Annotated in this window: 47 protein-coding genes, 5 tRNA genes and 2 pseudogenes (1 of these 54 running past the window's edge); 31 read left to right on the top strand and 23 right to left on the bottom strand. The window is 58.9% G+C overall.

Annotation, left to right across the window (positions count from 1 at the left end; genetic code table 11):
- Positions 1-108, top strand: a pseudogene (locus CKW19_RS29185) (IS110 family transposase); the annotation flags it as partial.
- Positions 109-137: 29 nt separating this feature from the next.
- Here CKW19_RS29185 and CKW19_RS21140 read toward each other — a convergent pair.
- A complete protein-coding gene (locus CKW19_RS21140; RefSeq protein WP_015094223.1) occupies positions 138-578 on the bottom strand; it encodes a CBS domain-containing protein in 441 nt (146 codons plus the stop codon).
- A 269-nt stretch (positions 579-847) separates the two neighbouring features.
- Here CKW19_RS21140 and CKW19_RS21135 point away from each other — a divergent pair, with 269 nt between their 5' ends.
- Positions 848-3,208 (top strand): DNA polymerase II, encoded by a 2,361-nt coding sequence (locus CKW19_RS21135; RefSeq protein WP_177408842.1) that lies wholly within the window; start codon positions 848-850, stop codon positions 3,206-3,208.
- Here the strand turns inward: CKW19_RS21135 and CKW19_RS21130 are convergent.
- Together CKW19_RS21130 and CKW19_RS21125 are read right to left on the bottom strand one after the other, a co-directional pair.
- Positions 3,173-3,643: a DUF1810 domain-containing protein gene (locus tag CKW19_RS21130; RefSeq protein WP_095059680.1), complete on the bottom strand. Its 471-nt coding sequence runs from the start codon at positions 3,641-3,643 to the stop codon at positions 3,173-3,175. The genes CKW19_RS21135 and CKW19_RS21130 overlap by 36 nt on opposite strands.
- A gap of 29 nt (positions 3,644-3,672) precedes the next feature.
- Positions 3,673-4,152 (bottom strand): annotated as a pseudogene (locus CKW19_RS21125) (aldo/keto reductase); the annotation flags it as partial.
- 101 nt (positions 4,153-4,253) lie between these two features.
- Here CKW19_RS21125 and CKW19_RS21120 point away from each other — a divergent pair.
- From CKW19_RS21120 to CKW19_RS21110, 3 genes are all read left to right on the top strand, one after another.
- Entirely contained in the window at positions 4,254-5,003 is a 750-nt protein-coding gene (locus tag CKW19_RS21120; RefSeq protein WP_095059678.1) for a hypothetical protein, read from the top strand.
- 110 nt (positions 5,004-5,113) lie between these two features.
- Entirely contained in the window at positions 5,114-5,899 is a 786-nt protein-coding gene (locus CKW19_RS21115; RefSeq protein ID WP_095059677.1) for a sulfite exporter TauE/SafE family protein, read from the top strand.
- 253 nt (positions 5,900-6,152) lie between these two features.
- Positions 6,153-6,704: a DUF4174 domain-containing protein gene (locus CKW19_RS21110; protein WP_095059676.1), complete on the top strand. Its 552-nt coding sequence runs from the start codon at positions 6,153-6,155 to the stop codon at positions 6,702-6,704.
- A gap of 143 nt (positions 6,705-6,847) precedes the next feature.
- Here the strand turns inward: CKW19_RS21110 and CKW19_RS28570 are convergent, their stop codons facing one another.
- From CKW19_RS28570 to CKW19_RS21095, 4 genes are all read right to left on the bottom strand, one after another.
- Positions 6,848-7,015 carry an autotransporter outer membrane beta-barrel domain-containing protein gene (locus CKW19_RS28570; RefSeq protein ID WP_143498461.1) on the bottom strand — a complete coding sequence of 56 codons (168 nt, stop codon included), beginning with the start codon at positions 7,013-7,015 and terminating at the stop codon, positions 6,848-6,850.
- Positions 7,016-8,149 (bottom strand): class C beta-lactamase, encoded by a 1,134-nt coding sequence (gene ampC / locus CKW19_RS21105; RefSeq protein ID WP_095059684.1) that lies wholly within the window; start codon positions 8,147-8,149, stop codon positions 7,016-7,018.
- Between the two features lie 105 nt (positions 8,150-8,254).
- Positions 8,255-9,598 carry a glucarate dehydratase gene (gudD, locus tag CKW19_RS21100; protein ID WP_095059675.1) on the bottom strand — a complete coding sequence of 448 codons (1,344 nt, stop codon included), beginning with the start codon at positions 9,596-9,598 and terminating at the stop codon, positions 8,255-8,257.
- 12 nt (positions 9,599-9,610) lie between these two features.
- Complete coding sequence (locus CKW19_RS21095) at positions 9,611-10,945, bottom strand: MFS transporter (protein WP_095059674.1); 1,335 nt, start codon at positions 10,943-10,945, stop codon at positions 9,611-9,613.
- A gap of 280 nt (positions 10,946-11,225) precedes the next feature.
- On the opposite strand from CKW19_RS21095, the gene CKW19_RS21090 reads away from it, so the two are divergent.
- Positions 11,226-11,936: a FadR/GntR family transcriptional regulator gene (locus CKW19_RS21090; protein WP_095059673.1), complete on the top strand. Its 711-nt coding sequence runs from the start codon at positions 11,226-11,228 to the stop codon at positions 11,934-11,936.
- A gap of 85 nt (positions 11,937-12,021) precedes the next feature.
- On the opposite strand, the gene CKW19_RS21085 is transcribed toward CKW19_RS21090, so the two are convergent.
- The gene (locus tag CKW19_RS21085; protein ID WP_095059672.1) at positions 12,022-12,933 is read right to left on the bottom strand and encodes a DMT family transporter; all 912 of its coding nucleotides are present in this window, start codon (positions 12,931-12,933) and stop codon (positions 12,022-12,024) included.
- 96 nt (positions 12,934-13,029) lie between these two features.
- On the opposite strand from CKW19_RS21085, the gene CKW19_RS21080 reads away from it, so the two are divergent.
- On the top strand, positions 13,030-13,893 hold the full coding sequence (locus CKW19_RS21080; RefSeq protein ID WP_095059671.1) for a LysR family transcriptional regulator: 864 nt from the start codon (positions 13,030-13,032) through the stop codon (positions 13,891-13,893).
- A 101-nt stretch (positions 13,894-13,994) separates the two neighbouring features.
- Here the strand turns inward: CKW19_RS21080 and yegQ are convergent, their stop codons facing one another.
- Positions 13,995-15,320 (bottom strand): tRNA 5-hydroxyuridine modification protein YegQ, encoded by a 1,326-nt coding sequence (gene yegQ, locus CKW19_RS21075; protein ID WP_095059670.1) that lies wholly within the window; start codon positions 15,318-15,320, stop codon positions 13,995-13,997.
- A gap of 162 nt (positions 15,321-15,482) precedes the next feature.
- Between yegQ and CKW19_RS21070 the strand changes: the two genes are divergently transcribed.
- Positions 15,483-16,544 (top strand): AI-2E family transporter, encoded by a 1,062-nt coding sequence (locus tag CKW19_RS21070; RefSeq protein ID WP_095059669.1) that lies wholly within the window; start codon positions 15,483-15,485, stop codon positions 16,542-16,544.
- On the opposite strand, the gene CKW19_RS21065 is transcribed toward CKW19_RS21070, so the two are convergent.
- From CKW19_RS21065 to CKW19_RS21055, 3 genes are all read right to left on the bottom strand, one after another.
- Positions 16,541-16,732 carry a hypothetical protein gene (locus CKW19_RS21065; RefSeq protein WP_095059668.1) on the bottom strand — a complete coding sequence of 64 codons (192 nt, stop codon included), beginning with the start codon at positions 16,730-16,732 and terminating at the stop codon, positions 16,541-16,543. The genes CKW19_RS21070 and CKW19_RS21065 overlap by 4 nt on opposite strands.
- A gap of 115 nt (positions 16,733-16,847) precedes the next feature.
- The gene (locus CKW19_RS21060; protein WP_095059667.1) at positions 16,848-17,042 is read right to left on the bottom strand and encodes a hypothetical protein; all 195 of its coding nucleotides are present in this window, start codon (positions 17,040-17,042) and stop codon (positions 16,848-16,850) included.
- A gap of 245 nt (positions 17,043-17,287) precedes the next feature.
- Entirely contained in the window at positions 17,288-17,653 is a 366-nt protein-coding gene (locus tag CKW19_RS21055) for a hypothetical protein (RefSeq protein ID WP_095059666.1), read from the bottom strand.
- A 244-nt stretch (positions 17,654-17,897) separates the two neighbouring features.
- Here CKW19_RS21055 and CKW19_RS21050 point away from each other — a divergent pair, with 244 nt between their 5' ends.
- Positions 17,898-18,716 (top strand): shikimate 5-dehydrogenase, encoded by an 819-nt coding sequence (locus CKW19_RS21050; protein ID WP_095059665.1) that lies wholly within the window; start codon positions 17,898-17,900, stop codon positions 18,714-18,716.
- A gap of 116 nt (positions 18,717-18,832) precedes the next feature.
- On the opposite strand, the gene CKW19_RS21045 is transcribed toward CKW19_RS21050, so the two are convergent.
- On the bottom strand, positions 18,833-19,480 hold the full coding sequence (locus tag CKW19_RS21045) for a YceH family protein (RefSeq protein ID WP_095059664.1): 648 nt from the start codon (positions 19,478-19,480) through the stop codon (positions 18,833-18,835).
- Positions 19,481-19,605: 125 nt separating this feature from the next.
- On the opposite strand from CKW19_RS21045, the gene CKW19_RS21040 reads away from it, so the two are divergent.
- Positions 19,606-20,115 (top strand): DUF1993 family protein, encoded by a 510-nt coding sequence (locus CKW19_RS21040; RefSeq protein ID WP_095059663.1) that lies wholly within the window; start codon positions 19,606-19,608, stop codon positions 20,113-20,115.
- A 185-nt stretch (positions 20,116-20,300) separates the two neighbouring features.
- Here CKW19_RS21040 and sstT read toward each other — a convergent pair whose 3' ends face one another.
- Positions 20,301-21,533 (bottom strand): serine/threonine transporter SstT, encoded by a 1,233-nt coding sequence (sstT, locus tag CKW19_RS21035; protein ID WP_095059662.1) that lies wholly within the window; start codon positions 21,531-21,533, stop codon positions 20,301-20,303.
- A gap of 308 nt (positions 21,534-21,841) precedes the next feature.
- Here sstT and CKW19_RS21030 point away from each other — a divergent pair, with 308 nt between their 5' ends.
- Positions 21,842-22,996, top strand: a complete 1,155-nt coding sequence (locus tag CKW19_RS21030; RefSeq protein ID WP_095059661.1) for an MFS transporter — start codon at positions 21,842-21,844, stop codon at positions 22,994-22,996.
- Positions 22,997-23,000: 4 nt separating this feature from the next.
- Here the strand turns inward: CKW19_RS21030 and nhaR are convergent, their stop codons facing one another.
- Positions 23,001-23,900, bottom strand: coding sequence for a transcriptional activator NhaR (gene nhaR / locus CKW19_RS21025; protein WP_095059660.1), 900 nt, complete (start codon positions 23,898-23,900; stop codon positions 23,001-23,003).
- Positions 23,901-24,061: 161 nt separating this feature from the next.
- Between nhaR and CKW19_RS21020 the strand changes: the two genes are divergently transcribed.
- Together CKW19_RS21020 and CKW19_RS21015 are read left to right on the top strand one after the other, a co-directional pair.
- Positions 24,062-24,304 (top strand): hypothetical protein, encoded by a 243-nt coding sequence (locus CKW19_RS21020; protein WP_095059659.1) that lies wholly within the window; start codon positions 24,062-24,064, stop codon positions 24,302-24,304.
- Positions 24,305-24,332: 28 nt separating this feature from the next.
- Positions 24,333-25,079, top strand: coding sequence for a TerC family protein (locus CKW19_RS21015; RefSeq protein ID WP_095059658.1), 747 nt, complete (start codon positions 24,333-24,335; stop codon positions 25,077-25,079).
- 79 nt (positions 25,080-25,158) lie between these two features.
- Here CKW19_RS21015 and CKW19_RS28880 read toward each other — a convergent pair whose 3' ends face one another.
- On the bottom strand, positions 25,159-25,329 hold the full coding sequence (locus CKW19_RS28880; protein WP_177408841.1) for a hypothetical protein: 171 nt from the start codon (positions 25,327-25,329) through the stop codon (positions 25,159-25,161).
- 178 nt (positions 25,330-25,507) lie between these two features.
- Here CKW19_RS28880 and CKW19_RS21010 point away from each other — a divergent pair, with 178 nt between their 5' ends.
- From CKW19_RS21010 to CKW19_RS21000, 3 genes are all read left to right on the top strand, one after another.
- A complete protein-coding gene (locus tag CKW19_RS21010) occupies positions 25,508-26,227 on the top strand; it encodes a peptidase C39 family protein (RefSeq protein ID WP_095059657.1) in 720 nt (239 codons plus the stop codon).
- 94 nt (positions 26,228-26,321) lie between these two features.
- Positions 26,322-26,534, top strand: coding sequence for a DUF6021 family protein (locus tag CKW19_RS21005; RefSeq protein WP_095059656.1), 213 nt, complete (start codon positions 26,322-26,324; stop codon positions 26,532-26,534).
- Between the two features lie 11 nt (positions 26,535-26,545).
- Positions 26,546-26,761 carry a hypothetical protein gene (locus CKW19_RS21000; protein ID WP_095059655.1) on the top strand — a complete coding sequence of 72 codons (216 nt, stop codon included), beginning with the start codon at positions 26,546-26,548 and terminating at the stop codon, positions 26,759-26,761.
- A 118-nt stretch (positions 26,762-26,879) separates the two neighbouring features.
- Here CKW19_RS21000 and pbpG read toward each other — a convergent pair whose 3' ends face one another.
- Both pbpG and folD read right to left on the bottom strand, forming a co-directional pair.
- Entirely contained in the window at positions 26,880-27,818 is a 939-nt protein-coding gene (gene pbpG, locus CKW19_RS20995) for a D-alanyl-D-alanine endopeptidase (protein WP_095059654.1), read from the bottom strand.
- A gap of 224 nt (positions 27,819-28,042) precedes the next feature.
- Positions 28,043-28,897: a bifunctional methylenetetrahydrofolate dehydrogenase/methenyltetrahydrofolate cyclohydrolase FolD gene (gene folD, locus CKW19_RS20990; protein ID WP_095059653.1), complete on the bottom strand. Its 855-nt coding sequence runs from the start codon at positions 28,895-28,897 to the stop codon at positions 28,043-28,045.
- Positions 28,898-29,171: 274 nt separating this feature from the next.
- Here folD and CKW19_RS20985 point away from each other — a divergent pair.
- The 12 genes from CKW19_RS20985 to CKW19_RS20930 all read left to right on the top strand — a co-directional run bounded on the left by CKW19_RS20985 (position 29,172) and on the right by CKW19_RS20930 (position 39,694).
- A tRNA-Arg gene (locus CKW19_RS20985) sits at positions 29,172-29,248 on the top strand.
- A gap of 32 nt (positions 29,249-29,280) precedes the next feature.
- Positions 29,281-29,356 (top strand) — tRNA-His (locus CKW19_RS20980).
- A gap of 57 nt (positions 29,357-29,413) precedes the next feature.
- Positions 29,414-29,498: transfer RNA gene (locus CKW19_RS20975), tRNA-Leu, on the top strand.
- Between the two features lie 76 nt (positions 29,499-29,574).
- Positions 29,575-29,650 (top strand) — tRNA-His (locus tag CKW19_RS20970).
- A gap of 386 nt (positions 29,651-30,036) precedes the next feature.
- Entirely contained in the window at positions 30,037-31,347 is a 1,311-nt protein-coding gene (tig, locus tag CKW19_RS20965; protein WP_095059652.1) for a trigger factor, read from the top strand.
- A 93-nt stretch (positions 31,348-31,440) separates the two neighbouring features.
- The gene (gene clpP, locus CKW19_RS20960) at positions 31,441-32,076 is read left to right on the top strand and encodes an ATP-dependent Clp endopeptidase proteolytic subunit ClpP (protein WP_017339698.1); all 636 of its coding nucleotides are present in this window, start codon (positions 31,441-31,443) and stop codon (positions 32,074-32,076) included.
- A gap of 112 nt (positions 32,077-32,188) precedes the next feature.
- Complete coding sequence (gene clpX, locus CKW19_RS20955) at positions 32,189-33,472, top strand: ATP-dependent Clp protease ATP-binding subunit ClpX (RefSeq protein ID WP_007982210.1); 1,284 nt, start codon at positions 32,189-32,191, stop codon at positions 33,470-33,472.
- 247 nt (positions 33,473-33,719) lie between these two features.
- The gene (gene lon, locus CKW19_RS20950) at positions 33,720-36,116 is read left to right on the top strand and encodes an endopeptidase La (RefSeq protein ID WP_095059651.1); all 2,397 of its coding nucleotides are present in this window, start codon (positions 33,720-33,722) and stop codon (positions 36,114-36,116) included.
- A gap of 148 nt (positions 36,117-36,264) precedes the next feature.
- Positions 36,265-36,537: an HU family DNA-binding protein gene (locus tag CKW19_RS20945; protein ID WP_002552737.1), complete on the top strand. Its 273-nt coding sequence runs from the start codon at positions 36,265-36,267 to the stop codon at positions 36,535-36,537.
- A gap of 53 nt (positions 36,538-36,590) precedes the next feature.
- Positions 36,591-36,671, top strand: a tRNA-Leu gene (locus tag CKW19_RS20940).
- 102 nt (positions 36,672-36,773) lie between these two features.
- Positions 36,774-38,645, top strand: a complete 1,872-nt coding sequence (locus tag CKW19_RS20935; RefSeq protein WP_095059650.1) for a SurA N-terminal domain-containing protein — start codon at positions 36,774-36,776, stop codon at positions 38,643-38,645.
- Between the two features lie 203 nt (positions 38,646-38,848).
- On the top strand, positions 38,849-39,694 hold the full coding sequence (locus tag CKW19_RS20930) for a DUF2242 domain-containing protein (RefSeq protein WP_095059649.1): 846 nt from the start codon (positions 38,849-38,851) through the stop codon (positions 39,692-39,694).
- 342 nt (positions 39,695-40,036) lie between these two features.
- Here the strand turns inward: CKW19_RS20930 and CKW19_RS20925 are convergent, their stop codons facing one another.
- The 5 genes from CKW19_RS20925 to CKW19_RS20905 form a co-directional block, all read right to left on the bottom strand.
- Positions 40,037-41,077 carry an AraC family transcriptional regulator gene (locus tag CKW19_RS20925; RefSeq protein WP_095059648.1) on the bottom strand — a complete coding sequence of 347 codons (1,041 nt, stop codon included), beginning with the start codon at positions 41,075-41,077 and terminating at the stop codon, positions 40,037-40,039.
- Between the two features lie 3 nt (positions 41,078-41,080).
- Positions 41,081-42,211 carry a carbon-nitrogen hydrolase family protein gene (locus CKW19_RS20920; protein ID WP_095059647.1) on the bottom strand — a complete coding sequence of 377 codons (1,131 nt, stop codon included), beginning with the start codon at positions 42,209-42,211 and terminating at the stop codon, positions 41,081-41,083.
- Positions 42,212-42,347: 136 nt separating this feature from the next.
- On the bottom strand, positions 42,348-42,959 hold the full coding sequence (locus CKW19_RS20915; RefSeq protein ID WP_095059646.1) for a TetR/AcrR family transcriptional regulator: 612 nt from the start codon (positions 42,957-42,959) through the stop codon (positions 42,348-42,350).
- 3 nt (positions 42,960-42,962) lie between these two features.
- On the bottom strand, positions 42,963-44,270 hold the full coding sequence (locus tag CKW19_RS20910; protein ID WP_095059683.1) for an MFS transporter: 1,308 nt from the start codon (positions 44,268-44,270) through the stop codon (positions 42,963-42,965).
- 17 nt (positions 44,271-44,287) lie between these two features.
- Positions 44,288-45,271, bottom strand: a complete 984-nt coding sequence (locus CKW19_RS20905) for a flavin reductase family protein (protein WP_095059645.1) — start codon at positions 45,269-45,271, stop codon at positions 44,288-44,290.
- A 169-nt stretch (positions 45,272-45,440) separates the two neighbouring features.
- On the opposite strand from CKW19_RS20905, the gene CKW19_RS20900 reads away from it, so the two are divergent.
- From CKW19_RS20900 to CKW19_RS20890, 3 genes are all read left to right on the top strand, one after another.
- Complete coding sequence (locus tag CKW19_RS20900) at positions 45,441-46,904, top strand: coniferyl aldehyde dehydrogenase (protein WP_256580365.1); 1,464 nt, start codon at positions 45,441-45,443, stop codon at positions 46,902-46,904.
- 35 nt (positions 46,905-46,939) lie between these two features.
- Complete coding sequence (locus CKW19_RS20895) at positions 46,940-47,131, top strand: hypothetical protein (protein ID WP_256580363.1); 192 nt, start codon at positions 46,940-46,942, stop codon at positions 47,129-47,131.
- An 89-nt stretch (positions 47,132-47,220) separates the two neighbouring features.
- On the top strand, positions 47,221-48,679 hold the 5' portion of the coding sequence (locus CKW19_RS20890) for an amidase (RefSeq protein WP_095059643.1). Its footprint extends 110 nt past the window's final position; only the first 1,459 of its 1,569 coding nucleotides appear in the window; its start codon is at positions 47,221-47,223; its stop codon lies beyond the right edge, outside the window.

The following is a 48,679-nucleotide window of genomic DNA, read 5'->3' as shown; positions in this document are numbered from 1 at the left end:
GCCCCCAAGCAGATCATCTGTGCGGCGATGCGCAAACTGCTGCATTTCGTTTACGGAGTGCTCAAGTCGGGCCAACCCTTTGACCCGAAACTTGCGCTTGCTCGATGAGAAGCAAGACGGTATCTACGGGGCTCGCATTACTCGCCGCGAATGTACTGCTCGAGTTGGCGAATCAGTTCAGCCTGCTCGGCAATGGCTTCCTTGACCAGGTCGCCGATTGAAAGCAAACCGATCAACTTGCCGCCTTCCACCACCGGCAGGTGACGCAGGCGCTTGTCGGACATGATGCCCAGGCACGTGTCGACGGTTTGATGGGTGTCCACGGTAATCACCGGCGAGACCATGATGTCGCGCACCGGTGTGCCTACCGAAGAACGGCCGTGCAGCACCAGTTTGCGCGCGTAGTCCCGCTCGCTGATGATGCCCAGCACTTCGTCATTTTCCACCACCAGCAAGGCGCCGACGTTTTTCTCGGCCATCTTCATCAGCGCTTCGAGCACCATGTGATCGGGTTTGATCTGGTGCACTTCCTGATTCTTCTGATCTTTCAACTTGAGCAGCTGGGCGACGGTTTTCATGGTGGTTACTCGGGTGTTGTCGTTGTTCCTGAAGAATCGTAGACCCAAGCGCAGAGGGCAAGGGCGAATGCGGCAGATAACACGCAAAAAACGTCATTTGGCGGTTTTTCTTCTGCAATCCTCGAAAAGATCGCAGCCTTCGGCAGCTCCAGGAGAACGCGGGAACGCATAGGCGCTGCCGAAGGCTGCGATCTTTTCCCGGCTGGCCGCTAAGTCTGGGTGATCACGGGTAGAATCATCACCCTGAATCAAATCTGAGGTTTGCAGTGGTGGATTTACCGCAGGGCTTCGTCCTGACCCGGCATTGGCGCGACACCCCGGCCGGTACGGAAGTCGAGTTCTGGCTGGCGACCGACAGCGGTCCCCGGCGCATCCGCCTGCCTCATCAACCGTCGGTGGCGTTCGTGCCCGCCGAGCAAAGGGTGCAAGCCGAAGCGCTGCTGCACGACGAAAAAAACGTCGAGCTGCGGCCCTTGGCCTTGCAGGATTTCGAGCATCGCCCGGTCCTGGGCCTGTATTGCCAGCAGCACGGTCAGCTGATGCGCCTGGAAACCGCGCTGCGCAAGGCCGGCGTCGAGGTGTTTGAAGCCGACGTGCGGCCGCCGGAGCGCTACATGATGGAGCGTTTCATCACCGCTCCCGTGCGCTTCAACGGTACGCCAGGCGCCGATGGCCTGCTGCTCGACGCCCAGATGAAACCCGACCCGATGTACCGGCCCAACCTCAAACTGGTGTCCCTGGACATCGAAACCACGGCCCAGGGCGAGTTGTATTCCATCGCGCTGGAGGGTTGCGGCGAACGCCAGGTGTACATGCTCGGTCCGCCCAATGGTGACGACAGCGAGGTGGATTTCCAGCTCGAGTATTGCGACTCCCGGGTGGCGTTGCTGAAAAAGCTCAACGACTGGTTTGCCCGTTTCGATCCCGACGCAATCATTGGCTGGAACGTCGTGCAGTTTGACTTGCGGGTACTTCACGAGCACGCCCGCCGCCTGGCGGTGCCGTTGCGGCTGGGGCGTGAGGGCGAGGAGATGCAGTGGCGTGAACATGGCAGCGGCAACCACTATTTCGCCTCCGCTGCCGGAAGGTTGATCATCGACGGCATCGAGTCCCTGCGGTCGGCAACCTGGAGTTTCCCGTCATTCAGCCTGGAAAACGTTGCTCAGACCCTGCTCGGCGAGGGCAAGTCGATCGACAATCCGTACCAGCGCATGGACGAAATCAACCGCATGTTCGCCGAGGACAAGCCGGCGCTGGCCAAGTACAACCTCAAGGATTGTGAACTGGTCACACGGATTTTCGCCAAGACCGAGTTGCTCACGTTCCTGCTGGAGCGGGCCAGCGTCACCGGGCTACCGGCCGATCGCATGGGCGGTTCGGTGGCGGCGTTCACCCATTTGTACATGCCGCTGATGCATCGCCAGGGGTTCGTTGCACCGAACCTCGGCAGCAAACCGCCGCAAGCCAGCCCCGGCGGTTTTGTCATGGATTCGCAGCCTGGGCTTTACGAATCGGTGCTGGTGCTCGACTACAAAAGCCTCTATCCATCGATCATCCGCACCTTTCTGATCGACCCCGTGGGCCTGATCGAAGGCCTCGCGCACCCGGATGACAGCGCGTCTGTGCCGGGTTTTCGCGGGGCGCGTTTTTCGCGCACCCGGCATTGCCTGCCATCGATCGTCGCGCGGGTCGCCGAAGGTCGGGAAACGGCCAAGCGCGAGCGCAACGCGCCGCTGTCCCAAGCGCTGAAAATCATCATGAACGCGTTTTACGGTGTGCTGGGTTCCAGCGGTTGTCGCTTCTTCGACACGCGCCTGGCGTCGTCCATCACCCTGCGCGGCCACGAGATCATGTTGCGCACCCGGCAACTGATCGAAGCCCAGGGCCACGCGGTGATCTACGGTGACACCGACTCGACCTTCGTCTGGCTGCGCCGCGCCCATGACCAGGAGGATGCCGCGCAAATCGGCCGCTCGCTGGTGGATCACGTCAACCAGTGGTGGCGCGAACATGTGCAGGAGGAATACGGCCTGCAGAGCGCGCTCGAACTGCAGTACGAAACCCACTACAAACGCTTTCTGATGCCAACCATCCGTGGCGCCGAGGAGGGCAGCAAGAAACGCTATGCCGGGCTTGTGACCCGCGCCGATGGCAGCGAGGAAATGGTCTACAAAGGTCTGGAAACCGTGCGCACCGACTGGTCGTTGCTGGCCCGGCAATTCCAGCAGGAGTTGTACTTGCGGATTTTCCAGCGCCAGCCGTATCGAGAGTATGTGCGCGACTACGTGCGCAAAACCCTGGCGGGCGAGTTCGATGATCGGCTGATTTACCGCAAACGCCTGCGCCGCACCCTCGACGATTATCAACGCAACGTGCCACCCCACGTACGCGCGGCGCGTATCGCCGATGACTACAACGACCGCCAGGGCCGCCCTCGGCAATACCAGAATGGCGGCTGGATCAGTTACGTGATCACCGTGGCCGGCCCCGAGCCGCTGGAGATCCGCAGCGCGCCCATCGATTACGACCATTACATCAGCCGGCAGCTGCAACCGGTGGCGGACGCGATATTGCCGTTTGTCGACGACGATTTCTCAACGCTGATTGGTGGGCAACTGGGGCTTTTTTGAGTCCATCAACTCCAGGGTCCAGGCGTCGAGAATGCCGTGGAAATACTGATTCAGCGCTTGATGAAAGACGCTGTCGGCGGCCGCGACCTGGGCAAACAGGGTCATGGATGAATGAAATTTCAGGTCGTCGGGATGACCGAATATCCCGGCCACCGAGCGCTGTGGGATGTTCAGCACTTCCAGGGTGCAGGTGCGTAACCGGGCGCCCAATAATGGATGCTGCAGATAGGCCTGGGCTTCTTCCCTGGAGCGGATGGCGAAATGTCGCGACATCTCGCTGCCGCCCAGCCCGGAAAACTGCGGAAAGATGAACCACATCCAGTGACTGCGTTTGTGACCGGCATTCAATTCGGCCTGGACGCGGTCAAACACCGGGTCCTGTGCCTGGATGAAACGTTGCAGATTAAAGGCGTCCAGCGGATCGGTACTTCTCATGCCGATGTCCTCTGACACTCCGCGATGGCTCAGACCATGGCCAGCCGCTGCTTGTGTTGTGGCGCACGAAACGCTTGGTCCAGCGCCTCCAGATCTCCGGCTTCAAGCTGCAACAGTGCCGCTTGGGCGTTGAGTCGCACATGCTCGGGGCGGACCGCCTTGGGGATGGCGATCACGCTGTCCTGACGCAGAATCCATGCCAGCGCCACTTGGGCCGGTGTCACATCGTGACGGGCGGCTACTTGCTTGAGCAGCGCATTGGCCAGCATTTTTCCGCCCTGGCCAATCGGGCAGTAAGCCATGGTGGGCAGCCGTTGCTGCTGGCTCCAGGGCAACACATCAAACTCTATACCGCGTTGCTCCAGGTTGTAGAGAACCTGACTGGTGGCGATGGCGTCGCCCACCACTTCTTCGGCGCCACCTTCGGCGTACATTTGCGCCGTGTCGATCAGGGTCATGCCCATCTCGATGCCCAGGCGCAACGCAGCGACTTCCTGTGCCGGTGATCGATTGGTGTCGGCCGACACTGCACTTTTTCCAAATGACCGGCTCTATCCTTGGTTGCCTGCGGCGATCCCCACCGCTGGCCCATGCCCAAGTTCAAGCATTTATGGCCCAAGCGTTACCTTTCATGACCGCGCTATTCACAAAGAATTGCTGGCTGTTGGTCGGCCTGTCGATGTGCCTCTTCACCGGTTGCAGTCAGCAGCAAGGCAGCGACATTTTTACCCAGATGCGCGAAGGCCGGCCCCAGGAGTTTCTGCAAACCAGTGTTGACCGCATGGCGACCCTGGCGATGCGCGACAACCTCGACAGCCTTTACGTGTTGATGAGCAAGCTGTACCTGCGCAATCCCGAAGAACTCAAAAAATCCGGTTTCCTCGACGCCCGCACCGCCAGCAAGCAAGTGCGCATGGCCATCGAACAGCAAGAGCCGTTGCCCACCCTCGGCGGCAAGAAGGACCTGGCGGCCCTGCGGTTTGCCATGAGCCCGGAGTTTCTCGGGGACCGGGTCGGGGCGTTCATTTACGCCATCGGCAGCATGCTCGTCACCGCTCACGGCAATCGCCTGGAGTTCTATATGACGGACGCGATCAACCCGGTGTTCGTCAGCAACGCCGCACGCAACATCGAGATCGCCACCTGGATTCTGAGCCAGCGACAAAACAAGGAGGGCCAGCCGTTGCTGTTCTCCAACGAGATTTCCGAGGAGGGCAGCAACCTGAGCTTTGCCGTCGAGTTCGGCAAGATCGTCGCCCGACTGGACTTGCTGACGCAGATGCTCGACGAGCGCTACCGGCGTATCGGGCTGAATTATGCCCAGAGCCTGCTGTTTCTGAATTTCCTGCCGGTGCAGTAAATTCTTGTAGGAGGTTCGGGAATAAAGATAGATCGCATCGATATAACTGGTTATAAGAAATCTCGCTATGCTGCGGGCCGGATTTCCCTGCGATCTTTGTGGACGTATCAATGGATTTACTGAACATCGGGTTGGTCATTGCAGGGTTGGTGGTGGGTTTTATCGTCGGCATGACAGGTGTGGGTGGCGGGTCGCTGATGACCCCGATCCTGCTGTGGTTCGGCATCAATCCGGCCACGGCCGTCGGTACCGATCTGCTTTACGCGGCCATCACCAAATCCAGTGGTGTGCTGGTTCACCGAAAGAACAACAACATCGATTGGGCGATCACCGGTTGGCTGACCCTGGGCAGCGTGCCGGCGGTGCTGCTGACGTTGTGGTTCCTCAGCACGTTGCACGAAAGTCCCGACGCGATGAACGCCATCATCAAACAAGCCCTGGGCTTTGTGCTGTTTGCCACGGCGCTGGCAATCCTGTTCAAGAAGCGCTTGCTGGATTTCGCCCACAAGCGCGCCGGTGGCAACTACAACCCCACTGGCCCGCGCCTGAATGTCATGACCGTCATTACCGGTCTGATTCTTGGCACCATGGTTGCGCTGACGTCCATCGGCGCCGGCGCCTTGGGCACCGTGGCACTGTTCATTCTTTATCCGTTGTTGCCGACTCGCCGTTTGGTGGGGACAGAAATTGCCCACGCCGTTCCGCTGACGCTGGTCGCCGGTCTCGGTCACGCGAGCATGGGTAACATGGATTGGCAGGTGCTGGGTTACTTGCTGGTCGGTTCGTTGCCGGGGATTTATCTGGGCAGCCACCTGACCGGGCGGATCTCCGATGAACTGCTGCGCCCTTGCCTGGCAACCATGCTGATGCTGATCGGCTACAAACTGGCGTTCTGATTCGACCCCCTCCTTTTGGCGGGTGAATATTTCCAGCAGATGCCCGACATGGGTATCGAAATTCACCCGTCGTCCTGTCGCACAATCCTTGATCTTCCTTCGCATTGGTTCACGCCCAAGATTGCCCCGAGCTGTTGCGCAATGACCGCGCTGACCTAAGCTTGGGGCAAGGCAGAGCACATTTGCCGAGCGTCACCGGAACGAACGCCGCGATGCGCAATCATTAGAGCGTGGATATCAAAAGGAGAGGCGCATGCTCATCAGGTCACTGACCCTGGCTACCCTGCTGGCAATCGCCGGCCCCCTGTTCGCCGCCGATGGCGACTCACCGCTGGACATGGACAAGGGCCGGTCCCGTCCGCTGATTGTTATCGCCCCAAGCACTGTTGACCCTATGTGGGTCAGCCTGAAACAGTCACTGGACGAGCCGGCCAATCGCAAGGGTTTCACCGACCGCAACATGGTGCTGTACACCGTGCTCAACCTGATGGGACAGCGCGAAGGCAAGGACCTGGGGCCACAGGACACGGCAGCGTTGATCCGCTCGCTCAAACTGGGGGCCGGGTCCAAGAGCAAGGTGATTCTGGTCGGCAAGGATGGCGAAAAGAAGTTCGAACAGTCAGAGAACATCAAGCTGGAAGATATTTTCAGCGCCGTCGACCAACTACCCGCGGCCGAGAAAGAAACCCCACCGCCAACAGTGGCCACTCCAGCGCCAGAAGCGCCCGCGGCTAAAGGCGCCAAGAACACCAAGCAGGCTAAATCGACCAAACCCGTCAAACCGCCTGAAATGCCGGATGATTGATCCGGCGCGAAATCCTTGTAACAGCAGGTGGCGAGGGGGCTTGCCCCCGTTGGGCTGCGAAGCGGCCCCGCTTCAGATACACCGGCAGCTCTGCCCGGCGCTCCGATAGGCTCTCTCCAAAGCATCTGCATCAGTCCGTAAAGCTACCCGTTGTAGCGATACCCCACCGTCACCGCCCAGGGCTGTTCGATGTCACTGCCCTTGGTGTATCCACCCTCGGCGTAGAAATGATGATTCTGCTTCGCCGCCACGCTCAAACCACCACCGATCTCGGCCCATTTGTCGCAACGCCGCCCGGAGCGAGCTCGCACCTACAAGGCGCTCAGTACCTGATGGGCAATTTTGACCCGCTCTGCAATCGGGAAATTCTTGTTCGCCAGAATCACAATGCCGATGTCCTTCGATGGTACAAATGCGACGTAGGCGCCGAAACCACCGGTCGATCCGGTCTTGTTGATCAGTACGCTGCTCGGCTGTGGTTGTGGCGGGTTCAGCCATTGGACTTTGTGCGCTTGCATGGCCATGGGTTTCGAGTTGCCTTCGAGCAGGCGGTCCAGCGAAACCGGATAGGCATACAACTCCCAACCCAATCCCTGAGTCATGTCGCCGACGGTGTAGTAGCCGGTGTGGGTCAAGGCGATGGCCTGTTGCAACGGTTTTGCCAGACTGGCCGGCTTCATGTTCGCTTGAACATACATCAACAGGTCCGCCGCGCTGGTTTTCACTCCGTAGGCTTCGGAATCGAGTGCGCCGGGGCCGACTCGCACCGGTTTGTCGTCCTTGTTGTAGCCCTGGGCGTAGAGGCTCATCTGGTCCTGTGGCACGTTCACATAGGTGTGCTTCAAACCGAGTTTCGGCAGCAGGGTTTTCTCCATCGCATCATCAAACGGCTTCCCGATGCTATGCGCGGCGAGGTAGCCGAACAGGCCCAGGCTGGGGTTTGAATACAAGCGATGGGTGCCGGCAGGGTAGAGCGGTTTCCACTGCTGGTAGTAACCGAGCATGGTGTCGGCGGAGTCGGCCTCAGGCGGAAATTGCAGGGGCAGGCCCCCGGCACTGTAAGTGCCTAATTGCAGCACGCTGATGCGGTCGAACGCGCTGCCGCGCAGGGCTGGCCAAACCTGGCTGGCCTTGTCCGATAACGACAGTTTGCCGGTGGCCTGGGCATAGGCGGCGAGGGTGGCGGTGAAGGTTTTGCTGACGGAGCCGATCTCGAACAGGGTGTTTTCCGAGACCGGTTTTCCGGTTTCTGTCGAGGCTACGCCATAGTTGAAATACTGCGGTTTGCCGTTGACGGTCACCGCCACGGCCATGCCGGCAATGTTCTGGGCTTGCATCACCGGTTGAACAGCGGCGTTCACGGCTGTCTCGATTGGATCTGCGGCGATGCAGGGGCCAGTAGCAAGCATGGCCATGCAGGCCGCAAGTGTTTTCAGCTTGTTCATGTGGATGAGGTCCGCCATTGATTCAGTGCGCGCCATTTTAGGCGGTTGAATGCAATGGCGGACGGTTTTTCATGCGCGGCCGGGAGTGGGTTTCAAAACCGGCATTCAGCGCACCAGGCACGGCTTCTTGTTATCGAACGTCCAGCCCGGAATCAAAAACTGCATCGCCACGCTGTCGTCCCGCGCACCCAGGCCCATGCCTTTATAGAGTTCATGGGCCTTGGCCACTTGATCCATGTCCAGCTCAACGCCCAGCCCCGCTTTCTGCGGCACCTGCACGCAGCCATCGACAATTTGCAGCGGCGCCTTGGTCAGGCGCTGACCGTCTTGCCAGATCCAGTGAGTGTCGATGGCGGTGATTTCGCCCGGCGCAGCGGCCGCAACGTGGGTGAACATCGCCAGGGAAATGTCGAAGTGATTGTTGGAGTGCGAGCCCCAGGTCAGGCCCCATTCGTGGCACATCTGCGCCACGCGCACCGAGCCCTGCATGGTCCAGAAGTGTGGATCGGCCAACGGGATGTCGACCGACTGCAACTGGATCGCATGACCCATTTCACGCCAGTCGGTGGCGATCATGTTGGTCGCGGTTTTCAGGCCCGTGGCGCGACGGAATTCGGCCATGACTTCGCGCCCCGAATAACCGTTCTCCGCACCGCATGGGTCCTCGGCGTACGCCAGAACGTCGTGTTGGTCACGGCACAGGCGAATCGCTTCCTTCAGTGACCACGCGCCATTCGGGTCGAGGGTAATGCGCGCATCGGGGAAGCGTTCGGCGAGGGCGGTGACCGCTTCGATTTCGGCATCGCCGGCGAGCACACCGCCCTTGAGCTTGAAGTCCTTGAAGCCATATTTCGCGTGGGCCGCGACCGCCAGACGGACAACACCTTCGGCGGTCATGGCTTTCTCGTGACGCACGCGGAACCAGTCGTTGTCGGCGTCCGGTTCGCTGCGATAGGCGAGGTCGGTTTCGTTGCGATCACCGACGTAGAACAGGTAGCCGAGCATCTTCACTTCATCGCGCTGTTGACCTTCGCCGAGCAGGGCGGCGACCGGCACATCCAGATGCTGGCCGAGCAAATCGAGCAGGGCGGCTTCAAGGCCGGTAACAGCATGAATGGTGATGCGCAGGTCGAAGGTCTGTAAACCGCGACCACCGGCATCGCGGTCGGCGAAGGTCTGGCGCACCTGATTGAGAATTTTCTGGTAGGTGCCGATCGGGCTGCCGACCACCAGGCTGCGTGCGTCTTCCAGGGTTTGGCGAATGCGCTCGCCGCCCGGTACTTCGCCGACGCCGGTGTGGCCGGCGTTGTCCTTGAGAATGACGATGTTGCGGGTGAAAAACGGGCCGTGTGCGCCGCTCAGGTTAAGCAGCATTCCGTCGTGGCCGGCCACCGGAACAATCTGCATGCTGGTGATGATCGGGGCCTTGGCGATTTCTTGTACGGTCATTTGTTTATCCTTTCAGGCGTGACGTGGCGCAGTTTTGGCCGATTCGACGGCAGGCGCGGATTTGGGTTTGTTGCGGGCGGCGAAGACGATGATCGACGTTGCGGCCAGGCCGTAGAGCCCGCCCTGAATCGAACCGGTGCGTTCTTCCAGCAGGCCGAACGTGGTCGGCGCGACAAAACCGCCCAGGTTGCCCACCGAGTTGATCAGCGCGATGACGCCCGCAGCGATGCGCGCATCCAGATAGGCCTGGGGAATTGGCCAGAACAGCGACGATGCCGATTTGAAACCCAGCGCCGCAAAGCAGATCGCCACGAAAGCGAAGACTGGCCCACCGGTGGTGGACATGAACATCCCGGCCGCTGCAATCAACAGCGCCGCGGCAACCCAGGCTTGCTGGTGCTTCCATTTGCCCGACAGCGTGGCGAAGGCGTACATGCCGATGATCGACAGCAACCACGGAATCGAGTTGAACATCCCGACCTGGAAGTCGCTGAGGTCGCCCATCTTCTTGATGATGCTCGGCAGCCAGAACGTCGCGGCGTAGATGGTCAATTGGATGAAGAAGTAGATCACGCAGAACAGGATGATCTGCCGGTCCTTGAGCAGCTTGCCCAGCGACGGTTTGATCGGAGTCGCGGCTTCGCGGGCCAGTTGTTCGTCGTCGATGGCTTTGACCAAGGCGTCCTGTTCGGCGCGGGTCAGCCATTTGGCATCGTGGGGTTTGGAGTCCAGCCAGAACCAGACAAAGGCGCACAACCCGACCGAGAACATGCCCTCGATGAAGTACATCCATTGCCAGCCGTGCATGCCCAGGCCGCTGATTTGCAGAAGCAACCCGGACAACGGGCCGGAGATCAGCGAGGCAATCGCCGAGCCACTGAGGAATATCGCGATCGCCTTGCCGCGCTCCACGCCGGGCAACCAGCGAGTGAAGTAATAAATCACCCCGGGGAAGAAACCGGCTTCAGCCACGCCCAGCAGAAATCGCAGGATGTAGAAGTGGGTTTCGTTCTGGATAAAGGCCATGCCCGCAGCGACAAGGCCCCAGGTCAGCATGATGCGGGTCAGCCAGATACGTGCGCCGACTTTTTGCAGAAGGATGTTGGAGGGCACTTCGAACAGCGCGTACCCGATGAAGAACAGACCGGCACCGAGGCCGTAGGCGGCAGCACCGATGCCCAGGTCGTGTTCCATGTGGGCGCGGACGAAGCCGATGTTCACCCGGTCAATGTAATTGACGATGAACATGATGACGAACAGCGGCAAGACGTGACGTTTGACCTTGGCGATGGCGGACTTCAGCACCGAATTGGCGTTGTCGTTCATCCCGGAGATGGATGTATTCACTGCGTTTTCTCCCACTCGTTATTGTTATGCGGGGCGTGACGGATGCTGCGTTGTTGATAGACATCATACAACTAGGTTTTTTTGCTGTGCAAGCGTCTTTTCTCAATAAAATAGCGCTGATCGTGAAGTTTGTGAGGCTCATTTTGGTCTGTGGCAATCTGATTTCAGGCGGTATTAATGCTGTTTGTTGAGTGTTGTCATACAAGCTGAGTGATGTTTTTCCAGAATTCCCATCCGGTGTGGTGCTACGATTCGGTAGCCCCGTTTTCCGGATATCCTCATGCAAGAAGATTTCGACGTGCCTGCCCGCAAGCGCACCCACAACCTGGCCCATGATCTGGTCGAGAAGCTGACCCAGAGCATCCTGCTTGGCCAGATGTCCCCCGGCGACAAGCTGCCGTCGGAGAACACCATCGTTCAGGAACACGGCGTCAGCCGTACGGTGGTGCGCGAAGCCATCTCAAAGTTGCAGGCGTCGGGGCTGGTGGAAACGCGGCACGGTATCGGCACGTTCGTGATCGAGCGTGCGCCGGAGCAGGGCTTACGGCTGAACGTCGATACCGCGCTGGGGGTGCGCAGTATTCTGGAGTTGCGCATGGGCCTGGAAACCCAGGCGGCGGCGCTGGCAGCAACGCGTCGCACCGATCAACAGTTGGCGCAAATGCGCGAAGCCCTCGACGACTATCAACGCCTGTTGGCCAACAATGACAGCTGTGTCGAGGCGGATCGGCGTTTTCATCTGTTGATCGCCGAAGCGACCGGCAATGTCTGCTTTACCGAAATCATGCAGCACCTGGGCAGCGCCATGATCCCGCGAACCCGGGTTAACGCCGCCGAGCGCGGCGCGGTGGATTTGAGCAAGCTTGGGGAACTGGCCAACCTTGAGCACGAGGCGATTCTCAACGCCATCAAACGCCAGGACCCGGACGCGGCGCGGGCGGCGATGTGGCTGCACCTGAGCAACAGCCGCGACCGGTTTTCGCCGAGCTGAGTCTGGCTGTTTTCAATGAGACGGAGTCATCGTTCATCGCGAGCTTGCGCGCGATGGCGTCGCACCTGAAAACGAAAAATCCGAATCAAGCTTCGGCCGCTTGAACCACCACCACCCGCCGCTCCAGATTCAACGCCAGCACACTCGCCAACACCACCAGCGCACCGACCACAATCATCAGCGTCGGCCGCTCGCCCAGGGCAAACGACGCAATGACCATCGCCGTCGGCGGGGTCAGATAGAGCGTCATGGTCGCCCGGCTCAGGTCGACATGCGCCAGCACGTACGCCCAGGCCAGGTACGCCAGCGCACTCGGAAAAATCCCCAGGGCAAACACCGCGAACTGCACGCGCAACGGCGCATTCACCACCTGATCCGCCAGCCCCGGCAGGAAAAACAGCAGCAACGCGGTCCCTGACCAGACCGTGTAGCAGACCAGCGTCAGTCCGTCATAACGCCCGGTGTGATGTTTTTGCAGGGCAAAGTACAGACTCCAGGACACCGCCGCCAACAGGATCAACAAACCGTGGGCATCGAGGCTGCCCAACCCGTGATCACCCGCCACCACAATCACCGCGCCGATCAGCCCGAGCAAGACACAACCCCAGCGCCACAGGCTCACCCGGTCCTTGAATACGAACCGCGCAATCAGGGTGCTGAACAACGGAGTTGTCTGCGCCAAGACACTCGACGCGCCGGCGCTGACCCCTTGTTGCCCGAAGTTGATCGCTACGTGATGCAGGCTCACCGCGAAGAACCCCAGCCCGAACAGCAGCGGCAAATCGCGAAGGGCCGGCAGGCGGATGCCTCTGAACATCGCGACCACGGCCATGAACCCTGACGCAATCAGAAAGCGCAGCAGCGCCAGATGTCCGGGGTCGTAGGCTTGCAAACCGATATGAATACCGGTTGGGGAATACCCCCAGCAAGCCACGACAAACGCCATGGCCAGAATGATTTTCAGAGGGGAAACGTGGGCGGATATGAGCGGCGTCATGGTCGTGCACCTGTGGGCGGATGCGGCCAGTATCAGAAGGCTCTTGGTTCACCACAACTGACTTATACTGCGCTAAACGTTCACTTTGGGTGATGTATGGAGTTGGCGCAGATTCGCATGTTCAAGACCGTGGCCGAGGAGGGCAGCATCACGCGTGCCGCCGAGTTGCTGCATTGCGTGCCGTCGAACATCACGGCGCGGATCAAGTCGCTGGAAGCGGAGTTGGGTGTCGCACTGTTCCTGCGTGAGGGACGTGGACTGCGCATCAGTCCGTCGGGGCAAACCTTCCTGGCCTACGCTTCGAAAATTCTGGCGCTGGCCGCCGAAGCCAAGCGCGCCGTGGACCCTTCGGCGGAGCCGTCCGGCCCGTTGCGCATCGGCGCTATCGAGTCTTCGGCCACTGGTCGTTTGCCGCGGTTGCTGGCCAAGTTTCACAAGCGCTATCCGGCGGTGGCGCTGGAGTTGACCACCGGCAGTTGGGGCCAGTTGCTCGATGACACGCTGAGCCATCGGCTGGATGGCGCGATTGTCGCCGTGGATGTCGAGCGCTCGCACCTCAAGCGCACGCCGATGTACCGCGAAGACCTTCTGCTGATTGCCTCGACGTCGCTGGGGCCGGTGCGCGACATGACGGATTTGCAGGACAAAACCGTGTTCATGTGGCCCCAGGGCTGTCCGTATCGGGCCGCGCTGGAACATTGGCTGTTGCGGCAAGGACTGGCGTTGCCGATTGTCAGCCTGGCCAGTTATGGCGCGATCGTCGGTTGCGTCAGTGCCGGTGCCGGGGTGGCGCTGGTGCCGAAAGGGATTTTCGATCAGTACGCCAAGGGCGCCGGTTGCGTGGGCTATGAGTTTTCCGAACTGACCGCCATCGAAAACCTGTTCTATTGGCACGAAAACGCCGGGGTGCACCCGGCGCGAGAGGCGTTTGTGGCGATGCTCCGCGAAGAGTTTGCCTGACGCAGAACCTGTAGGCGCTGGCTTGCCAGCGATAGCGATCGCCCCGTCACTACAATGTCGACTGGCAGGCCGCAATCGCTGGCAAGCCAGCTCCAGGGGAATTATGTTGCGTGGATATCGCGCATCAACAAGCCGAAGCTCAGATCCACCGCATCCGGTATCGGCAGGTAAACCGTGTGCCCATCACCCGGCGCCACTTCGATGGGCTCGCCTTTGCTGTTCTGCAATTGATGCAGATCGAAGTGGAAATTGCCTTTGGGTGTCATCAGTTCCATGTGATCGCCCAGGGCGAAGCGGTTCTTCACCTTCACCTCCGCCAACCGCTCGCGCCGCTCGCCGGTCAGTTCGCCGACAAATTGCTGCCGCTCCGACACCGAGCTGCCGTTCTGGTAGTTCTGGTATTCGTCATGCACATGGCGGCGCAGAAAGCCTTCGGTGTAGCCGCGTTGGGCGAGCGATTCCAGATCAGTCATCAGGCTGCGGTCGAACTCGAGACCGGCCACCGCGTCGTCGATTGCCCGGCGATACACCTGCGTGGTTCGCGCGCAATAAAAATGCGATTTGGTCCGGCCTTCGATTTTCAGCGAATGCACGCCCATCTGCGTCAAACGCTCGACATGCTGTACAGCGCGCAGGTCCTTGGCGTTCATGATGTACGTGCCGTGCTCGTCTTCGAACGCCGGCATCAGCTCGTCGGGGCGATTGGCCTCCTGCAGCAGGAACAGCTGCTCGGTGGGAGCGCCGATGCCCAGTGTCGGTTCCGGTTCGAAGTGTTGAACGATGTCCCCGACCAGGTTTTCCATGGCCGGTTGCGCCGCATATTTCCAGCGACAGGCATTGGTGCAACTGCCCTGGTTGGCATCGCGCTTGTTCATGTAGCCCGACAACAGGCAACGACCCGAATAGGCCATGCACAATGCGCCGTGGACGAACACTTCCAGCTCCATGGCCGGGACTTGCTGGCGAATCTCGGCGATCTCCTCCAGGGAGAGCTCCCGCGACAGGATGATCCGGCTCAAACCCTGTAACTGCCAGAACTCGACACTGGCCCAGTTCACCGTGTTGGCTTGAACCGACAGATGAATCGGCATCTGCGGGTAGTGCCGGCGCACCAGCATGATCAGGCCGGGGTCGGACATGATCAACGCGTCCGGCGCCATGGCAATGATGGGGGCCAGGTCCTTGAGGAACGTTTTGAGTTTGGCGTTGTGCGGCGCGATGTTCACCACGACGTAGAAACGCTTGCCCTGGGCCTGGGCCTCGTGAATGCCGAGGGCCAGGTTGGCGTGATCGAATTCGTTGTTGCGCACCCGCAGGCTGTAGCGCGGCTGGCCGGCGTACACCGCATCGGCGCCGTAGGCGAAGGCGTAACGCATGTTTTTCAGGGTGCCGGCGGGGGCAAGCAGTTCCGGAGCAATGAGGTTCATGGTGAGTCGATCGCAAAAGCCGCGCAGGGTAAACGTCTTGGGCCTGGGGTTTATTGATCTGGATCTATGCTTTCTTCACCAACGGAGGGCACTCGTGCGCGCTGCGGTGGCCTAAGCATCAGGACGTACCTTTTACGTCCGGCGCACTGGCATGGATCGGACATGAACGAAGAATCGCTCAGAGACAAATCGTTGGCCATCTTGCTGTTTCTGGTGAGCATCGCGTTCATCTGGATACTGCTGCCGTTTTACGGCGCGGTGTTCTGGGCGGTGATCCTCGGGATCCTCTTTGCGCCCTTGCAGCACCAACTGCAATTGAAATTCGGCTGGCAGCGCAATCTCACGACGCTGCTCACATTGAGCATCTGTTTGCTGATTGCGATCCTGCCCGTGATTATCCTCGGTATTTTCCTGGTCCAGGAGGGTACCGAGCTTTACAAGCGCATTGAAAGCGGCGAGCTGGACATCGCCGGGTATGTGTTGCAGTTCAAGCACAGCCTGCCGCCTTATTTCCAGAATTTGCTCGACCGCTTCGACATGGGCGAGCTGAACGGGTTGCGCGAAAAAATCATCAAGAGCGCCATGTCCGGTAATGAGTTCGTCGCCACCCAGGCCTTCAGTTTTGGTCAGGGGACATTCGAATTCATCCTCAGTTTTTTTATCATGCTGTACATGCTGTTTTTCTTCCTGCGCGATGGTGCGGAGCTCGCACGCAAAGTGCGCATGGCCGTGCCGCTTGAGGAAAACCAAAAGCGCCGGTTGCAACTCAAGCTCAATCGCGTGGTGCGGGCCACAGTGAAGGGCAACCTGGTGGTGGCGATCACGCAGGGTGCATTGGGCGGTTTGATTTTCTGGTTTCTGGACATTCCCAGCGCATTGATCTGGGCGGTGTTGATGGCGTTTCTGTCGCTGTTGCCAGCGGTGGGGGCGGGGATTATCTGGGCGCCGGTCGCCGCGTTTTTCCTGCTCACCGGTGCGATCTGGCAAGGGGTGACGCTGGTATTGTTCGGCGTGTTTGTGATCGGCCTGGTGGATAACGTGTTGCGCCCGATCCTCGTGGGCAAGGACACCAAGATGCCGGACTACCTGATCCTGATCTCAACCATCGGCGGCCTGGCGATTTTTGGTTTGAACGGTTTCGTCATCGGCCCGTTGATTGCGGCCCTGTTCATGTCGAGCTGGGCCATTTTCATCGAAACCAAACCGCGGGTTCAGCTGCCTTAGGCGCTGATTTTTCCGGGCTGGCCGGTGCCGACCCGTTGCGACAGCACCTGGGCGTCGGGCAGCGAAGTGAGCGGGCCGCTGATGGGTTCGCCGTCCTGCATCAGGTACCAGCAGGCGAGCAGGCCCGATGCTCTGAGCGAGGCGGGAACGGCGCTGCCGATAACGGACATGATTTGAACCTGAGACATGCTGAGAACCTCCATCAATCTGTGGAGGTACCTTACGTTCGCGGGGCGGCAACGAAAAATCAACGCGTTTGATAGTGGACATTGATGCGACGGTGGGCAAACGACCGGCTGTCGCTCAGTCGACCACCTGATCGAGCAAATGGACCACTTCCTGCTCATTGAGCAGACCTTTACGCACCAGGCTCTGGGTCAGCAGCGAGAGAAACTTGGCGTTTCGGTGACCTTCCAGGTGCTTGAGCTCGGTCAGTACGTTGTACACCTTGCTGGAGGTGCACAGACCGACAATGCGGTGCGGGTTTTGCGTGGGCATGGCGTCGTCCTTGTTGTTGGTTTTGACAGACAAGCCCGAGCTTGCGGACCTGACATGACAGAAATATGACCGCTTGCTACCGCACGGCAGAAACAGTGACGAATCAGTCTTGCCAATTTGCGTCTACCGCGCATTCCTGAGAGCGACCTCGACGAGATTTATCCAGACCTTGTGGCGAGGGAGCTTGCTCCCTCGCCACAGGTTCAACGTTGCAATCAAGCGGTCAGCATTTTCTGATGTACCTGTTACCAGCGGCCGTATCCGCGATGCGGGCCATAGTAGTAGCCGCGTGGCGGGCCGTAATAACCACGAGGTGGGCCGTAGTAAACCGGGGCCGGTCGGTAATAGATGGGTTGTTGCACGTAGACCGGGGCCGGCTGGTAGTAAACCGGAGGCGGCGGTGCGTAATAAACCGGCGCGGGTTGGGCGTAGACCGGTTGCGGCGCGACATACACCGGTCGATTCGCGTTGATGAGGGCTGAACCGACGATGGCAGTACCGACAATTGCTCCGTATACCGCTGCGTCATTACCACCACCATGGGCTTGCGCCTGACCTGCGATCGCGAGTGCGCCGATCAGCAAGGCAACTGTGGGGATTTTACGGATCATGATAGTTCCTCGTTACTTCGCCCCGGCGCTTGTGTCTGCGATAGACATAAGGATTGTCGTGGGGATACCTCTAAGACAGCTTTTTTTTGCAAATCAGCACAGCCGTTGGGTAAATATTGTGTAAGGTCTGTACCGGTTTGCAGACGGTCGAGAGAGGCCGCAAACAGCTGCATAAACATGATCGATCAGAACCGATGGGCTGGCTAATCCCGTCCATCCGAAAGTGCGTTTGAAGGAGATTTCCATGCAGATGAACCCCAACAAAGACACCCAGTTGTGCATGTCGCTTTCAGGGCGGCCTGGGAACTTTGGCTTGAGATTTCACAATCATCTGTATGAGCAACTGGGCCTGAATTTTTACTACAAGGCCTTTGCCAGCCAGGACCTGCCGGGTGCAGTCGCTGGCATTCGAGCGCTACGGATCCGTGGGTGCGGCGTGTCGATGCCTTTCAAGGAAGATTGCATTGCCCTGGTCGATGAGCTGGATGCATCGGCGGCCGCCATTCAATCGATCAACACAATCGTCAACACCGACGGTCATCTCAAGGCCTACAACACCGACTACATCGCCATCGCTCAATTGCTCCAGACCCACGAAGTGCCCAAGGACTCGACCTTCGTCCTGCGTGGCAGCGGCGGCATGGCCAAAGCGGTGGCCAGTGCCCTGCGTGACGGCGGCTACACCCATGGTCTGATCGTGGCCCGCAACGAGCGCGCAGGGCAGGCATTGGCGCAATCGTTGGGATATGAATGGCAAGCGGAGCTGGGAGAGCGGCGCCCGCAGATGCTGATCAATGTCACACCGATCGGCATGACCGGTGGCCCTGAGGCTGATCAACTGGCGTTTGAGCCGGATGCCATCACGCAGGCTGAAACGGTTTTCGACGTGGTGGCTATTCCCTCGGAGACACCGCTGATCGTGCGCGGTCGTGCCGAAGGCAAACGGGTGATCACCGGGCTCGAAGTCATCGCCATCCAGGCGCTGGAGCAGTTTGTGTTGTACACCGGCGTGCGGCCGACTGAGGGGCAGTTTCGCAAAGCGGTGGAATTTGCCCGGAGTTGAACCGGTATTGACTGTACGGACGCCATCGCGAGCAAGTTTGCTCCTACAGGTGTGCACCGCAAGCCTGCTCGAGATGGCGGCGGTGCATCCAGCATTAAAGTGACTGAAAGCTCACTCTATTCCAGTCGCTCCAACCGCTCTTCCAGCGCCGCAATCCGTGCTTCCAGCTCTTCGATCCGTTCAATTGAAACGCCGCTGCCCGAACTGCGCTCCGACGGGTTCTGTCGGGCCGAGAGAATCGCTTCGATATCTGCCGGATCACCCAATGCGTGGGTATAACGATCTTCACGCTGGCCAGCCTGGCGCGGGATCAATACCGCCAGACCTCGCGCAATCAAACGCTCTAGCTGATGCACCACTTGTTCGGTGTCTTCAAACTCATGCATGCGACCACTGCGGGTCAGCAGTTCGTTGACCGTCTGCGGGCCGCGCAGGAACATCAAACCCGTCAGAATCACCTGCGCCGGCACCAGCTCCAGCGCCTTGTCCACCTTGTGCTCCCAGCGGTCGGCGCGGCTGCCCATCACCAGCTTGGCGAAACCACGTCCCTCAAGGGCGCGCAGGCTCTGCCCGACCTGGCCGGGGGTGAGGTTCATCACCGGCTCGCGGCTGGTCTTCTGGTTGCAGGCGGTTACCAGGGCGTTGAGCGTCAGCGGATAGGTTTCCGGGCTGGTGGCCTGTTTTTCGATCAACGAACCCAGAATGCGGATTTCCGTGCTGCTGAGCCGTGGCTCGTCGAAGGTTTGCTCTTGATCAGTGCTCATCGCGCTTTCCCTATGCCGTCGAAGCAGCCTAGCCTAATCCTTGCAGGATAAAAGACAAGCCGCAGGCCGGTCCGGGATGGCTATAATCGGCCCACGTTTCCTCCCGTCACCACACGAGACCTGCCATGACCATTTCCCTGTACGACGCTTCGGTGCCTGTTTTCCAGCAAATGCTCAACGCCCTGAGCGATGTGCTGAAGAAAGCCGAAGCCCACGCCACCGCCAAGAACATCGACCCGAACGCCTTCCTGCAAGCGCGCCTGTTCCCGGACATGTTCCCGCTGGTACGTCAGGTGCAGATCGCCGTTGACTTCAGCAAAGGCGTATCCGCGCGTCTGGCCGAAATCGAACTGCCGAAGTACGACGACACCGAAACCACCTTCGCCGAGCTGCAAGCGTTGATCGCCAAGGTCCTTGCCTTCATCGGCGAGATCAAGCCAGAGCAGATCAATGGCAAGGAAGGCATCGAGATCGTCACCCGTCCAGGCACGCCTAAAGAGAAGCGCTTCTCCGGTCAGGCTTACCTGCTGACCTACGGCCTGCCGCAGTTCTTCTTCCACGTCACCACCACTTACGCACTGCTGCGCCACAACGGCGTGGAAGTGGGCAAGCGCGATTACATGGGCGCGTTCTAAACCGCCCAGCTACAAAAAAGCCCGCCAAGGTTTGCGCCTTGGCGGGCTTTTTTTGTGCTTTCTGTGGACGCCCGGCTCATTGGAGATGGCAGCCTCAAGCCGTTCCTTTGTAGGAGCCAGGCTTGCCGGCGATGGCGGTCTTAAGTGCGCCATCGCCGGCAAACCGGGCTCCTACAGGATTTGTGTCAGGCCAGACGTTCGGCTTTCTGCTCTTCACCCAGGCAAGCCGCCGCGGTGAACAACACATCGGTGGACGAGTTCAGCGCGGTTTCCGCCGAGTCCTGCAACACACCAATGATGAAACCGACCGCCACCACCTGCATGGCGATTTCGCTCGGGATGCCGAACAGGCTGCACGCCAGCGGAATCAGCAGCAGCGAACCGCCTGCCACACCCGAGGCGCCACAGGCGCAGATTGCGGCAACGACGCTGAGCAGAATGGCCGTTGGAATGTCCACGGCGATCCCCAGCGTGTGCACGGCGGCGAGGGTCAGCACGGTGATGGTGATCGCGGCGCCAGCCATGTTGATGGTCGCGCCCAATGGGATCGACACCGAGTAAGTGTCTTCGTGCAGGCCCAGACGCTTGCTCAATTCCAGGTTGACCGGAATGTTCGCCGCCGAACTGCGGGTAAAGAACGCGGTGATGCCGCTCTCGCGCAGGCAGGTCAGCACCAGCGGGTACGGGTTGCGACGCAGTTTCCAGAACACGATCAGCGGGTTCATCACCAGTGCCACGAACAGCATGCAGCCCAGCAGCACGGCCAGCAGGTGAGCGTAACCGATCAACGCGCCGAAACCGGAGGTGGCCAGGGTCGAGGCCACCAGACCGAAAATACCCAGCGGGGCAAAGCTGATGACCAGGCGCACGATCACGGTCACGCCATTGGACAGGTCGCCCAGCACTTCGCGAGTGGTGTTGCCCGCGTGGCGAATGGCGATGCCCATGCCGATGGCCCAGGCGAGAATGCCGATGAAGTTGGCATTCATCAGCGCACTGACGGGGTTATCGACCACGCTCAGCAGCAGACTTTGCAGCACTTCACCGATACCACCCGGTGCCGTCACCGCGACGTCCTGAGTCGACAGCACCAGGCTCGACGGAAACATCATACTGGCCACCACCGCGACCACCGCGGCGGCGAAAGTGCCCAGCAGATAAAGGAACAGAATCGGCCGGATATGAGTTTCCTGGCCGTGCTTGTGGTTGGCGATGGAGGCCATGACCAGCACAAACACCAGAATCGGCGCGACCGCTTTCAGCGCGCAGACAAACACTTTGCCGATAAACGCAGTCGACTTCGCCGCTTCAGGCGCAATCAAGGCCAGGACAATACCGGCGATAAGGCCGATCACGATTTGCGTGACCAGGCTCAGGCGTTTCAGGCGGAGCAGTAGAGAAGGGGATGAAGCAGTCATAAAACGGCATCTCTGAATTTTTATAAGTGCGTGGTTTCACCGTGGTTGCAGCAACAAACGGGGCAGGCCGCAGGCGGGAAACCGAAAAGGAAACACTGGGTGTACGTTTTTCAGGGCGCGGACTTTATCACAGCGTAGGCAGGATCTTTCAGACCTGTGACGAACTGCCACCATGGCAATCAACGCGAAATGCAGGTTCGTGCAACCGCCTGTGGAAGCACTCTGTTAAGATTCGCCATCCTCATTTTCATCTCTGCCAGTGGGCCTTCGGGCTATCGCTGGTGTCGTCGTTTTTTCTGGAGTTCTGCATGCTGTTGCCGATTCTTCTGTTGTCCGCCGCCGGTTTTACGGTGCTGACCACGGAATTCATCATCGTTGGCCTGTTGCCGGCGATTGCCCGGGATCTGGACGTCAGCATCCCGCAAGCGGGTTTACTGGTGACCCTGTTCGCCTTCACCGTCGCCGCATTCGGGCCGTTCCTTACCGCGTATTTCTCCCGCTTCGAGCGGCGCAAGCTGTTCATTTCGGTGTTGATCCTGTTCGGTATGGCCAACGCGGTCGCGGCGCTGGCACCGAATATCTGGGTGATGGCGTTTGCCCGATTGGTCCCGGCGCTGGGGCTGCCAGTGTTCTGGGCCTTGGCCAGCGAGACGGCGGTGGACATCGTTGGGCCGGACTATGCCGGGCGCGCCGTTGCCAAGATCGGCTTCGGCATCGTCTGCGCCACGGTGTTCGGCATTCCGGTGGGCACGCTGATTTCGGATGCATTCGGCTGGCGCAGTGCGTTCGGCATTCTGGCGGTCATCGCTTTCGCCAAGGCGTTGCTGCTGTTTATCTATTTGCCGAAAACCAACTTGCACCAGCATCAGGCGAGCTTTCGCTCGCAATTCAGCATCCTGCGCAGCCCGCTGATACTCGGGCACATCTTGCTATCGGTCGTGGTGTTCAGCGGCATGTTCACCGCGTACACCTATCTGGCGGATATTCTTGAGCGGCTCGCCGGTTTCAATGGCACGGTGGTTGGCTGGTGCCTGATGGGCTTCGGTGCGGTCGGGCTGATCGGCAACTCGTTGGGCGGTCGCGCGGTGGATCGTCACCCGCTGGTGGCATCGATGATGTTCTGCGCGTTCATGATCGCCGGCCTGGTGGCGCTGGTGCCGAACATTCATTCGCCCGTCGGGCTGGCGGCGGCCATGGGCATCTGGGGCGTGACTCAGGCCGCGCTGTTCTTGGTCAGCCATGTGCGCTTGATGAAAGTCGCGCCGGAAGCGCCGGCATTCGCCGCGTCCTTGAACATTGCCGGGGCCAACTTCGGCATCGGCCTGGGCGCCATGATCGGCGGGCGGGTGATCGACAGCGTTGGCCTGCAAGGTCTTGGCTTCGCGGCGGCCGGTTTTATCCTCGCCTCGATCCTGCTGGCAATTGCGCTGATGTCGTTCAAAGCTCGCGAAGTCTGTGCCTGAAACGTCACAACTCGGTAAACAACTGGCGTCGGGCACCTTCGGTAATGGCGACGATGCCGGGGTGCTTGACCTTGCGTTCGACCGAAATGGCGTAGAACGACTCCGTCACCGCGTCGGTCTGGCCAATCACCGCCACGCCGCATTGGCGTTTCACTTCATCGGCAATCACGCTCGGGCCAATGAAAATCCCGCTGCCGGATTGGCCGAAGGCCTGCATCAAGGCGCTGTCGTCGAACTCACCGACAATCTGCGGCTGGATCTGCTGCTCGGCGAACCAACGCTGCAAACGGCTGCGCACCACGGTTTCCGGACCGGGGATCAACAACGGCGCACCGTGCAGGTTACGCGGGAAATCTTCGCCGTAACGGGCGGCGAGTTCCGGAGTGGCGAAAAAGCTGATCCCGCATTCCCCCAGCTTCTGGCTATAACCCTTGATGTCCAGGTGCGACGGCATCGGGCTGTCGGAAATCACCAGGTCCAGGCGCTGGATCGCCAGGTCGGCGAGCAGGCGCTCCAGTTTGTCTTCGCGGCAGGTGATACGCAGCGGCTCGCTCAGTTCCATGGTCGGTGCGATCAGGCGATAAACGATGGATTTGGGGACAACGTCGGCGACGCCAACGCGAAACAGGATTTGCTGTTCATTGGGTTGGGCGCGCAACATCAACTCCAGTTCGCCCCCCAGCTGAAACATTTGTTCGGCGTAGGGCAGGGTCTGCCGACCGGCCTCGGTGAGTTCCAGTTGCCGACCAACCCGGCGAAACAACTCGATGCCATAGGTCTGTTCCAGCAGTGAAATCTGCCCGCTGATCGTTTGCGGCGTGAGGTTCAGCTGTTCACAGGCGCGCACGATGCTGCCGGTTTTGGCCACCACCCAGAAGTAATGCAGTTGCCGATAGTTGAGCATGGCTGAGTTCCCCCTACATACAGCGATTGCTCGCTGGATTCGTAAAAACCGAAGTATAGCCGCTAAAAATACGAATTTTCCTGAAGTGTTTGTCCCCCTAGAATGCATCGCTATTAACGGGCCATCGTTTCGGCCTCGTTTGTTCTATCGAGGAAAACATCATGAAGGTTAAAGCCACGGCACTGCTGATTACGTCTTTACTGGTACTGGCCGGTTGCGACCAGGCCGAGAAAAGCGCTCAACAATTGATGGGCAAGGCTGCCGAAAGCGCCAAACAGGCGATTGACGATACCCACAAAGCCGCCGAGCAAGCGCTCAGCGATGCCACGGGCAGTTTGATCAGCAAGAAAGAATCAACGGAAAAAGATGCGGAAAAAACCGAATCTTCTTCCCAGGAAATCTAAACGTCTTACAACGAGTCAGGACTGACCCATGGAATACCTTTTACAACTTGCCGCCAGCCCCGCTGCCTGGGTCGCTTTGTCGACGCTGATCGTGATGGAAATCGTGCTTGGCATCGATAACCTGATCTTCATCTCGATCCTGACCAACAAACTGCCCCTGAAAAATCGGCAGAAGGCACGCCGTATCGGTATCGGCATGGCATTGATCCTGCGCCTGGGCTTGCTGAGCACCATCGCCTTCATCGTCCAGTTGACCGCGCCGGTGATCGAGATACTCGGCCATGCGCTCTCCTGGAAGGACATGATCCTGATTGCCGGTGGCCTGTTCCTGTTGTGGAAGGCAACCTCCGAGATCCATCACAGCATGGACCCGGCGCCAGAAGATCCGAAGTCGGCGACATCGACCGTGACCCTGGGTTTTGCTGCGGCGATCGGTCAGATCCTGATGCTGGACATGGTGTTCTCCATCGACAGCATTATTACCGCTGTCGGCATGACCGAGCATTTGCCGATCATGGTCATCGCAGTGGTGGTGTCGGTGCTGGTGATGTTGTTCGCGGCTGATCCGCTGGCCAAGTTCATCAACGACAACCCGACCGTGGTGATGTTGGCCCTGGGCTTCCTGATCATGATCGGTATGACGCTGATCGCCGAAGGCTTCGGGGCCCACGTACCGAAAGGTTACGTCTATGCGGCGATGGCATTCTCGGCGACAGTCGAGGTGCTGAACATACTGCGTCGCAACCGGCATCAGCGCTTGGCTGCTGAAGCCTGATCCTCGCTAAATGAAACGGCCGCCTGGACTCCAAGGGAGTACAGGCGGCCGTTTTTGTTTGTGTCCCGTTAAAAAATCGTCAGTGTGCGCTGGCGTGTGAAACCGGCGATTCTTCGTTTTTCGCCAGCGGCGCTGGCTGAACAGGGTGGTGATGGTGGCGGCGGGTAACTCGCAGAACCCCCCATAACATGGCGGCGGCGACGGCCAGCCAACCGGAAATCAACATCACGATGGTCATTGCCAGGCTCATCTGTGCCTCCTCTTTGCCCTGCTGCGGGCGCACTCGCTGTGCTTCTGCTCTTTAGAACACAGTCTAGCCGTTGCTGTATTTCAGGCTATTGACCAAAGGTCGGCTACCACCAACCAGTTCGCTCTATCCAATACACTCAACTACCGTTTAAGGCTATACCGACGCCGCGCCGCCCCCTATGATCGTCGGCCAAGCCGGGAATGGGATTGCCTGGCAACTGAATAAGAGAGTGATGATGGTGCGAGTGATTTCTCGAACGCTATCGGTGGCGCTGATCGTGGCCAGCCTGGCGGGTTGTGCGGGGAGCGTTGATCCGCAGGTCAAACGCCTGCCGGAGCGTGTCGAGCTCAGTGGTCGTTTCTACAAAGGCGTCGCGAACCAGAGTGGGCCGCAAGTGCTGGCGAGCATGTTGTCCCAGCAGGGGATCGTGATCACGCCGGGCCTGCTCGATAAGCCTTTGCATTTGCCGGGCGCAGAAGCGCAGCTGCAACAGAACATGCAAAACCTTGCCCGTGAATATGGAATGGTTGTTTATCCACTCGACAGTAATCTGCCCGCCTTGTTGACCCAGGTGGCGGCCGGTTATCCGGTGATGGTGCGCTTCACGGAAGGCTCTGTGATGTGGACCGAGCCTCGTTACGCGATTCTTTCCGGATACAATCGCCAGAAACAGACCGTCCTGCTGCGGGCCGGCATGAATCGAAACACGCGGATGAGCTTCAGCTCGTTCGAATCAGCGTTCAAGGACGCTGGCGGTTGGGCGGTCTTGATCCAGAGCCCGACGCAAATCCCGGCCCAGGTCGATCAACAGCGCTGGCTCAAGGCCGCGAACGACCTGGCCCAGGCCGGTCAGGAACAGGCAGCCGCCAAAGCTAAACAAGCCTTGGCCGGACAGTAACTCCGTTCGTCACCTGCCGGGCACCTGCGCCCGTTAACAACCTCTGATCTGTACAGGCCCGAATTGTTTCGGGCCATACGATCAGGAGGCGCCCATGGCTCATTCCACTACGCCCGAGGGCCCACACTCGTCTGAACAGTCTTCCGGGGATGAACTTGGTTTCGACCCCGACTCTCCGGATCTGGCTGATCCTCAAGTCGATCCCACAGGTCCGGCCAAAGCGCCGCGGGATATAAAACCGGGCGACAACTCCAAGGTTCCGGCGAAGCCCTACGATCCCCTTGGCGATCTGAAACCACGGACTTGATGGAGGTGTGTATGTCTACCGATTCGAGTTTCGATGACAAGCGTCCGGAAACGGTTCCTACCACTCCCGAGCAAGACCCTGACCCGGTGATGGACCCGAACAGCCCGTTACGCGATCCGCTGGTGCGGCCAACGGTGGTGCCGACTGAGCATCCAAAGGGATGGCGAGATCCGAGCACTGGCGACGGCATTCCGGATGATGACCAGATGCCGCTGCCTAATGATTAATCGCTAGAAAAAACTGTGGCGAGGGAGCCTGCTTCTGCTGGACAGCGTAGCTGTCCCATGGGGCCGCTTCGCAGCCCAGCGGGAGCAGGCTCCCTCACCACAGGTTCGTGTCGCGTTGTTACTTCGAGGCTTCAACCACGCCGCTCTGGCGTTGCTTGAGGTTTTTGTCCGATTTGTACTGCAACGCTACGGACGGCACCGTCGCGCTGTTGCCGGTTTCGACCCATTTGCGAATGCGCGTGGCATCGGCGAAGTGGGTGTACTTGCCGTATGCGTCAAGAATGACCAGCGCAACCGGGCGGTTAGCCATATGGGTCACCAGCACCAGGCAGTGACCAGCAGCGTTGGTAAAACCGGTCTTGGTCAGTTCGATGTTCCAGTTCGGCTTGTTGACCAGGTGATCGGTGTTGCGAAAACCCAGGCTGTAATTGGGTTTGCGGAACGACACGGTTTTTTGTTTGGTGGTGCTCAGCTCTGTCAGCAAGGGGTGCTTGTGCGCGGCGACCAATAGCTTGCTCAGGTCGCGCGCGGTGGACACGTTGCGCGGTGACAGGCCGGTCGGTTCGACAAAGTGCGTGCTGGTCATGCCCAGTGCCCTTGCCTTGGCGTTCATGGCGGCAATAAACGCTACGTAGCCGCCCGGATAGTGGTGGGCCAGGCTCGCGGCGGCACGGTTCTCCGAAGACATCAGCGCAATCAGCAACATTTCCCGGCGTGGCATCTCGCTGTTGAGCTTGACCCGGGAAAACACGCCCTTCATTTCCGGGGTGTCACTGATGTTGATGTTGATGTACTCGTCCATATTTTGGCGGGCTTCGACCACCACCAGACCGGTCATCAACTTGCTGACGGAAGCGATGGGTACCACCACGTCCGGGTTATTGGCATAGATGACTTTGTTGGTCTGTAAATCCACCAGCAAAGTGCTGCCGGACGCGAGCTTGAGTCGTGTGTTGTCCCGCGGCGCCGCGGTCGTTTCGCCAGCGCTGGCGATTGGCGTGATGAGAATCCCTGTAACGGCAAACAATAGGCTCAGGATAGAGAGGCGGATTTTCACGCTGGCAGACTCATAAGGTGTTGATAAGCCGTTTGTAACGGGCTATTTCTCAAAAGCGCGACATTCTGGAGTATGGCTGAATAACTGTCGATGGTTGTTCAACTAACAGGTGAAAGTCCTTGGAAACATGAAAAAAACGTCATTTTCCGGCGGATGGTCGATCTTTTTTTTCAGGCAAAAAAAACCCCGCGATGGGCGGGGTTCTCTTCATGCCAATCTGCAACTCAGCTGTGCAGTGTTTCAGCTGCGTACAGCGTGTTTTCCAGCAGGCAGGCGCGGGTCATCGGGCCAACGCCGCCCGGCACCGGCGTGATCCAGCCTGCGCGGGGCAGGGCGGTTTCGTAGATCACATCGCCCACCAGCTTGCCGTCTTCCTGACGGTTGATGCCGACGTCGATCACGATCGCGCCTTCCTTGATCCACTCACCCTTGACCAGGCCCGGTTTGCCGGCCGCGACCACGACCAGATCGGCGCGACCCACGTGGCCGGCCAGATCCTTGGTGAAGCGGTGGGTGACGGTCACGGTGCAACCGGCCAGCAACAGCTCCATCGCCATCGGACGACCAACAATGTTGGATGCGCCGACAACGACTGCATTCATCCCGTACAAATCGGCACCGGTGCTTTCCAGCAAGGTCATGATGCCTTTAGGGGTGCAAGGACGCAGCAGTGGAATGCGCTGGGCCAGGCGACCGACGTTATAAGGATGGAAGCCGTCGACGTCCTTGTCTGGACGAATGCGCTCCAGCAATTTGGAGGCGTCCAGATGCTCTGGGAGTGGAAGCTGAAGGAGAACGCCGTCGATCGCCGGGTCGTCGTTCAAACGATCGATCAGATCGGTCAGCGCTTCTTGAGTGGTTTCGGAAGGCAGGTCATAAGCTTGAGAAAGGAAGCCGACCTCTTCACAGTCTTTACGCTTGTGCGAGACATAAACCTGAGAGGCAGGATCGCTGCCGACCAGGATCACCGCGAGGCCCGGTGTGCGCAGGCCTTGCTGGCGACGCTCGGTGACGCGTAGGGCGATCTGCTGGCGCAGGCTGGCGGCGATCGATTTGCCGTCGATAAGTTGTGCAGTCATTGCGCGTGATTAACCATCGAGAGGGGAAAAAAAGAGAACGCATTCTCGCATGTCATGAGGTGAGGGCAAAGGCGCTTGGTCTGCAAATTCCTCTAACCCCTTTAATTAAATGAATTTTTTATAAAAAGGATTTGACGACCTCCGGGGCGCTCTATACTATTCGTCGCACTTGTCGGGCACAGCCTAGCACTGGTTGAGAAGGTCGAGCGGAATCACAGTTCTGCAAGACCGAAAAGCACTTAGTTTGTAGTCCTTCAAGGTTACAGCTAACAAGGCGCCCGTAGCTCAGCTGGATAGAGCATCCGCCTTCTAAGCGGATGGTCGCAGGTTCGAGTCCTGCCGGGTGCGCCATTAGGCAGCTTTGGCACAAGTAACGCGATATGGTGGGCGTAGCTCAGTTGGTAGAGCACGGGATTGTGACTCCCGTTGTCGTGGGTTCGATCCCCATCGTCCACCCCATATTTCGAAAGGCGCCAGATTAACAGTCTGGCGCCTTTGCTTTAAAAGCTTCAATCCGCGGATGTGGTGGAATTGGTAGACACACTGGATTTAGGTTCCAGCGCCGCGAGGCGTAAGAGTTCGAGTCTCTTCATCCGCACCAAATAAAGCTTCGCTCATGTCGGTTGGCATGAATGGGGTTTCACAAGGAAGTCGTTCATTCTTTGTAATGCAATATGGTGGGCGTAGCTCAGTTGGTAGAGCACGGGATTGTGACTCCCGTTGTCGTGGGTTCGATCCCCATCGTCCACCCCATATTCCGAAAGGCGCCAGATTTAACAGTCTGGCGCCTTTTTTGTTTTAGTGGCTGCAGGTTCTGAGTCGCAGCGGCGGGGCGTTTCGTCGTATTTATGTTTCTCGATGATGCCGCGCTGCCCGCCGGCCTTGCTTGCAAGATCGGCTGTCAGGGAGATGATTGGCAGTCTCTTCTATATATAGAAGGGGTGGCGCAGAGCCCTGGCGTGATTGGCTGTAATTGCCATCGGGGCGAGGTGCATTCGTGCATTCGCACCTATAAATTGCCTGCTGCGTTTTTACCCGTTTTCAGTAGGGTGACTTCTTGAGTTTGACCCACTAGAATGCATGCCCTTGATTCTGGGGTCGGAAACGGCCGGCTAACGTCTGTGCAACGAGGAATATCCATGCAAGTTTCTGTTGAAAATACTACTGCTCTTGAGCGCCGCATGAGCGTCACCGTGCCGGCTGAGCGCATCGAGACTCAGGTCAACAAGCGTCTGCAGCAGACCGCCCAAAAGGCCAAGATTGCTGGCTTCCGTCCAGGCAAAGTGCCAATGAGCGAAATCAAGCGCCGTTTCGGTGCTGACGCTCGTCAGGAAGCTGTAGGCGACGTGATCCAGTCTTCTTTCTACGAAGCTGTGGTTGAGCAGAAGCTGAACCCGGCTGGTTCGCCGTCGATCGAGCCAAAATCCCTGGAAGCTGGCAAGGACCTGGAATACGTAGCCGTATTCGAAGTGTTCCCTGAGTTCACCGTTGCCGGTTTCGAAGGCATCACTGTCGAGCGCCTGAGCGCCGAAGTGACTGACGCCGATCTGGACAAGATGCTGGACGTCCTGCGCAAGCAGAACACCCGTTTCGAAGTGGCCGATCGCGCTGCCCAGAACGAAGACCAGCTGAACATCGATTTCGTCGGCAAGGTTGACGGTGAAGTGTTCGCCGGTGGTTCCGCCAAGGGCACTCAGCTGGTGCTGGGTTCCGGCCGCATGATCCCTGGCTTCGAAGAAGGCCTGGTTGGCGCTAAAGCTGGTGAAGAACGCGTTCTGAACCTGACTTTCCCAGAGGACTACCAGAACCTCGACCTGGCTGGCAAAACCGCCGAGTTCACCGTAACCGTGAACACCGTTTCCGAGCCTAAGCTGCCTGAGCTGAACGAAGAATTCTTCGCTCAATTCGGCATCAAGGAAACCGGCCTGGAAGGCTTCCGCACCGAAGTTCGCAAGAACATGGAGCGCGAGCTGCGTCAGGCGATCAAATCCAAGGTCAAGAATCAGGTAATGGACGGTCTGCTGGCCACCAACCCGATCGAAGTGCCAAAGGCTCTGCTGTCCAACGAAGTTGACCGTCTGCGCGTGCAGGCTGTTCAGCAGTTCGGCGGCAACATCAAGCCTGACCAACTGCCGGCCGAGCTGTTCGAAGAGCAAGCCAAGCGCCGCGTAGTGCTGGGTCTGATCGTGGCTGAAGTGGTCAAGCAATTCGACCTCAAGCCTGACGAAGCCCGCGTTCGCGAGATGATTCAGGAAATGGCTTCGGCCTACCAAGAGCCTGAGCAAGTTGTGTCCTGGTACTACAAGAACGACCAGCAGCTGAACGAAGTTCGTTCTGTTGTGCTGGAAGAGCAAGTTGTGGATACTGTTCTGCAGAAAGCTAGCGTGACCGACAAGTCGGTCTCTTACGAAGAAGCAGTCAAGCCGGTAGAAGCACCACAAGCCGACTGATCTTTCTTGCGGTAAGAAGCACACACCATAAGCCAGCTCTCGAGCTGGCTTATGCGTATTCAAGACATAACTATTTGGGAGTGACTGCAGAGCATGTTCCGTAATTCGTATATTCAGCAGAACTCTGATATCCAGGCCGCAGGCGGCCTGGTCCCGATGGTTGTCGAGCAGTCCGCTCGTGGCGAGCGCGCCTATGACATCTACTCGCGTCTCCTCAAGGAGCGAGTGATCTTTCTGGTTGGTCCGGTAGAGGACTACATGGCCAACCTGATCTGTGCGCAGCTGCTGTTCCTTGAAGCGGAAAACCCGGACAAGGACATCCATCTCTATATCAACTCCCCGGGCGGTTCGGTGACGGCGGGTATGTCGATCTACGACACCATGCAGTTCATCAAGCCTAACGTGTCGACCACCTGTATCGGTCAGGCGTGCAGCATGGGCGCGTTCCTGCTGACGGCCGGTGCTCCTGGCAAGCGTTTCTGCCTGCCTAACTCGCGTGTGATGATTCACCAGCCACTGGGCGGCTTCCAGGGGCAGGCATCGGATATCGAAATCCATGCCAAGGAAATCCTCTTCATTCGTGAGCGTCTCAACACGCTGATGGCCAAACACAGCGGCCGTACGCTTGAAGAAATCGAGCGCGATACCAACCGCGATAACTTCATGAGTGCAGAAGCCGCGCGTGAGTATGGGCTGATCGATGAAGTCATCACCCAGCGCCCCGCTTAAATTAAGCAGCTCAAAATAAGGTTGGTCGGCGGGTCCGATCACCAGCGGGCTTGAAAAAGCCCGCAATAGCCTTCATCTTGTGTTGCAAGCCTATCGGATTTGGATCGAACGAATGACTGACACCCGCAACGGCGAGGACAACGGCAAGCTGCTCTATTGCTCCTTCTGTGGCAAAAGCCAGCATGAAGTGCGCAAATTGATTGCCGGCCCCTCGGTCTTTATCTGCGACGAGTGCGTCGACCTGTGCAACGACATCATCCGTGAGGAGGTGCAGGAAGCCCAGGCCGAAAGCAGCGCGCATAAATTGCCTTCGCCTAAAGAAATCAGCGGCATCCTTGATCAGTACGTGATTGGTCAGGAGCGTGCAAAAAAGGTTCTGGCCGTAGCGGTGTACAACCACTACAAGCGCCTGAACCAGCGTGACAAAAAGAATGACGACGTCGAACTCGGCAAAAGCAACATTTTGCTGATCGGCCCGACAGGCTCGGGTAAGACCCTGCTTGCCGAAACACTGGCCCGTTTGCTGAACGTTCCGTTCACCATCGCCGACGCAACCACCCTCACCGAGGCGGGTTACGTGGGTGAAGATGTCGAGAACATCATTCAGAAACTGCTGCAGAAGTGCGATTACGACGTAGAAAAAGCCCAGATGGGTATTGTCTACATCGACGAAATCGACAAGATTTCCCGCAAGTCTGACAACCCGTCGATCACCCGGGACGTTTCCGGTGAGGGCGTGCAGCAGGCCTTGCTCAAGTTGATCGAAGGCACGGTCGCTTCCGTACCGCCTCAAGGTGGCCGCAAGCATCCGCAGCAGGAATTCCTGCAGGTCGACACCCGTAATATCCTGTTCATCTGCGGCGGTGCGTTCTCTGGTCTTGAGAAAGTCATTCAAAACCGTTCCACCAAGGGTGGCATCGGTTTCAACGCAGAAGTGCGCAGCAAGGAAGAAGGCAAGAAGGTTGGTGAGTCCCTGCGTGAAGTCGAGCCTGACGATCTGGTCAAGTTCGGTCTGATCCCTGAATTCGTTGGTCGTCTGCCGGTTCTTGCAACGCTGGACGAGCTTGACGAGGCTGCGCTGATGCAGATCCTCACCGAGCCGAAGAATGCTCTGACCAAGCAGTATGCCAAGCTGTTCGAGATGGAAGGCGTTGATCTGGAGTTCCGTTCCGACGCTCTCAAGTCGGTCGCCAAACGTGCCCTGGAACGCAAAACCGGTGCCCGTGGCCTGCGCTCGATTCTCGAAGGTGTATTGCTCGACACTATGTATGAGATCCCCTCGCAGTCCGAGGTGAGCAAAGTAGTGATCGATGAAAGCGTAATTGAAGGCAAATCCAAGCCACTGTATATCTACGAAAACAGTGAGCCGACTGCCAAGGCCGCGCCAGACGCTTAAGCGTCACGCAGCTGAAATAAAGAAGGGGCCTTCGGGCCCCTTTGCTATTGTGGGCCCCGTATGGGGCCGGCTTTGCCTGTGATCGCGGCCTGACAGGCGGCTTTTTCGGTCGTGCCCGGGCCACCGCAGGCAGCATTCTTTTAACTGGTACTTTTATCAGCTTGTTTTTTTCCAAAGCAGCCCCCATCTTGGTTTCAAGCTTACTTCCATCTGTTTACGGCCTTATGGCCGCCGTAGAGGCGAAATCATGAAGACAACCATCGAATTGCCTCTCCTGCCATTGCGTGATGTCGTGGTTTATCCGCACATGGTTATCCCGCTGTTCGTGGGGCGCGAGAAATCCATCGAAGCCCTCGAGGCCGCGATGACGGGCGACAAGCAGATTCTTCTGCTGGCCCAGAGAAACCCGGCTGACGATGATCCCGGTGAAGATGCCCTTTATCGCGTCGGCACCATTGCCACCGTTCTGCAGCTGCTGAAACTGCCTGACGGCACGGTCAAGGTTCTGGTCGAAGGTGAGCAGCGGGGCGCTGTAGAGCGTTTCATCGAAGTGGATGGCCACTGCCGCGCCGAAGTCTCCCTGATCGACGAAGTCGACGCGCCTGAGCGCGAGTCGGAAGTGTTCGTTCGCAGCCTGCTGTCTCAATTCGAACAATATGTGCAACTGGGCAAGAAAGTCCCGGCTGAAGTCCTGTCGTCGCTCAACAGCATCGACGAACCAGGTCGCCTGGTGGACACCATGGCTGCGCACATGGCCCTGAAGATCGAACAGAAGCAGGAAATTCTCGAAATCATCGATTTGTCGGCCCGGGTCGAGCACGTCCTGGCGTTGCTGGATGCCGAGATCGACCTGCTGCAAGTCGAAAAGCGCATTCGCGGTCGTGTCAAAAAACAAATGGAGCGCAGTCAGCGCGAGTACTACCTGAACGAGCAGATGAAGGCTATTCAGAAAGAGCTCGGCGACAGCGAGGAAGGTCACAACGAAGTCGAGGAGCTGAAAAAGCGCATCGATGCCGCTGGCCTGCCGAAAGACGCGCTGGCCAAGGCAACGGCCGAGCTGAACAAGCTCAAGCAAATGTCGCCAATGTCCGCCGAAGCCACCGTGGTGCGCTCGTACATCGACTGGCTGGTTCAGGTGCCGTGGAAGGCCCAGAGCAAAGTCCGTCTGGACCTGGCGCGTGCAGAGGACATCCTCGACGCGGACCACTATGGCCTGGAAGAAGTCAAAGAACGCATCCTCGAATACCTCGCCGTGCAAAAACGCGTGAAGAAAATTCGCGGTCCTGTGTTGTGCCTGGTCGGTCCTCCGGGGGTGGGTAAAACTTCTCTGGCGGAGTCGATTGCCCACGCCACCAACCGCAAATTCGTGCGCATGGCCCTTGGCGGTGTGCGTGACGAGGCTGAAATTCGTGGTCATCGCCGTACTTACATCGGTTCGATGCCAGGTAGATTGATTCAAAAGATGACAAAAGTGGGCGTTCGCAACCCGCTGTTCCTGCTCGATGAAATCGACAAAATGGGCAGCGACATGCGTGGCGATCCAGCGTCGGCGTTGCTGGAAGTGCTCGATCCGGAGCAGAACCACAACTTCAACGATCACTATCTGGAAGTCGATTACGACCTGTCCGATGTGATGTTCCTTTGCACCTCGAACTCCATGAACATTCCGCCGGCGCTGCTGGACCGGATGGAAGTGATTCGTCTGCCGGGCTACACGGAAGACGAGAAGATCAACATCGCCGTCAAATACCTTTCGCCGAAGCAGATTACTGCCAACGGCTTGAAGAAAGGCGAGCTGGAATTCGACGCCGACGCGATTCGCGACATCATCCGCTACTACACCCGCGAAGCCGGTGTACGGGGGCTGGAGCGCCAGATCGCCAAGGTTTGCCGCAAAACCGTCAAAGAGCATGCGTTGGAAAAACGCTTCTCGGTGAAGGTCACGGCCGACATGCTGGAACACTTCCTGGGCGTGCGTAAATTCCGCTACGGCCTGGCTGAGCAGCAGGATCAGATCGGTCAGGTGACTGGCCTGGCGTGGACGCAAGTGGGCGGCGAACTGCTGACCATCGAGGCCGCAGTCGTTCCCGGCAAGGGCCAATTGATCAAGACCGGCTCCCTGGGTGACGTCATGGTCGAATCGATCACGGCTGCCTTGACCGTTGTCCGTAGCCGGGCGAAGAGCCTGGGGATTCCTGTGGACTTCCATGAGAAGCGCGACACGCATATCCACATGCCGGAAGGGGCGACTCCGAAGGACGGCCCGAGCGCGGGCGTGGGCATGTGCACGGCCCTGGTGTCGGCGTTGACCGGCATTCCGGTTCGCGCCGATGTCGCCATGACCGGCGAAATCACCTTGCGTGGTCAGGTGCTGGCGATTGGCGGTTTGAAAGAAAAACTGCTGGCCGCTCACCGTGGCGGAATCAAGACTGTGATCATTCCTGAAGAGAACGTGCGTGATCTCAAAGAGATTCCGGACAATATCAAGCAGGATCTACAGATTAAACCGGTTAAATGGATTGACGAGGTCCTGCAAATTGCGCTGCAATACGCGCCGGAGCCCTTGCCGGATGTGGCTCCGGAGATAGTCGCGAAGGATGAGAAACGCGACGCGGATTCCAAGGAAAGAATTAGCACGCATTAGTACGTATTTGCCTGGGGGGCTTCCTTGACAGTTTTTTAGAGCCCTTGTTATAAAGCGGCTCTTAAGTGTCTGTAGGCCATTCAGCACTCGTTTTGCTTTCACCAAAAAAACTTAGAATCATACTCAAATAGATATAAGGGGACTTAGAGTGAACAAGTCGGAACTGATTGATGCTATCGCTGCATCCGCTGATATCCCGAAAGCTGCTGCTGGCCGTGCGCTGGACGCTGTAATCGAATCCGTCACTGGCGCTCTCAAGGCTGGTGACTCTGTTGTTCTGGTTGGTTTCGGTACTTTCTCCGTAACTGATCGTCCAGCTCGCATTGGTCGTAACCCACAGACCGGTAAGACGCTGGAAATCGCAGCAGCCAAAAAACCAGGTTTCAAAGCCGGTAAAGCACTGAAAGAAGCTGTCAACTAAGTTCGATTCAGGTTTTTACCCATCCGGGTCGGGGTCATGCCTGACTTGGCAGCGGAGCGGCAGTCCAGACGGCAGGTCGCCGGCTACAGACGCCGAGGGCCATGAGTTCAAGCCGCCCTCGATCCGCTCCGCCAGTTACGAGAAGGCGCATCCTCGGATGCGCCTTTCTTCTATCCGGATTCTACCCACGCTCCACGGTTGCCTAATTTTGAAGTTCAACCGTTTCTGGGGGACGCATGCTGCAGAATATCAGGGACAATTCACAAGGCTGGATTGCCAAGACCATTATCGGGGTCATCGTTGCACTGATGGCTTTGACTGGTGTCGATGCCATTTTTCAAGCCACGACGAACACGAATGAAGCGGCGAAGGTCAATGGTGAAGAAATCAGCCAGAACGAGCTGAGCCAGGCGGTCGATATGCAACGCCGCCAGCTCATGCAACAGCTGGGCAAAGATTTCGACGCTTCCTTGCTTGACGAGAAAATGCTGCGCGATTCGGCTCTCAAGGGCCTGATCGATCGCAAACTGTTGCTGCAAGGCGCAGAAAACTCGAAGTTCGCTTTTTCCGAAGCGGCTCTGGATCAGGTCATGCTGCAAACCCCTGAGTTTCAGGTGGATGGCAAGTTCAACTCCGAGCGTTTCGATCAGGTGATTCGTCAGCTTGGTTACAGCCGCATGCAATTCCGCCAGATGCTGGCTCAGGAAATGCTGATTGGCCAGCTGCGTGCAGGCCTGGCCGGTAGCGGTTTCGTCACCGACGCGCAGGTACTGGCTTTTGCCCGTCTGGAAAAACAGACCCGCGATTTCGCCTCGCTGAACATCAAGGCGGACCCAGCGGCAGTAAAGCTGACCGACGATGAGGTCAAGGCCTACTACGACGAGCACGCCAAGGAATTCATGACGCCGGATCAGGTAGTCATCGATTACCTCGAGTTGAAGAAGGCGTCCTTCTTTGATCAGGTCAGCGTCAGCGACGAAGACCTGCAAGCGGCTTATCAGAAAGAAACCGCGAACCTGTCCGAACAACGTCGGGCTGCGCACATTCTGATCGAAGTGAACGACAAGATGACCGAGGCGCAAGCCAAGGCCAAGATCGACGAGATCCAGGCGCGTCTGGCCAAAGGTGAGAAGTTCGAGGCGCTGGCCAAGGAATTCTCCCAGGATCCGGGTTCGGCTAACAACGGCGGTGACCTGGGTTTTGCCGGTCCTGGCGTTTACGATCCTGTGTTCGAAAAAGCCTTGTATTCGTTGACCAAGGATCAGGTGTCCGAGCCGGTTCGCACCGACTACGGTTTCCACCTGATCAAGCTGCTGGGTGTCGAAGCGCCTGAAGTGCCAACGTTTGCCAGCCTGAAAGACAAGCTGACCCGAGCGCTGAAAACCCAGCAGGTCGAGCAGCGTTTCGTTGAAGCGAGCAAACAGCTGGAAGACGCCGCCTTCGAAGCGTCCGACCTGGCCCAGCCTGCACAGGACCTGAAGCTGACCGTTCACACTTCCGCGCCGTTCGGTCGTGAAGGCGGCGAAGGCATTGCGGCTAACCGTGCCGTGATCACCGCAGCCTTCAGCCAGGAAGTTCTGGAGGAGGGCGCCAACAGCACCGCGATTGAGCTCGATCCGGAAACCGTGATCGTGCTGCGCGCCAAGGAGCACCTGAAGCCTTCGCAGTTGCCGCTGGAAAACGTCTCTGCCAGCATCCGTGTGCAACTGACCAAGGAGCACGCAAGTGCTGCTGCCAAGACCAAGGCTGAGCAGTTGATCGTCAGCCTGCGTGAGGGCAAGACGCCGCTCAACCAGGCGGTCGATGGTCAGAACTGGAAAGTCACGGAAGCGGCGACCCGCGCTCAGGAAGGGGTTGACCCGGCTGTGTTGCAGGCGCTGTTCCGTATGCCGAAGCCTGCTGCCAAAGACAAGCCGACCTTCACCAGCGTGACGCTGGCTGACGGCAGCTTGATGATCGTGCGCCTCAATGGCGTGAACGAAGCGGCAGCGCCGACAGAGGAAGAGAAAGCGCAGTATCGTCGCTACCTCGCTTCTCGCATCGGCCAGCAAGACTTTGCGGCTTACCGCAAGCAGCTCGAAAGCGAGGCGGACATCAAGCGGTTCTGATGCCTGACTGAGTTTTGCGTTGCACAGAGAACCCCGGCCCAATAGGTCGGGGTTTTTTGTTTGGCCGTATGTCATTTAGCGGGGTGACGTTTCATCGTAAACGGGGTCAATCCACCTGTAACTCTTTTAAGACACGATCGATGCTCCGCTATGCATCGATCTGTTGCACAATATGCCCCGAACCGTTTTCCTCAGGATGTTCAATGTTTAAATCATTTCCCATGCGTGTTGCCGGGCTGGTGGCGATGCTGGCCGCGGTGGCCGGTTGTTCCTCGGACAAGGCCGCTATCTACGAGCATGAGAACTTCGACGATTCCGGAACGTTTTCGCGCAACTATCCGGTGACTGATGTGCAGACCTGCGAAGCCGCTCGTCGCGCGTTGCTCAGCCAGGGCTACATCATCACCAGCAATGATCCGAAGCTGATCAGCGGGCACAAGAGCTTCCAGCAGACCGGCGAGAATCACATGGAGATCAGCTTCAGCGTGGTGTGCGCGGATGACGGCAGCAAAGGGCATCACGCCACCATGTTCGCCAATGCGTTGCAGGACCGTTATGCGCTGAAGAAGACCAACAACTCCGCGAGCTTGGGCGTGGGTGTGCTGGGCTCGGTGTCGATGCCGATTGGCTCGTCGGACGATTCGATGGTCAAGGTCGCCAGCGAAACCGTATCTTCCGCCAAGTTCTACGAGCGCTTCTTTGCGTTGGTTGAGCTGTTCCTGCCGCCGGAAGCCAAGAAGGCCGCGCACATTCCCGAACAACCGAAAACCGATCCCTTGGGCATGCCTGAGGCCAAGGCAACACCGGCTCCGCTGGCACCCGCACCGGCGGCTCCTGTTGCCGAGCCGGCTCCCGCTGCACCTGCGCCGGTTGAAGCGACGCCAGCAGCCTCTGAAACGGTGGCCCCGCCCGCTGAAGCAGCGCCGATAACGCCGGTCGAGCGTGTTGAGCCTGCCCCGTCCACAGAAACCATCACGCCAGTCTCGAACCCGAGCGACATGCCGCCGCCGAGTGAACCCATTCCGGTGATGCCTGCTTCCAGCCAGTGAGCGTGACGTTACAGGACCGGTTCGGATGACCCGGTCCTGTGATTGCTGGAAAGATTGACCCGTATCAAGCCAGGCCACTGTTCTGAGGCCTGCCGCAAAAAAGCCAATGATAAATTTCTGATCAGCTGCTACGTTTTATTCTGTAGCGACGGAGTGTCGTGTCTGCGTCATTTTTCTTTCACGCAGGCACTTTATGCTCAAGGGACTGGTCATTAATTCAGGCGTTTTCAATACGCGTCGGGGGCTTCAAGAATGGACGATTATCAAGAAGAGCTGCTTGAATATCAGGCGTTTGAACTGGACCCATTGGAACCAGCGGAAGACGCCACCGAGTTGTAAGCGTCAGACGGACTGGCGATGGCTGCGGCGAAACTCGCCGGGTGTCTGCCCGTTCCAGCGTTTGAAGGCGCGTTGAAACGCTTCGGCTGAGGCAAAGCCCAGCAGGTAGGCGATTTCTCCGAACGCCAGTTCGGTGTCGCGTATGTAGGTCATGGCCAGGTCACGGCGGGTGTCGTTGAGAATTGCGCGAAACTGCGTGCCTTCCTCGGCCAGTTTGCGGCGCAAGGTCCAGGTGGGCAGCTTCAGGCGTGCCGCCACTTCTTCGAGGTCGGGTTCCCGGCCACCACTGAGCAAAGGCCCCAGCAACGCGATGATGCGTTCACGCAGGCTGCGGGTGTGTGTCAGTTGTTCCAGCTCCCGTTCACACAATTGCAGCAGATGCCGCCAGGTGCTTGGGCAATGCTCGGGGTTGCGCTGGGCGAGGCTTGCCAGACTCAGCCGTAGCTGATTGTGTTCGCTGCCAAACTGGATCGGGCCATCACCCAAAACGTCATAGGCTGCGCGGTATTCAGGTTCTTCGAACTCTATCTCGATGCGTTCTGCGCTAAGCGGGGCAGGGCTTATGCAGGATAAATGCTGCAACCAGCCAGCAATGATCGAGTCCACGACGAAGCGGTTGTACGCGTTGTAGGGGCTGATCGAATAGAAACGCAGCCAGGCGCCCCGGGCGTCTTCGTGAAAACTGGATTGACCGCGATAGTTGGAACCGTACAAGGCCTCGAAGCGAATCAGGTAACGGGCCGCCTCACGGACCGTGGGCGCCTGGGCGGCGGTGACCCCGGCAAGCCCTAGTTGGCTCAAGCGGCTGAGTTGACCCATGCGCAAGCCCAGTGCCGGGTTGCCGGTGAGTTGTATGGCTGCGTGTCCCAAGCGCATGTAGCGCGGGATCGATAGACGCGCTCCCGCTTCGCTCAGACGCGCCGTGTCGAGGCCATACTGTTCAAGTAGCGGCTGCGGGTCGATTCCATGGCTGCGCACGGCGTCGGCCAGGCTATGAACAAAACCTACGGACAGATCACCAAGACGCATCGGCTGAGGTTTCATGGGTTACAGCCAGAGGTTCAGCAAGCGCGCACCTTGGGCGTTGCCGTCGGCAAAGTGCTGGCCGTTGCGGCTGAGGAAGCTATGGCCGGCGCTGCCCTGATCCCAGAACTGACCGCGCAGGAACACACTCATGCCGGCGACGGCCTGACTGGCTGGCATCTGGCCGGTCAGGGTCAGGCGCTCCCAGGCCTGGCCTTCGCTGAGTTCTGCGGCATTGAGGCCGCCTGACGTTGGCTTCGGTGAATTTCGGTCACCCTGAAACGGTTGTTCCCAGGTGCCGCGGCCGGCGACAAACGCCGGAACCGCGACGAGCTGGACGTTCTGGTCATCGAGCTTGCGGTAGTTTTCCGGATACCAGCTGTCACGTCCGATCAGCACGCCCAGGCGCCCGGCCGGTGTGTCGACAACGTTAAGCGAATGCTCGCCATTCGCCTTGACCCCATCCTGCCCGGCGAACACCGGGTGCATTTGGCGCTGAGGCTGGCCCATCGGCAGGCCTTCGCTGTTGAACACCACACTGGTGTTGTAGAGCGCGCCGTGGCCGATTTTCAGGGCGCCGTCGATGATGCTCGGTTCGGGCAATACAATCGAACCCGCTACCAGCGTCACGTGGAATTCCCTGGCCAGTCCTCCGAACAATGCCTGGTAGTCTCTGGCCATTACCTTGGCCTTCATGCGCAGATGAGCATCGTCCAGTCGGCTTCCGCCTTCGGCGCTGATCAGGGCGCGGACAAATTTGACGGGATTGCTCACCGCCAGCCAGTTCATGGCTTCTTTGAGGGTGGGGGCTTGATACAGCTCATCCTTCTCACCGCTGATCATCAGCCAGGTGCCGACATGCTCCGGCAGCACGACGATGGTCTTGTTGTTCAACAAACCCTGGTCCCGGGCAGAGTGCAGGTAGGCTGCGAGTTTGCGATGCAGGCGCTCGGGGCTTTGATAGTCGGTGGGAAACAGCTCGGGCTGGATGCCCAGCAGATTGCCGCGATCAGAGGGCGTACCTTGATCGACCGCGAGACTGATCCGAAGATCGGAGAGGTAGTGGCCCACCGGACGATCCGCGGCCCACATGGCGTAGGTCGTAATAGCGGCGAGTAACGCCATGGACAATGTCAGGTACAGAAGTTTGCGCATTGGGAAACAATTAACAGCCGTGTGCGAGGTTTCATATTTTGCCTTCGGATCGGTATCGAGCCTACGGCAAACCATGGGGTAAGGATAGGATTCTCCCACGTTTGAGGTTTTTTACCTTGCTCTGGAGCAGGATAGGTCAACGCTGCTGCGTTATGGTCACTTGCGTTTTCTTGCTACTGGCAATGATGCAAGTAGCAAGATTTGTGAGCGTTTCTGTCAATTGCACTTCGGTTGTTTGAGTGCCATACCACTGTGACTGTCCAAACAGAATGACAATGACCGCGCTGGTGGTCGGGCAGGTACCTGCCGAAGGTTTGTTTTTCTCGCCGAGTGGGTCAGTGATGATGGCGCTTAGAACGGACGAATATCTGTCTTTCAGCTGGAGGATATGCTGCTGTTGTTCGTCATTGAGGTTGGAAAACTCGCGGGTCATCAGGGTCAGTCTGTGCCTTTCGTTAAAACTGAAAGAAACGAAGGCCTGGATGAAGCGCAACAGGCGCTTTTCAGGGCTGCGTGCTCCTTTCATTCGGCGCGTGGTGTCCAGTAACAAGTCCGATAAGGCTGACTCGATCAGTTCGAACAACAAAGCCTGTTTGTTTTCGATGTGATGGTAGAGCGATCCTGCTTGCAGACCCACGTAGCTCGCCAGATCGCGCAAGCCAATAGACTGAAAACCATGTGTGGCGAAGAGTTCAGTTGCCGCATCAAGTACTCGGTCGCGGGCGCTGTGTCTTGAAGTGATTGGCATGAGTTATTCCGCGTGGCGATAGTCTGTTTTGGAAGCATGGTGAGCGGTGCGGATAAGCAACAAAACCGCGCAAATTACCGGCAAGTTCACCAACAGCAACGCATAGCGCAGTGATTCGTGGCCAAACGCCGGTAGCAGCATGTCGCTGAACAAGCCGGTTATCAGTGGCCCGACACCGACGCCGAGCAGCGTGCTTACAATCGTTTGCAGCGCCATGGCGGTCCCGCGTCGACCCGCGGGGACCAATTGGGTGACGAGGTTGTAGGACGGGGCAACCCACCACACGGCAAAGAACGAATAAAGCGCGCACCAGAGCATGGCGCCAGGAATCGGCACATCACCCAGACGCACCAGCAGGGAGTCAGACCAAAGCAAGTAGGGAACCAACGCGCAGATGGCCGCCAGGTGGCCCACCACTGGAATCGAAATTTGCCAGTGTGGATGGCGGCGGCAGAGACGGTCGCTCAACCAGCCACTGAACAAACCACCGATCCCGGCTGAGGTTCCGCAGATCACACCCGCGAGCAACCCTGCGTGTTGCAGTGACAAGCCGTGGGAGCGCACCAGGAAGCTGGTGTTCCACATGCCAATGGCATAGGAGCTGAGCGTGGTCAGGCCGCCCGCGAGGATAAGACAACGAAAGGCTGGCAATGCCCAGAGTTTGCGTGCTTCGGCACGCATGCCCAGTAGTGCAGGTTGCGTATGGGAGTGTGGCGTGAGGTCCCAGCGGCCACGTTGCGGGTCGCGCACGGCAAACGCCAGGATGGCGCTGAACAAAAGCGCCGGCACGCCAAGGGCAACGAACGCACTGCGCCAGCCATAGTGCTCCACCACCCAGGCGCCAATACTTAAACCGATGATCGAAGAAAAGGTCGGTGCGGCGGTAAAACAACTGATCGCGAATGAGCGTCGTTGTGGTGGATACAGGTCAGCGATCAAGGACAGCGAGGCCGACGTCGTCGGCGATTCGCTGACGGCAACCAGCATCCGTGCAAAGGCCAGCGCCAGGAAGCTGCCGGCCAACCCGCAAGCCATGGTCGCCACAGACCACAACAGGCAAGACATAGCCAGCAGGCGGATACGTGGCATGCGATCCACCAACCGCCCCGCTGGCAGGCCCATCAGTGCATAAACTGCAGCGAAGGCCAGGCCCGAGATCAGGCCGATGGCGGTGTCGCCGACTGCGAATTCCGCTTTGATCGGTTCGACCATGACTGCGAGTATTTGTCGTCCGACGAAGTTGTCGGCAAATACCATGGCCAGCAGCAATAGCAAGCCATGGCTGCCCCAGCCAACACTGACCGGTGACAACAATCCTGCGCGGGCTGTCACCGCGGTGCCCACAGATCAGGCAAGCCCGGGTCACTGACGACGATCAGACGCTTGAGCAAGACCTTCAAGGCTTGGGCGTCAGCGGGACCGAGTTTGACCGAGAGGTCCTCTTCAACGGCCTTGGCCAATGCCAGTTGATGCAGTGAAACCTCACGACCTTGGGCCGTGAGAACAAACCGGATGGAATCGGCTGAGCCCTCGAACGCGACCAGACGCTGACGCTCGAGAAAACGCATGCTCGCCAGTGTCACTTCGCGACCGGTGTAGTTAACGAATGTGTTGATTTCCTCAAGGGTCAGGTTGTCGCGGATACACAAGATCGACAGGACGAAAAACGTCTGTTCGTCCAGTTGCTGACTATTCAGCAATTGGCGCAAGGCGTTGAGTGCCTGGTAATGCGCGCGCCCCAACAGATAGCCAAGCAAGTCCTCGGTGTAGCTGCACTCCGGAGGTGGCGGCGTAGTTGCCAGGCGCAGTTCGCTGCGCGGCTTGCGCGTGGCCAAGGCATATTGGCCACTTTGGAACGCCAGCGGCGCGCGGTCGCTGTGATCGAAGGCGAGCACTTCGCCAACGAAGATCACGTGGTCACCACCCTCGTATTGAAACGCCGTGCGGCACTGGAAGCGAGCCGTGCAATCCTGCAGCAGGGGGGCCTCGCTGACGCCATGATCGAGTTCGATCTCGGCGAACTTGTCCTCGCCCTGGGTGGCGAAACGTCCCGACAGCGTCTCCTGCTCCGTGGACAGCACATGCACATTCCAATGCTTGCCGTTGCTGAACACCGGAAGGCTGCGCGCTTGCTTGGACAAACTCCAGAGTACCAGCGGCGGGTTGAGTGACACCGAGTTGAAGCTGTTGGCGGTGATGCCCACGGGCGAGCCGTCTTCGTTCTGGGTGGTGATGATCGTGACCCCGGTGGTGAACGTGCCGAGCGCGGCACGAAATGCCTGGGGGTCGAAGCTGATGTTTTGCATTGCCATGACTGGCCTCATGGAGTGGGGTTTTCGTATGGCCAGTATTGTGCGTTTGCAGGCGCAGAACATCGTCTCAACGGACTAACGCTAATGTACGGCCTCGTCCGATTGGACGAGGCGGCGCAGGTGGCGGCGAGGCTAGGGTGGCGCCAGGCGCATCGGGCGCTCAACGGCCATCGAGCCAACCTGCAAGGGGATAACAATGAGTACAGCCGCATCTTGTGTCCAAGACCTTTCCAGCCTGCTGGCGCAACAGAAAAGCGCCTTTGCCAGCGCTGGCAGTGTCAGCGCCGACACCCGCCGCCAGCGGCTGCAGCAAGTGATCGACCTGCTGGTCCAAAACCACGAAGCATTGACCACGGCGATCGACCTGGATTTTGGCGGGCGGCCCGCCGGATTTTCGTTGATGAATGACGTGCTGGGTGCACTGGCCTCGCTCAAATATGCCCGTGACCATTTGCAGGAATGGATGCAGGACGAACCGCGCGAGATGTTTTCCCCCTATGACCAGCTCGGCGCCCGGGCCTGGGTCATGCACCAGCCGAAAGGTACGGTGGGCATCCTCGGGACCTGGAACGCGCCTTTGTACACATTGTTCAGCCCATTGGCTTCGGCCTTGGCGGCCGGCAACCGGGCCATCCTCAAGCCTTCCGAAGTCGTGCCTCGCACCGCCGAACTGGTGGCGCGCCTGTGCGCCGAATACCTTGATCCGCTGGTGGTGGCGGTGGTTAACGGTGGGCCGGAACTGGGCGAAGCATTCAGCAGCCAACCCTTCAATCACCTGGTGTTCACGGGCAGTACAGCGATTGGCCGGCTAGTGATGGGCAATGCTGCAAAAAACCTGGTGCCGGTGACCCTGGAACTCGGCGGCAAGTCGCCGGTGATCGTTTCGCGTACGGCTGACTTGAACAAAACGGCCTTCAGCATCGCGGCGGGCAAGATTTGCAATGGTGGGCAGGTCTGCATCAACCCGGATCTGGTCTACGTGCCCACGGCTCAACTTGAATCGTTTCTCGACACGCTTCGCAGTGTCTATCGCGATCTCAACCCGACAGTGGCCGGTAACCCGGATGTGGTGGCGGTGGTCAACCAGCGTCATCTGGACCGGGTCGAGGACCTGATCGAGGACGCGCAGGTACGCGGTGCGCGTATTGAGTGCCTGCCCGAACCTCTGGCCGTGGATACCCAGGACCGTCGTCGTCCGCTGCGCGTAGTGATCGATCCGGCTCCGGACAGCCTGATCATGCACGAGGAAATCTTTGGCCCTGCGATGGTCGTGCTCAGCTATGACGACCTCGATCAGGTCATCGCTGAAATCAACGGCCGACCGCGTCCGCTGGCGTTGTACTACTTCGGCGAGGATGCACAAGAACAACGTCATGTGCTGGAGCACACCCTGTCCGGCGGCGTCACCCTCAACGATGTGATGATGCATGCCGCTTTGCACGATGCGCCGTTCGGTGGTGTCGGCGCTTCGGGCATGGGTCATTACCATGGCCGCGAAGGCTTTCTCGAGTTCAGTCATATGCGCACGGTATTCAAGGCGTCGGCCCATGACCCGCGCCGCGAATGGGGCCTGCTGCCGCCTTATGGCGAGCACTACCTGGCGGCCATGCTGGCCGGGGTCACCTCCGACTGATTTCAGCGCGGGGGCCTTGCGCCCTCATCCGCAGCGTGGACACCATTGCCGCCGTGATTACCGAACAGGTGCGCGTCACGCGGGAAATGGTCAGCCGGGTCGAGAGTGTCTCGACCGGCATCGGAGCGCTGCCGGCCAACGCCGGGCGCAGCGCGGTGGCCGCCGCGGACCTGGAACAACTGGCGCGGGCATTGGATCAGTTGTCGGCACGCTTTAATGTCGCGTGATCATCTGCCTTGTTCCGTCTGAATACCGCTCCCACAAGGAGCAGGACCTCAATCCCTTAACAACCCACAATCAGGGCGCGCTCATCACCATGGATAACCACGAAAACGCACCACTCAACTCCATCACCGGCTGGCCGCGCCGCAGCGTACTCAAGGCCGGTGCCGTGGCTGTCGGCGTCGGGCTTCTGGGACGGTTTGCCGATGCCCGCGCGGCGGGGCTGTCGGCGAGCAACTACCAAGCCATGGATGCCTGGGCCATGAGCCAGGCAATCCGCAGTGGCGAACTCAGCGCCGAGGACCTGTTGGCAGCGGCGCTGGCCCGCTACAACGAGGTCAACCCCAAGGTCAATGCGGTGAACATGCTGCATGAAGCCTACGCACGTACACTGCTCGCCCAGCGTCGCGCCGCCGGCACCTATAACCAGGGCGCTCTGGCCGGTGTGCCGCTGCTGTTCAAGGACCTGAACACCACGCTACAAGGTACGATCACCAGTAACGGTAGCCGGATGTTCAAGGACTCACCGCCCGCTGCTCGCACCAGTACCCTGATCGCCCGGTACGAGCAGGCTGGTGCGGTGCCATTCGGCAAGACCACATCCCCCGAGTTCGGCTTGACCACCACCACCGAATCCCTGGCCTGGGGCCAGACTCATAACCCGTGGAACCTGGCCATGAGCGCAGGCGGTTCTTCGGGGGGCTCGGCCGCTGCGGTGGCGGCGGGGATCGTTCCCGTGGCTCATGCCACTGATGGCGGCGGTTCGATCCGCATTCCCGCTTCGTACTGCGGCGTGGTCGGGCTCAAGCCGACCCGCTATCGCACCCCCAGCGGGCCACTGCAATTCGAGGGTTCGTTTGGAGCCAGCGCTGCCAATGTGGTGTCGCGCACGGTGCGCGATACCGCGCTGTTCCTCGATGCCGGTCAGGGTCATGAGGCGGGCAGTGCCTATTGGTGCGCACCGTTGGTTCGGCCTTATATTGAAGAATTGCAACGTGATCCGGGCAAGTTGCGCGTGGCCGTGGTGCGCCAATCACTGACCGGCGCCCCCTTGGACCCGGCGATTGCCGCCACGCTGGAACAGACCATCAAGCAACTGTTGGCCCTTGGGCATCAACTCGACGAATTGACGCTGAACATCGATCCACGCCAGTTGTTCGGTGCCCATGGCGCTGCGCTCGGCATGGCATTGCGTGTGCAGATTCATGACCGCGAGCAGGTACTCGGACGGGCTGCCACGGCTCAGGATCTGGAGAAGATCACCTTGGTCAATCTCGAACGTTCGAAAGCGACCAGCGGCGAAGACCTGTACCGCGCGCGGCAAGCATTCGAGCGTATTGGCGCGACGATGGAGCAGCACTTCGAACGCTACGACGTGATCCTGTCGCCGGTTACCGGCAGCCTGACCCCGAAGCTGGGTCTGTTGTCGCTTGACCAGCCTTGGGACAGCTACGTCCATCAGGCCATGGGCAGCGCCGGTTTCACCGTGATAGCCAATGTCAGCGGCCAGCCGGCCATTTCTCTGCCGCTGGGCCAGAGCGACGACGGCCTGC

Source organism: Pseudomonas sp. Irchel s3f7 (genome assembly GCF_900187615.1).
Taxonomy (GTDB): Bacteria; Pseudomonadota; Gammaproteobacteria; order Pseudomonadales; family Pseudomonadaceae; genus Aquipseudomonas.
Note: the sequence above shows the minus strand (reverse complement) of the source record. Positions and strands in the feature narration are given on the sequence as shown.

What these genes read in the sequence shown, in the direction of transcription:
- CKW19_RS21005 (WP_095059656.1), top strand. Translation starts at nt 26,322, where the DNA reads ATGGCTCATTCCACTACGCCCGAGGGCCCACACTCGTCTGAACAGTCT.
- CKW19_RS21110 (WP_095059676.1), top strand. Translation starts at nt 6,153, where the DNA reads ATGCTCATCAGGTCACTGACCCTGGCTACCCTGCTGGCAATCGCCGGC.
- tig (WP_095059652.1), top strand. Translation starts at nt 30,037, where the DNA reads ATGCAAGTTTCTGTTGAAAATACTACTGCTCTTGAGCGCCGCATGAGC.
- gudD (WP_095059675.1), bottom strand. Translation starts at nt 9,598, where the DNA reads ATGACCGTACAAGAAATCGCCAAGGCCCCGATCATCACCAGCATGCAG.
- CKW19_RS21055 (WP_095059666.1), bottom strand. Translation starts at nt 17,653, where the DNA reads ATGATCCGTAAAATCCCCACAGTTGCCTTGCTGATCGGCGCACTCGCG.
- CKW19_RS21085 (WP_095059672.1), bottom strand. Translation starts at nt 12,933, where the DNA reads ATGACGCCGCTCATATCCGCCCACGTTTCCCCTCTGAAAATCATTCTG.
- clpX (WP_007982210.1), top strand. Translation starts at nt 32,189, where the DNA reads ATGACTGACACCCGCAACGGCGAGGACAACGGCAAGCTGCTCTATTGC.
- CKW19_RS20925 (WP_095059648.1), bottom strand. Translation starts at nt 41,077, where the DNA reads ATGAAACCTCAGCCGATGCGTCTTGGTGATCTGTCCGTAGGTTTTGTT.
- CKW19_RS21130 (WP_095059680.1), bottom strand. Translation starts at nt 3,643, where the DNA reads ATGAGAAGTACCGATCCGCTGGACGCCTTTAATCTGCAACGTTTCATC.
- CKW19_RS21120 (WP_095059678.1), top strand. Translation starts at nt 4,254, where the DNA reads ATGGCCCAAGCGTTACCTTTCATGACCGCGCTATTCACAAAGAATTGC.
- lon (WP_095059651.1), top strand. Translation starts at nt 33,720, where the DNA reads ATGAAGACAACCATCGAATTGCCTCTCCTGCCATTGCGTGATGTCGTG.
- CKW19_RS20905 (WP_095059645.1), bottom strand. Translation starts at nt 45,271, where the DNA reads ATGGCAATGCAAAACATCAGCTTCGACCCCCAGGCATTTCGTGCCGCG.
- CKW19_RS28880 (WP_177408841.1), bottom strand. Translation starts at nt 25,329, where the DNA reads ATGAGCCTGGCAATGACCATCGTGATGTTGATTTCCGGTTGGCTGGCC.
- CKW19_RS21065 (WP_095059668.1), bottom strand. Translation starts at nt 16,732, where the DNA reads ATGTCTCAGGTTCAAATCATGTCCGTTATCGGCAGCGCCGTTCCCGCC.
- CKW19_RS21040 (WP_095059663.1), top strand. Translation starts at nt 19,606, where the DNA reads ATGACCATTTCCCTGTACGACGCTTCGGTGCCTGTTTTCCAGCAAATG.
- yegQ (WP_095059670.1), bottom strand. Translation starts at nt 15,320, where the DNA reads ATGAACCTCATTGCTCCGGAACTGCTTGCCCCCGCCGGCACCCTGAAA.
- CKW19_RS21080 (WP_095059671.1), top strand. Translation starts at nt 13,030, where the DNA reads ATGGAGTTGGCGCAGATTCGCATGTTCAAGACCGTGGCCGAGGAGGGC.
- CKW19_RS21115 (WP_095059677.1), top strand. Translation starts at nt 5,114, where the DNA reads ATGGATTTACTGAACATCGGGTTGGTCATTGCAGGGTTGGTGGTGGGT.
- CKW19_RS21045 (WP_095059664.1), bottom strand. Translation starts at nt 19,480, where the DNA reads ATGAGCACTGATCAAGAGCAAACCTTCGACGAGCCACGGCTCAGCAGC.
- clpP (WP_017339698.1), top strand. Translation starts at nt 31,441, where the DNA reads ATGTTCCGTAATTCGTATATTCAGCAGAACTCTGATATCCAGGCCGCA.
- CKW19_RS20930 (WP_095059649.1), top strand. Translation starts at nt 38,849, where the DNA reads ATGTTTAAATCATTTCCCATGCGTGTTGCCGGGCTGGTGGCGATGCTG.
- CKW19_RS21010 (WP_095059657.1), top strand. Translation starts at nt 25,508, where the DNA reads ATGATCGTCGGCCAAGCCGGGAATGGGATTGCCTGGCAACTGAATAAG.
- CKW19_RS20920 (WP_095059647.1), bottom strand. Translation starts at nt 42,211, where the DNA reads ATGCGCAAACTTCTGTACCTGACATTGTCCATGGCGTTACTCGCCGCT.
- folD (WP_095059653.1), bottom strand. Translation starts at nt 28,897, where the DNA reads ATGACTGCACAACTTATCGACGGCAAATCGATCGCCGCCAGCCTGCGC.
- ampC (WP_095059684.1), bottom strand. Translation starts at nt 8,149, where the DNA reads ATGAACAAGCTGAAAACACTTGCGGCCTGCATGGCCATGCTTGCTACT.
- CKW19_RS21000 (WP_095059655.1), top strand. Translation starts at nt 26,546, where the DNA reads ATGTCTACCGATTCGAGTTTCGATGACAAGCGTCCGGAAACGGTTCCT.
- CKW19_RS21050 (WP_095059665.1), top strand. Translation starts at nt 17,898, where the DNA reads ATGCAGATGAACCCCAACAAAGACACCCAGTTGTGCATGTCGCTTTCA.
- CKW19_RS21060 (WP_095059667.1), bottom strand. Translation starts at nt 17,042, where the DNA reads ATGCCCACGCAAAACCCGCACCGCATTGTCGGTCTGTGCACCTCCAGC.
- CKW19_RS21030 (WP_095059661.1), top strand. Translation starts at nt 21,842, where the DNA reads ATGCTGTTGCCGATTCTTCTGTTGTCCGCCGCCGGTTTTACGGTGCTG.
- CKW19_RS21015 (WP_095059658.1), top strand. Translation starts at nt 24,333, where the DNA reads ATGGAATACCTTTTACAACTTGCCGCCAGCCCCGCTGCCTGGGTCGCT.
- CKW19_RS20935 (WP_095059650.1), top strand. Translation starts at nt 36,774, where the DNA reads ATGCTGCAGAATATCAGGGACAATTCACAAGGCTGGATTGCCAAGACC.
- CKW19_RS21020 (WP_095059659.1), top strand. Translation starts at nt 24,062, where the DNA reads ATGAAGGTTAAAGCCACGGCACTGCTGATTACGTCTTTACTGGTACTG.
- CKW19_RS21140 (WP_015094223.1), bottom strand. Translation starts at nt 578, where the DNA reads ATGAAAACCGTCGCCCAGCTGCTCAAGTTGAAAGATCAGAAGAATCAG.
- sstT (WP_095059662.1), bottom strand. Translation starts at nt 21,533, where the DNA reads ATGACTGCTTCATCCCCTTCTCTACTGCTCCGCCTGAAACGCCTGAGC.
- CKW19_RS21090 (WP_095059673.1), top strand. Translation starts at nt 11,226, where the DNA reads ATGCAAGAAGATTTCGACGTGCCTGCCCGCAAGCGCACCCACAACCTG.
- CKW19_RS20915 (WP_095059646.1), bottom strand. Translation starts at nt 42,959, where the DNA reads ATGCCAATCACTTCAAGACACAGCGCCCGCGACCGAGTACTTGATGCG.
- CKW19_RS21070 (WP_095059669.1), top strand. Translation starts at nt 15,483, where the DNA reads ATGAACGAAGAATCGCTCAGAGACAAATCGTTGGCCATCTTGCTGTTT.
- nhaR (WP_095059660.1), bottom strand. Translation starts at nt 23,900, where the DNA reads ATGCTCAACTATCGGCAACTGCATTACTTCTGGGTGGTGGCCAAAACC.